This window comes from Brevibacterium sp. Lmc1 (assembly GCF_057654315.1).
On record NZ_JBYFKL010000002.1, the window covers coordinates 1 to 57,082 of the forward strand.

Consider the following 57,082-nt stretch of genomic DNA (forward strand, 5'->3'; position numbering starts at 1 on the left):
CGTGCCTATTGGCTCCCTCGCTGCGCTCGCTCTCCTGATCAGCCAGGCAAGCCTGGCTGGACACGAAATCGCCGCTGCGCGGCTCAAAGGCGAGGAAGTGGGCGTTACTTCTTCGTGATCTTTTGACCATCGGAACAGGGCGGGCAAACAGAATCTATGTAAGCCCTTCTCTAGGTGCTACATCGAACTGGCGATCAACCCCAGGTATGAAGCCGCGTGTTCCCACGTGGAGAAATCCCGCTGCCGGCCTCCGGCCGCGGCCGGCTCATGCGCGGTATAGACGACTGCTCTAGGGGAGCCTGCAGCGCTCAGGGAGATCTCTATCGCTCCTAGATACTCCCCGGTGGCAGAACGTAGGGGTCGGAGGCTAACGGGGAGCCGGGTCTCGCCCGAAGAGCTATGCATGAGCGCTCCGCACCATAGCCGGCTTATTGTCGGCGATCAGTCTCGTCAGGTTGAGCCAGATCGGCCGAACGTTGTGCTCGCCCTTCTCTGCCGTCATGCCTGCCACCTTAGCGTCTGTTTCGGTGTTTACATAGACTAGTATATGTGCCAGTATATTTTTGTAAAGCCCGTCAGATCTTCCAGTTCACGGCGCTTATATCAGCAAGAACAGAGGAGACAACGATGACCATCGCCCCGCTTCCACCCACACGGACCCTCGACATCTCTTTCCACACAGGACGGACCCTCTACGGCCCCGCGCCGGCGATCGCCACGGTCTGGAACGGAGGTGTCGACGTGCCAACGGAGTACCGAGCCGAACTGCTCACAGCACAGATCGTTGCTGCCACATGCCTCGGTCTGAAAGCTGAGGTGGCATTCCTCAATGCGCACTCCACGCACCTGACCATCACCCACGCGCCGCTAAGCGTGGCCGACCTCTCTCAAAAGCTTCTCCTGACCGAGTACGCCGGATTGTTCTACATTCACCCATCACAAGCGGCCATGATCACCACACATGATCTGCCGATCGAGGACAGCAGCACACAGCTACAAAGCGAAGCCCGCCGGCTCCTCGTCTTCAACCTGGATCGGAACCCCGTAGCCATCGACGAGGCAGTCAAGATCCTGACGGACCAAACCGAGCTCACTTCGCCACAGCTCAAGCACATCCAGCGGACTGTCTCGGTCCAGGCCGGAGGCAGCTGGTGAACACATCGAGACTCAGTACTCCAGGCCCCGCCATGATCAGCGCTCTGATCCTCTCGTGGATAGGAATCTGTGGCCCCCTCGCGGATCCCCTCATCCAGACGCCTCCAAGCCCGGCGGTGTCAATGCACCAGCAAGATGCAACAACGCATGAGCAGTCTTAGCAAGAGATCATAATGCATTACAAGATACGCGCAATTTCCGCACTCCTGATCACGACCTTCGTGGCCATCCCCCTGGCAAGCCCTGCCACCGCGGCCGGGTCCCTGACCGACCTCACCGGCGCAGAGTCTCCCGCGGCCATTGGACAAGTTGATCGCGAGGCGGTCCGAACGATCATTGAAGACCTCCGCTCGTCCCCCAGACGCTCGAATGGCGCCTACGATCGATCAGCCCAGTATGGAAGTTGGTCATCGAACATCGGCTCTGCCGACACAGGGTTCTGCGGATCGACTCGCGAGGACATCCGCAACCGAGATCTCGACGAGGTCCAGTACAAGGCAAACGACCGTTGCGCCGTCGACTCCGGAGTTCTCGAACATGATCCCTATACCGGCCGCAGCATCGAGTTCTCTCGCCAGCAGAGCCCTGCCCTCGAGGTCGAGCACATCGTTCCGGCCGAGTATCACTACGACATGATCGGCTACCAACAGACCCAGAAGGAGCGCGAAGCCTTCTACAACGACCCTGACAACCTCATCTTGGCCGACGCCCCATCCAACAGCTCCAAAGGCAGCTCTGGACCTTCAGAATGGCTGGTCCCCGACAATCCCAGCTACGTCTGCACCTACATCTCTCGCTTTAGCTACATCGCTGACAAGTACGATATGCCCGTCGACCCCGCTGATCAGCGAACAATGCTTCAGAAGATCGACACATGCGACAACAACGCTGAACCCACTTCAGCACCTTCGGAACACAACTCCTCCCCCACAGGCAACCCCTGGCCCTACCCGCTGGCCCTTGCTGGACTATTCGCCGTAGTAATATTCACGTATTTCTGCCTTAAAGAGTGGGCAAAGCGGTAGCCGCATCAGAACAGGAGAAAGGTCATTACTTCATCTGAAGAGGATCACAAGCCTCAGCACTGCCTATTGTGTAATTAGGACGCAGCGAAGGCTGCCTGGAGCTCTTCGAGGTCTTCCAGCTGAACACTATGGGATCCTTTATCCAGACGACATCAAAACGGCACTCCCCCTCACTCACGCACTCAGCTTCGAAAGGATAGCCCATTGGAGCATCCCCGATCCGAACCAATTCATACACGCTTTCGCCGCGATTCGGCGACCGAGCAACGCAGCCAAGACCTTCTTGGAGAAGTAGCGGAGGTGTCACGGCTGAGAGGAAATAGACAACGAATCGGCAGTCTGCTTCGCGGTGCCGTTCATCAGTTCGGACATCAGCGCGTGCGCTATTTTCCTCAAGTTCAGCATGCCGATTGCGGCGCTGCCTGTCTGGCGTCTGTGCTGGACTACTTCGGCCTCGACTTTGATATTGACAAGGTGCGGCTCGAATTGGGAGTCGGTCGCGACGGGGTCTCCGCTCGGAAGATCGTCGAAGTAGCGAATCGTTTCGACCTCGCCGCTCGCGGCGTGCGAACAAGTTTAGAAGGCCTCCGCCAGCTCCCAACTGGCACGATTCTGTTCTGGGACTACCGCCATTTCGTCGTGCTGGAGTCATTCGAAGGAGCGACGCTCGTAGTCGTTGACCCCGCCCACGGTCGACGGCGACTCACCTATCGTGACGCGGACCATGCATTCACAGGGGTGGCGATCGAGTTCTTCCCACAAGCTGGGGCTGACCGAGGTAAGCGTAATACCGGCTCACATGGAAGCCACTTTTGGGCCAGACTGCGGTACTTTCTTCCGCGAGCTCGCCGCTCTTGGTTGGTCGCCGGCCTCACATCGTTGGCCCTGGTCGCTTTCAACCTCGCGCTACCATTCCTGACCGGCAGTGTTGTGCAGCTAGCATCCGACCAAGGCAACATATCGGCTCCACTAGCGATGCTGGTGGGTGGCCTAGTAGCAGTATCTGTTGCATTCTTCGCGTTGCAAACAGCTCGAGGTCTGGCTATTACACGCCTCCAGAGCGTCATGGATAAGGAATCCACTATTGGCTTAGTGGGATCGCTGATGCGTCTACCGTATGCGTTCTTTGAACGCAGACACGCGGGGGACCTCATGCAGCGCGCCAGGACCAGCCTTCGGATTCGGAACATCGTTAGCTCGATCACTCTCTCCGCCGCCTTCGACGCTATAATCGTCCTTCTCTACATGGCTCTTCTCTTCTCCCAGCATTGGCTCGTCGCCACAGTCGCCGTGGGCCTGGCTACACTACTTATCGGGACAATTGCACTTTCTTGGCGGCACTTATGGGACCTTGCAGCTACGAGCCTTGACGCGCAGGTTGACTCCAACAACAAGCTGATCGAGTCGCTCGATGGGATGTTGACGGTGAAGGCGTTGGGAGCAGAACCAGAAATTACGCGGCGTTGGTTAAACGCGTTTGCTCGCGACGTCACAGCGGGGACCGCATATAGACGGGGCATTGCTTGGGTCTCGGCAGCGATCCTAACGGTACAGTTCATAGCGCCGATTGCAATGCTCGTCGTGAGCTATTTGCTTCTCCAAAGCGGCTCCCTGGAAATTGGCCAACTTGTCGCCCTAAGCACGATCATGATCGGCTTTTTTGCGCCTCTGGGATCGTTCTGCCTCGCTTTTATTCAAATGGCGAGCCTGGGACCAGAGCTCGCACGTGTCGCTGACGTCGTCGATGCCGAACCGGAAAGAAGTGGTTCCCTGCGAGTTGCGACTCAACGCCCGCAACCCATCCTGCTCACGGACGTGGAGTTTACCTACGAAGGCGCCACTCGGTCGTCGGTCGCAGAAATCAATTTAGCCGTTCCTGCCCGAAGTTACATGGGTCTCATCGGCCCTTCCGGATCAGGGAAGTCAACAATCGCTGCCCTAATCGCTGGAATTTACACGCCAACCGAGGGTTCGATCACGGTTGGCGATGTCGACCTACGGGATGCAAACCGAAGCGCGTACCGGGAAGGGATCGGATACGTCGACCAGAACTCACGATTGTTTGCAGGCTCCATTCTCGAAAACCTTACTCTCTCACAAAATGGCGCTAGCCGGGAAAACGTCCAGCGCGCCTCCAGCATCGCGGAACTCGACCACGTCGTCGAGGAACTTCCGATGGGGTACGAGACTATGCTGGGATCCGGAGGCGTAGGACTTTCTGGAGGTCAGCGGCAACGTATCGCTTTGGCGAGAGCTCTTTTGTCAGAACCGAAGATCCTAATCCTTGACGAGGCAACCAGTGCCGTGGATCCGGAGACTGAGGCTCGCATCTTCGCAAATCTGCGGAAATTGGACTGCACCCTTATTGTCGCTGCACACCGTCTCGGACTAGTGACCGCTGCAGATCAAATCGCAGTAGTACGGGCAGGGCGCGTTGTCGAGGTCGGGACCCCGGATGAAATCGACTCGGCGGGCAGCGGCCTACTACAAGACCGAGGGACCGGATAAGTCAGGAAGCTGCAGATGCACAGCATTCCACAGCGAGCCTGCGGTGGAGAACGTATCCATGGTAAGCGTTTCGTCGTCAAACATGATCCCATACTGGTTTTCAAGCTCCACGAGAAGTTCGACTGTCTCGAGCGAGTCCAGGCCTTCCTCTCGTAAACTCGTCTCTGGCGTGATGGGGTCTTCGGGCGAAAGATCGAAGAGGTGAGAACGCAGAATTTGCTCATAAGCTTCGTCCCATTCGGGCATCATTACTACTCCTCTCGCTCCGTGCTGGACGCCATGGTTCCGGCACGAGGTTTCGCCGTTTGGCGACCTAATGTGATCCTTGAAGCCGAGACTATTGTCCCCCCGTCATGAAGTATTTCCACCGGAGCCGGGTGCCCAAGGAAACCGATAAGACTGGCGGTCAAGCCATAGGCACCGACGCTAGGAATAGCAAGCACATCTCCCCGATAAAGCTTAGGTCCCTGGAAGTCGGGCACAAGGATATCCGCCGGAGTACAAAGTGGGCCCACAACTGTCGTCCTTTGAGCAGATTGATCAGAACGGGCTGGACCGACTTCAACGAGTCGCGGGACCAGAGGACTCCGAATCATACGTCCCAAGGCACCAAAACCACCTAGATGATTGACACCACTATCGGTCACAGCATATTGACGTCCGTAGGAAGATTTCACATCCGTAACGGAACACAACAGTACGCCCATCGCTGCGACGAGTGCACGGCCCGACTCCACCGCGACTGCGGGGGCACCAGTGCGCCACCCCGGAAAGCCCTCATCGAGCAGATCCCCCATTGCTTGCTTGAGCTCGATATAACGCGGTAGCTCACCAACCGAACCAAACCACGCACCGAACCCTCCGCCCAAATGAAGTTCCGTGATGTCGAGTCCAAAACGGTCACACACGGCACTTGCTGTCGAAATGGACGCTGCGAACGAGCGGATGAGGTTAGCCTCGTCGGATACATTCGACGCCGGAAAGAAGTGCAGGCCAAGGAAGCGGAGAGCCGATGTCGTTCGAAAAAGTTCTTCGCTCATTTCATCCTCAGGGACGCCAAATTGCGAGGGTTTTCCGGTCATACGCAAGCCGACCGAGCCACGTTGCGCGGAATTGACGCGAACGAGGTAGCCTGCTCGAGCATCTACTTGTTCCGCCAATAAACGAAGTCTTGTGAGCTCGTTCTGCGACTCGACTGAGAATCGCTCGACACCCCGAGAGAGTGCATAAATGATCTCGGCATCAGTCTTTCCTGGCCCCGTATAAAGGATGTCTGATGCAGCGCATGAATCAAGAGCCGCGTTTAATTCGCCACTCGAACTGACATCTGCGCGACACCCTTCACTAACAAGAGCACCGACGATGTCTGGATGCGGATTCGCCTTAAGGGAGTAGTGAACCCTGATGCCCTCCGGCAACCCGTCGATCAACCTGCGTCGCGATCGCCGAAGCTCATCGAGCGAATACACGAACGTCGGGGTCCCGTATGCCTCGATCATTCTAAGGTAAAAAGTGTCCATCGAACTCTAATCTACCAACTACACGGACTCTGACATTCTGTTTAGCTTGCCGCCAAGTCGTAGCAGCAACATGACGATTGCCATCGAGTGGCCGCTGATAGGACTCGATCAGGATGACTCAATCATTCTACTTCGGACGCGGTTGAGTGGAGGCGGACGGGCGGGCTGAACCTCGCTGAAACTATGTAGAGTGTGAGGATGGATATCGACGATCTGTCGGCGACAAACGAGACCTCGATAATCGGAATGCTGCGAGGCTCGCAGTCCGTTGAGGCGCCGATCATCCGCACAGAAGACGTATTCGACGCAAGTGACCCCGCACTCACGCTGATGGGCGGAGGAGTACCCTTTTCTCCACGTCGGCTCATATTCGTAGACGGGTTCGTCTGGCAGACATTCGGCGACAGAATCCAGGAATATTTTTCAGCGAGAGGACTCGAAGCCACTTTCCAACCCATAGACCTCGCGGAACACGACAAGAACATCACGCAACTGATTCAGGTGTTGACGCTAATTGACGAGTTTGAGCCGTTACGCAGGAGCGAGCCCATATTAGTCATTGGCGGCGGCGTACTCCTCGATGTCGTGGGTCTAGCGTGTGCAGTATTCCGTCGGGGGTCTCCTTACATTCGCGTTCCTACGACGCTCTTGGGCCAGGTCGACGCCGGAATCGGGCTCAAGACGGGAGTAAATTTCGGACGAGGCAAGAATCGTCTAGGTGCATATCACCCTCCGCTTGCAACGATTCTGGATAGCCAGTTCCTCTCCACCTTGCCCGCTCGCCAACTCGCCAACGGTCTAGCTGAGATGATCAAGGTCGCTATCGCCTGTGATGCTGCTCTCTTTGCTTCCCTCGAAGCGTACTTAAATACCGGAAGCAGAGATCTTTCCCGGGGCGCGGCACTCGAACACCTCGTGGATCGCGCTGCCGCATCGATGGTTGCTGAATTGAGCGCGAATCCGTTCGAAGCCGAGCTTGCACGCACAGTTGACTTCGGACATTCTTTCGGCCCCGCTATAGAACTCGAAGAGTCCTTGGGGCTGTTGCACGGCGAGAGTGTCGCGATTGACGCTTCTCTATCGTCCGCGATCGCACTTGAGCGAGGAATCCTCTCTACCTCCGACTTCAAACGAATACGTGATCTCATCCTCGGTGCGGGACTGCCACTGGATCACGTAGGCATAACCGCGGAGCAACTATTCCAGGGGTTACTGCAAGCGACCCGTCACCGGAATGGTAAGCAGAACTTACCTGTTCCACACTCGTGCGGTGGTGTGACCTTCGTACAAGACTGCACGGTTGATGAGGTCGCACGTGCCCTCGAATTGATACGTCGAGGTCACGCATGACCTCAGAAAACGGTAGCTCCATCCTAGCCTTTGATGTAGGGGGCACGAATACGAGAATGGCTGTGTTCTCTTCCCACCTGAGCATCGTTGAGGCAGACAGCGTCGCGACGAGGGATTTGGACATAAATGGCACCCCGCAGACTTCTATCGTTGCCCACCTCGCTAGGTGGGCAAGCGAGAGGCCGGATTTGCATATTTCTGGCGTGTCCATCGGTGCTGCATACAACGCACGACAGAACGTTGTGATCGCTTCTGCGCCCTTGTTGGGAGCAACGGCACCCGACCGCTGGGATATGGAAGGGGCGCTGACCTCGCGCTGGCCGCAGAGTGCTTGGTCAGTGTTGAATGATCTCACCGCCGCCGGCCTAGGAGTGCTACATCGCACCTCCGAACGCACGCACGACGTGCTAGTGATCACTTTATCCTCGGGTGTTGCTGCACGTTTGATCCGGCGTAATGGCCCGGTCGTGGCCGTTGACGACCGTTGGGGTATCGCTGGGGATGTGGGGCATTTGCCGGCTCGGTTCAGCTTGAATGGGAGTTCATTCGCTCTGCCCTGCGATTGCGGAGGCGTCGGACACTTGGCGTCGTACATTTCCGGGCGAGGTTTCGAACGGGTCCTAGCGCAATTCGACAGTGGTACGACATCTTTGGAATCGTTCGTTGGACGACTGAACCTGGGTGATGTAATAGCCGAACGTCTCCTACGGGCATCAATTGCGCCACTCTTTGAATTCCTCGAAATCGCGGTGACACTCTTGCCTGATGTTGACATTGCCCTCATCGGCGGATTTCACGCAGCGCTGTCAGATCACATCATCCGTATCCTGCAAGAGCTGTCGGAGAAATCTGGACCCTATCTCCTCGCCAACGACGACGACTGGCTTACGCGACGTCTAATCCCGGTCGAACCGACCGGGAACGAACTGCTCGGGGCGGCACTATACGCCTCACGATCCGAACTCCGAGAGGAGCTACACAGATGGTGAATGATGTCCTTGACGGCTCTTGGGGATTTTGGCTTGATGACGGATCGGTTCGTAGCGGGAAACTCACCTTCCCAGAACCAAACGCCTCGGCAACGGTGGTCGTCAAGACCCTGGCAGCTGGGATCTGCCGATCCGATATAAAAGAACTAGCCGGCCGCCGTCACGGAATGCGCACTTTCGGTCACGAATTTGTCGGTGAGGTCGTCGAGACAGTTGGCGCTGGACTCCATCTGCACGAAGGTGAGCGTGTGGTTCTTGACCCACACGTGGATGTCTCGAGAACCTCAGCGTTTGGCACTCATATCATCGTGCAAGGAAAGCCCGATATCGTAAATGCCGCTCTGATACCGTGCGGCTCCGTGGAATCAGTGGAGCGGTACGTGCTCACCGAGCCGCTGGCTTGTGCGGTGCACTCTATCTGTTCACTGGGGCAAACTGATGGGCGATCTATCGCGATTGTTGGTGGAGGGTTCTACGGAGTTCTGTTAGGGCTGTTGCTGAAGCGGAATGGTGCCAACGTTCGTATCCTGAATCGTCGACACGACCGAATCGACTGGCTCACCCGCACCTTCCCGAATAAGTTCGAAGTCGGGGAACTCGACGCCACGAACTTCAACGGGGTGGAGATTGTGATTGATGCGACCGCAGAAATCTCAACCGATCTCACTCGGTCAATCGCGAGGTGGCTCCCGCAGGACGGACGGATCCACCTGTTTGGTGGCACAACACCGCGGCCTCGCGACGAGCTGTCGCAGCTCTTAGATCGTGTCCGCCGGCAGGAGATGAAAGTTTACGCCAAACTTTGCGATCGGCGTCTGCAGCTATCTGGATCACATGGCGCAACTCACCAGGATTTCATCGAAGCTCTTCGGATTCTTGCTGACGATCGTGATCAATCGTTCTCGAACTTGCTGACCCGCCGACAGTGGCTCGCCAACCTACCGGCCGCATTACGTACTGTCGATGCCCATCGGCAGTTTGGGAAGACCATTGTGCTCCCAGAGCGACCCACGGGTCTATCAGAGGCGATCATCAGGACGCCCACAACAGTCCGGGTTGAGTCTCAACCCCTGCCGATGAGTGCCGAGGTTGTCATCCGCACTGCATGGGTGGGCCTCTGCGGCACAGATCGTCAGATCCTTGACGGACGTCGGCCCGATCGTGCCAGGGTGCTGGGACATGAAGCTGTCGGAACTATATCGAGCAGCTCAATCTCGAAGTTACCTGTAGGGTCTGTAGTAATCTGCAATCCGGTGAGCGAGACGAACCCGGCCTCTGTGATCGGCCACTCGGCCGAAGGCTTCCTTCAGAGCCATGTCGCTCTGCGAAGTGCTGAGATCGCCGATGGTGCTATCGTCCGTATCGACGCTGTGCCGTCACCCGCGCTAGCACTTGCAGAACCTCTTGCTGCTGTGCGGCGCACTGTCGATATGATCTCGAAGTTAGACGCATTGTCCGGTCAACCGATCGGAATCTTAGGAAGCGGAGTTATCGCCGTTCTTCTTGCGCTAGAGTTGCAGCAGCACTCGACAGCGACTTATCTCATCACTGAGAACACCCATCGAAGAGAGTATTTACGCAATCGTTTTCCTTCATTGCAATCGATGATCTGCGATTCGGCCGCCGTGGCGAGCCTCAATGGCGAGTTCGGTACGGTTGTGCATTGTGCAAGCCGACGCCGAAGACCATTGACTTTGTCCGGGCTAATGCTACGGCCGGGTGGGCTCCTCCACTTGGTGGCCGATGCGCCCCCCGGACGGGAATTCGAGACACTATCCTCGGTTAGGCGAGCGAATGCCTCATATGATCCACTAACTGTCGCGGAAATCCAACTCGACGGCAAGACGATCCGTTGTTGCGGCCAACGTGGCACGACCAGTGAACAGATACAAGACTCCGCGGTTCATTTATCTTCTGTAGGAGATGAGTGGGGCATTATTACTCACACATTGTCACCCCAAAACGCTGTTAAACTCCTCCGCAATTGGCAGTCGAATTCACCTGATCCTGAACGTAACACCCGGCTCAAGACCCTCGTCGACTTCACTTCTATCGAAGGTTCACTCTCAGCCCTTTCGGGCCTTGCCAAGTCTTAACATAAATATTTCACCTGATATGCCGAGGAGCTGACCAATGACCGATCTGAAGAAACACATCTTCTCCTCGCGCGAGCTAAGGCTCGGCGAGGAGCATCTACTCGAAAACGGGTATGTCATTGTCGACTGCCGTGAAATGCCCGAGGCCGATGTCGACACACTACTGACGGCAATCTGTCCCGGCCAGCCAGATGCCGAGCAAGAGGATAGAACAATGCTCGCGGGCGGACCTGGAGAAGTGGTACCAGCCACGACACGGAGAATTCGATTCCACACTGACGGAGCTCGATCGACAAATCCTCCGTTATACCTCGGCCTACTCTGCGAGCAACCGGATCAACGCGGCTTTGGCGTGAGTGAGCTCGTATCTATCGATTCCATTGCAGCGATTGCGGCTCGGGACAATGGCTGGAGTCGACGTTGGGCCGCGTTATGCGAGCCTGTGCCGTTTGCACTGCAAGGCCATAGCTACGGCACCGCCCCGGTATTTTCACAACACGAAGGGCAGTGGCTCGGCCGCTTTAACGTCCGTCACGTGAGCGAGGGAGTTTCCCGCGCCAATTCGTCCGACGAGATTCGAATCGCGATCGACGAAATGCATTCGATCGCGTACGGCTCACCACATCCGGAGACCCTCCGAGGATGGTTGGATAGGGGTGAACTCCTGCTTTTCGACAACGCGCGATTCATCCATTCTCGTACCGACCTAAGCGGCGAGGTCGCTCGCAGAGTCAAGCGTTTTAAGCTCGGGATCGATCACCGAATCCCGGCCCTTACCGCCAGAAGCGATTTGTCGTCTTGCGGGGCCCCGACGAACAACCTTGGATCCTCGTGCGCTTGAGACGGCTCGGGGCAAGAGCCGTCTCAGCGGTCGGCGTCGGCGGGATGTCGATGTCGACCGAAGGTCGCCCGAACTGTGCTCAATCGGTCGCGACCCTATACGCAGCTCTAGAAGCGGGCGCTACACTCATCGATACAGCGGACTCTTATCACATTGGAGCAGATGAAGTCGGGCACAACGAACTTCTAATCCAGCGTGCACTCGCTCAGTCGTCCTTCGCGCGATCCGAGCTCGTTATTGCCACCAAGGGAGGTCATATCAGGCCAGGTGACGGCACCTGGCGAATTGACGGGAGCCCTGATTATATTGCGGCGGCAGCGCGTGCGTCCTTGTCACGACTCAAGGTGGACGCAATCGACCTCTACTACCTGCACCGCCCAGATCCCAAGGTACCTTTGGCAGAATCAGTCGGTGCGCTCGTCACGCTTCATGACGAAGGGCTAATTAAGGCCGCTGGTGTGTCAAATGTAAATGACGAGGAAATTCGCCTGGCACACAGCATCCTGGGAGATCGACTTATTGCTGTCCAAAACAAGCTGTCGCTCGTACACCAAGGAACAACTTCTGGAGTAGCGCTGTGTAACTCACTCGGCTTGTCCTTCGTGGCCCGCAGCCCGCTCGGGAGCAAGTCTGGCGTTTTGTCACTTGATCGGATTCCTGGGGTGCGCGAAATTGCACGGTCGCATTGTGTCTCTTCACAGCGTGTCGCACTCGCGTGGGCTCTTGCAGCTGGTTCCAATGTCATTCCAGTATTCGGGACGACGCAGCCTTCGACGGTCTTCGATTCCATGGCTGCGACCGATCTTATATTGGACGCCGACGAAATCGAGCTGCTAACGGCACAGAAGTGAAATTCCTCCCGCCGTACGTCATCTTCGATCTAAATCTGGCAGAAAGTTTCTGAACTTGCCTCCCACTTCCAACGGGCCGATCTCCACCAACACATCCTGCCCGGGAAACCGATCCGCCATCAGAGCCCGTAGACGTGTCTGGCTCGACGAGCTCCATCCTTCTCCAACTTCGAGCCTGAATATGAATGAATGACCTCGTTGCTCGACCTGATAGCGCAATACCGATTTGCGCTGTTCGAAGTTGAGCTGGTGAATGACAAATTGAAAGTAGTGTGCGAGGACAGGCTCACCGTCGATAGTGTGGGCGAAGTCGGCCTGGCGACCCATGACAGAGGATAGAATGGTCCCTCCCCGCCCGCACGCGCAATATCCAGAAGAAAGCTGGACGCGATCCGACATGCGGTAACGGATGAGCGGCATCGAAACGAAGATGTGACTCGTCAAGATTACGGTAGCGAACGGTTTCTCAGGGAAGACCTCATCCTTTTCGAGCTCGAAATGAACGCTCTCGGGTGCCGAATGCATGGATCCTTCCGGGCACTCGTATGCAATCAGCCACATTTCACGTGACCCGTAGTAGCTTGCGACTCCGGCTTGAGGAAATGCTGCCTCGATCACGGTACGATCGGCTCCGCTTATCGCCTCACCTGTCAGCTCCACTAAGCGAACAGATTTCGGCATTGGGAGGCCTGTGTCGAGCAAAAATGTGGCGAACCGGCCAAGGGCACTTGGTGGGCCCTGTATCCAGACCGGTTCGTGCTCAACGATCGCCTTGTAGTGGACACCAAGGGTCGCGGGACTGAGATCAAACCAGTTGAGGTGTATTACGTTTCCCTCGCGGTAAACTGGCTCCATCGTGTAGTCGTTGCCTTGGCGTCGACGGTAACCGTAATAACGGCACGACCGCTGAGCAGGGGAGGAAACACCGAACCAGCGGCGCCGACGCCAGAGGGCCAGCGCGGCGGCGCTTCGCTCTTTCTCACTGTGCCAGATGGTCATTGGCGTACCCGTAGTGCCACTAGTCCGGGACACAAGGAGCCGGCTTCTGTCAACGTCTGTAGCGAGGAAGCTCGCCTCATTACCGACAACTGCGGATCGATCCAGGACCTCGAATCTCTCGATCGAATCGGCAGCGGTGATGTTGTATGCACGGGAGTAAAAAGGCACCTTCTCGACAGCGTGCCTCAAGACTGCACTCAGTTCCATCTGGTTAGTACCTCATCCCTAACTGTGCCCCTACAGGCCCGACGTTGCGCCGCTGCAAGGTCTCCGTTCGTATTCACGTTAACACCGAAGGAAAATTGATAGAATGCGACCGAGTCTCCGATAGAAACCAAGAAGTCCCCGAATCCCGCCTTACCCGAGGCCGCATACATTTTGAGTTTCTGAAGACCGACGGAACTGAATCCATACACGCTCGCCGTATGCGCGCTTCCCGAAGACGCTTGTCCACGCCAAATACGCGAAGCTTTCCGAGCGGGCTCCACCCAGATAGTGCGATCCGAAATCGTGTCCGGCGCTCGTGTGATGCCGATGAATGAAGATGCGGCACCGCTGGCCTTGAACTCTTGCGCAGCTGTGATGAGCTCCGCTTGCGGTAGGACGATGTCACAGTCGATCGCTAACACCCCCTCCTCGCCGAGAGCAGCCCTCGAGAGCGACATTGCATAGGGCTCAAGAGGGATGTTCGCAATCTGAATTCGGGCGTCACCGCGGCGGCGGTCTTTGTACCAATCAGCAATATGCCCGTTTCCCGGTCTTGGGATGATAGTGATGGTGAGTCCCGCTTCTAAAAGCGCATCTACCTGCCAGTCGAGAATGGTGCTTGTGCCTGTCAATGGTCGAAGACACTTAGGTGGGCTCTGGCCGGTTCCTCCGAGTCGGCTCCCAAGCCCGGAAGCCATGATGATCGCTTTCAACGCCAAACCTGAGACGCATATTGCGCTACGGCGGAATTGAGCAACGAAATTCCCTGTAGCAGTTGGGCTGCGCCTACCCATCCGAGATACGTCATTGTGGGAGCAAGTGCTAATAGATGCAAGGCCTCGATCATCTCAGCCCTAGGAAAGAGATTCTCGTCAGCCTCTACAAATTCGACGAGGGGCGGCAACACTGCCTCCTTAAGGATTCGACGGCGGTATTCAGCGCGCAAGGTCGCCCGTGGGCCCTGCTGTGACCACTCGATATCGGCAACTTCCACTAACCCATCGCGCCGCCGAAACTGGAACGGCTTGAGAGCTTTGTGCATCAACGGATCACAACCGTCGAGCGACAGCAACACTTTTGCGATGTCATAAGCGATATCACCGCCCTCCAAGAATCCCCCGTTGTCGAGCAACCAAACGCCGTCCGAAAACATGATGTTGCCAAAATGTGGGTCGCCGTGAATGATACCGAGGCTAGAAATCGGTGGAATAAGAAAGGGATCATCGAGCACCTGCAGGAGCTCGTCAACTCCTCGATTTTCTACCCCAGCGATCTGGACTGTCGGCAAATACCGAAACATTGACAACAATTCCTCGGGATCAAGCTGGTCAGCCGACGTCCAGCCTAGGTCAGGCAGGGTCTCGGAGCCTCCGTACTTGGGCAGCGAGAGCCGCGCTTCGAGGCGCTTATGCTGGGCCTTTACGACGTGAGCCTCAGGCTCGATATCCACTGGCCATGCGCTCCAAAGTTCCCGAAGTGCCAACATAAGCCGTTGAACGGGGACGATGCTAATGTCACCATTCTCCTCATCGGCCAATCGGAGCTCTCGGAGCGACTCGCCGTCCAGGTAAGGAAGGTCGTAATATGGCGTGCCGTCTGCGGTGGATCCGTGTTCCAAGACGGAACAGATCGACGCAACTTTGGAGTTCGCCTTGAGAGCGAACTCAATCTCATTCCCGAAACCCTCGATAGAGCTGAGACCATACTTGCGCACGAATCTACCGGCTTTTAGGTCTATTCGCCGCTCAACTAAGGAATGATTAGTACGTCTGATCTCTGAACCGAAGCGCCATTCCCAAGCGATGGAACGCAGCGGTTCCTCGTACTTCTGGGATAGCCGTTGCAGAGCCGCCCTCGACTCAGAACTTGCCCCGATACGTCCCCAGAAAGCGGTCTGCGCAAGCGCTGGGTCTATATGCGGAGCCAGCAGTTCATATGCCGGTGCAAGCTCGTCCATGAGTTCCGGTCCGGCATCCTCGCATAGGAAGAGCATCACCTCGAGGGGCGTGTTGCCTCCTCCAGCGCCCACGCCGCCAAGCGACACATCTACTAGATCAACCCCACTCTCGACGGCAGCTAGGGAATTCCCGACGGCCAGACCGAGATTATTATGTCCGTGAAAGCCAAGAAGTACTGAAGGAACAGCATCACGAATCGTTGAGATTGCTACGCTGACAGCATCCGGCGTCATCGTGCCACTCGTATCGACTATATATATGCATTCGGCTCCGACATCCTCAGCTAGCTTTGCAGCTCTCAACAGGTCTTCGACCCTATACAGACCCGAATGCTTAAGGTTCACGGAAAATCGAGTTCCCGAGTCTCGGAGCCCATCGAATATCCAAGTGTGATCCTCAAAGTCAGGGCTAGCAACTGTAACTCGTATCATCGCAGGGCTTGCAACGAACAAGGAAGTACCCGGCTGCCGGAGCCTGCCATTGTTCCCGTCCGCCATAACGCATAAATCTACGTCAGGGATGCGAGCATTGATATTCTCGATCACAGACCTATCGGCATGAAAGTTAGGGTTGTCGATTATGTCAGCGTCTAACGCCCCTGGTCCGTGAACAAAACCCACTTCCGCGTTCCGGACGCCAAGGTTGCGTAGGATCTCAACATAGCCGATCGTCTGCTTCATTGAATACGGAAAGTGCAGACCGAGAGCCCCATCCCGTAGCGTCACATCGAGAAGTCCGGCGATTTTCATAATGCGGGCGGTCCTACGGGGAGAGGGGACTTCGTGCTGCCCCTCGTCGTCAGTGTTCGATCCGGCGGGACTTCAATGTGGATAATAGATGCCCTGTCATCGACCAATTTGGACAGGTGGATCGATCCAGCGGCTGCCGTATTGTGGTAATGGAATCCGAACGCACCGGCCAGTTCACGCAACGGAAGCGCCCCAGACGACGTCGCCGACGGTCGCAAACCCTTGGCAGATTGCGATTGACGCACCATTCCGAGTCCAAGGTTATCAACGACCATGATTTTGACCGGGAGATTGAGATCTTTGATCGTGGCGAGATCACCCATTCCCATACGCAGTGCTCCATCGCCCAAAACAGCAGCCACCGGGCGACCGATCGCGAGTGCAGCACCGATAGCGGCTGGCAGGCCGAATCCCATCGTGCCTTGCAGATCGCTGAAGATAACGCGTCGTTGCGAGGTGAGGATCAGCGCGTCGGCAGCCCAGAAGAAATTCTGGCCAGAATCGAGTGTCACCGGTGTTGCCGAAGGAAGTTCCGCAAACATAGAAGCAAGCATCGGTAAAGCAGGAATCCTAGTAGAAACGCCGGGGCCAGCCGGGCCGTCGAGTTTGGTGCTCGAGAGAACATCAATAAGTTGCGACCTGTTGATGTCCCGTTGCTCGGCTGGCACGAAACTTTGAGTCTGCTGCGACGGAGAAAACGAGTAGACTTTGCGACCAGCGACGAAGGTCTCCAATTGTCCGACGCCCTCCGCTCGCAGATCTTCGTCGATCACGATGATTGCGTCGCTGGCCATCGCGAGAGCATTAACATCAGGGTGGCCCTGCGTCCCGATGAGCCCTCGTACGCCAGCTGGTATGCCCGAAAGCCCCCGCAACGTTACTGCGCTGTTGATGTGGGGGTTAGCCACCAGGAAGTTTTCAGCCGCGGCCCGGAGCTTTGGATCTAGTCCAACACCACGACCCCAGATAAGAAACGGTAGGCGTTGCCGACGAAGTATCCTCGTTAGATCGTCTGTCCTCGACTCGGAAGCTTTGGGGAACTTGAACGGCCGACCTTCGGACAGGCGACCGCCCACAGCGCCGGCGTCCATTCCCTGCACATCATTCGGAACAACGATGGCACACGATTCGCGACGATCGAGCAGGTGCTCGAACAACAGCGGCAGGCACTCTTCAAGTCGATCTGGAGAGTCTATATCGAAGGTCGGGAATGCTGCGGAGAGTATTCTCTCCAGGGGCAGGTCCTGGTTGACCACCCTGCGGTTACGTTGAGCGAGGTCGTTGTCGCCCGCGATAAGCAGGACAGGAGTGCCGTCGCCGGCCGTCACCATACCGCACATGGCGTTGACGGCCCCTGGGCCGCGCGCGACGATCGCACACCCAAACGCCCGATCCGCTCTATCGGCAGATGCGAACCCGTGGGCAGCGTGTACGGCGCTAGTTTCGTCCGCGGTTGTTACGATGTGCAAACCCGCGGCGCCGAAAGCGTCAACTATGGATAGGCATGATGATCCCGGCATAGTGAAGGCCGTATGGACCTTGTTCATTGCCGCAAGATGCGCGATCACCTCAGCGACAGTCACCAAAGCTTCCTTTCCATCCGATAAGCTCTTTAATGAGTGAATACCTGATAGCAAGAGCTTTTGCCGATTGTCCCACACCATCCGACTCGAATGGAGCAAGTGTGTTGTCGAGATTGCAGCCTTGGATAACCGAGAGTTCCACTTATCCGCTTTCTGACCGCTGGATAAGGGTTCGCGCTGATCACTGTCACCGATCCAACGGCGCTACAGTTTCACCCTACTACGTTCTTGAGAACTCCGACTGGGTGGCCGTATTCGCTGTCACTCAGCAACTTGACGTCATCCTCGTCACCGAATACCACCACGGCGCAGGAGTTATTGGCCTCGGTCTTCCAGGAGGAGGAACGTCAAGCACCAGTGAGTCACCGCTCGCGGCGGCTCACCGTGAACTTCTGGAAGAGACGGGGTACGAACCGGGCACTTTAGAATCGGTTGGTTCAGGTTTCGCCAATTGGGCGAACCAAACCAACCGAGTCCACTACGTTCTCGCCCTCGACTGCGTACTGGTTGCTCCTCAAGACCTGGACGAAAATGAAGAGATCGAGGTCTCGCTAATGCCGCTTGCAGATTTCGACCCGAAGAAGCTCCAGCAGTCGTATCATTTGGCGGCGGCGCTGCTCTCCACACAACGGCTTGCTACGCTCAACGGTACGTGAGACCACCATTGCCCCGTTACGGTCATTGTCAAACAGCAGCCGAGGTCTACCGCCCCAGGGCAAAAGCTACTGCGATGGCGATGCCGGATTGGTGACTTAGAGAGAGCGACCATTGGTCGATCCCGCGAGACTTTGCCAACTCGGCCGCGGCACCACTCAGCGCCAAGGCGGGCGGTCTTCCCGGCGAGGCTTGAACTTCAATTTGAATCGGCCGAACTGTGCCGATACCAACACCAAGGGCCTTCGCCACTGCCTCCTTAGCTGCCCACCTCGTCGCGAGGCGCTCGAATCGGCCATTGGCGTACTGAATTTCGTCTTGTGTCCAGTTGCCTCGCAAAAATCTCGTTCCAGACCCTTCGACGAGGGTAGCGAGATCATCGATGTCGACTAGGTCGACACCAACGTAGGTTCGTGCGAATGACATGTCAGCAGGAACCATCTGCATTCTGCTCTCCAACTTTCAGTGCAGCAGAATCCTCAACAGGCATCCTCTGCAGCTTTCCGTTCGCCGTCAGAGGCAGAGCTTTTCTGACCTCTATTCTCGCGGGCCACTTCGCTCGATCCAACCGTATGCTAAGGCCCTCGTGAATCACGGATTCAGGTAATTCCGACTGGATCCAAAGGACCGGCTGATTAGCGGACGACTTTTGCAGAATTGCGGCTGTAACTTCCGGTATGTCGAGGACAGCCTCTTCGATCTCTGAACCATAGACTCGGACGCCTCGAATCTTCAGTTGATTATCGATGCGACCCAAGACACGTACGGTGCCGTCGTCAGCAACAAGACCCCGGTCTCCAGTCAGCAACATCATCTGCCCATCTTGACCGGTGGCTGTCGGCAGGGGTATACCACCCCAGTAGCCTGACACAACGTTCGGGCCGACCACCGCAAGCTCACCTACGGCACCAGGAGGTAGCTGCATACCAGTACCCTCGACAGCGCCAACCCATGTCCCATCGAGCGGAGAGCCCACAGAAGCAGTCGGCAAGTCACTCGCTTTAAAGAGACCTATCGACGCTCGTTTGCACTCGGTCAACCCGTACATTAACGCGAAAGTAGCCTCGGGAAACAGCTGTGCCAAGTGTCGCTGCAACTGCGGAGACAGAGCTTCTCCCGTGTTCGTGATCAGACGTAAGCTTGGTTGCTCGAAACCCCTCCGACTCGCCTCGACCAGTACACGAAGCATTGATGGAACAGCAGGGAGAATCGTGGCAGCGACTTTGCCAAGCTTGCGTACTGATAGAGGCTTAGTCCGAATCTCATCGAGAATCAGGTGCGCACCCGCGGCTACACAGAGGAAAACCTGATACAAACCGTAATCAAACGAGAGAGGAAGAACGCAGTAGACAATGTCAGTTGGTAGGTACCAAAGGCGCTTGCTGATCGCATCGAGGCTGAAAACAACCTGAGCAGGATCGCAAACAACCCCCTTAGGTAAGCCCGTTGACCCTGAAGTATAGATCAGAAAGGCAGGGGGATCGTCGTCATCTTCCAACACCTCTGAGTCTCTCGTTTTTCGATTCCCGATGGACTTCTTTTTCGCATCTTCCCAACTGATTACAACTCCGTGCCGGGCCGTGACAGCGGGGGTAATGGCGTCGTGCAGGATAATCAGGGTAGGGGCACAATCATCGGCAAATTGTACGAGTTCGCGAGGAGATGCCGAGGTCGACACGGGCACAACAACAACGCCCGCGTGGATCGCACCAAATAGCAGAGCCACAAAGGAACGACACGGAACGGCGCTGACGAGCAGCCGATCCCCGCGTTCTAACCCCGATTCCTCGAACCACCCCGACCACTGTCGAGCTTCCCGGAGCAGGTCGCTGTACGTGGATTGGCCAGTATCGTCGCTCACCGCAATTTTCAGTGGCTCACTACGACCACGGTGCTCGAGTATCGCCCACAACTGTGCCCGCGCCGTTTGGATCATCAGCTGCCGAGTAGCGACTGCACTGCCCGCCGCAACGAGCCGACGGAGTCGAACGTGTCCGCAGTAACAAGTTCGTCGGGGAATTCAATCGAGAGCTCGTCCTCAAGGTCGAACATCAGGCGGACAAGCATAATTGAATCCAGACCCGCATTTGCAAGCGGTGTCTCGTCGTTCAAATCATCGGCTTTGGTTCCGGCTACGTATCGGAGGATTATCTGATCGGCCTCGTGACTGAGGGAGGGATTTGTCATCGGTCCGTTTCCTTTCCGGCGACGCAGTCGCCCACTCTATCGTGCCAGCACCGATGAACCGTTCTCGATGAGAGTTGTATGCCTGCGAGTCCGCCACGAAGGTAATTTCCCAGCGAACCTGTCAGATGAATCGATGCAGCTTCAACGGCTTCCTGGTGAGCTACCGCCATGGACACGCCGGCGCCGGTCATCGATAGGAGACAGACATCATTAACGCCGTCTCCAAATGAAACGACCCGTCGCAGGTTCACATTCCCGTCACGTTGGTGTAAGTATCGCGTGAGCCCCGTTGATTTACACGCCCTGCTCGGTAGCACAATATAATGGTCGGATTCGACCGCCGGATGCACCACAATCTCCTTCTCAGCTCGGAGCATATCAGTAACGCTATTGGGGGCTTCATATACGAACAAGCGCGATGCAGCCTGTGAGGACTTTATCCCAATTCGAATACTCGAACGTGGGTATCCATGCGCGAGTGCATAGCGCGCCGCCACGATGCGATCACTTGCTTGGAACTCATTACCTACGTCGGCGACGAAAGAGACCGACCGGTCACGGTGTAAAGCGGCCATCACGGTAGACGGAACGGGAAACTGAACCCGTACCTCCCCTTCTAAACGATGCCAGAGAACATTGCCGTTCTGCAGCAAAATAACCGGCCCAAAGAGGTCGAGCACCGCGTTGTCAACCCCGAGCGCGAGGAACGAGTGTAGGGATCGCCCTGTGATGAGCACCGGTTCTACCCCAGCCTCAATCATAGATTTCAACGAGTCCACTACATCCTGCTCGATCGCTTGCGAACCTTCGAGCAGGGTTCCATCCAAGTCGAATGCGGCAAAAGCGATGTCCATCAGTATTCTCCAGCGAGCGCTGTAGGGATCTCCACCCCTGTCGTCATACGGCTAGTTCGAAATGTCGTGTGCCTGACCGTATCTGCAGGACAAGCGAACGGTACGGGGGTCGCAGACCATCGAGAGTACAGCGAGCCGAGCAAGGTCGCTAGCTCTAATAACGGGAGGTCTGAGAGACCCCACTCTCGGAGGGCACGCGCCATGAAGACATCGATAGCCACCCAAGTGCCATCAATAAGAAACTCGACCCAGGCATGCGGCGTTGAGTAGGGGTAAGAGACGATGAGCCCCCAAGACTCGCGGCAGGGGATACCCTCACGTCGAGCGGCAGAGCTGAGGAAGTAGGCAAACGACCTGCAGTCAGCAATCCTATGTTTGAGGTAAATCGTGGCGTCATTCGACAGAGCACGCGGAAGAAAATAGTGGTCTATGTCCGAGTACTCTTCAAGTAGGGCCGCGATCATTGGCGTAACAGCTTTCGTGCAAAGCTCAAGACTCACCCAGGATTGGCGGGAGACCCGCCCAGATTGTGTAAGTACCGTCGTGTATCGTCCATCTGACCCGAGCACCTGCAACGGCGTGAGGTCTGGGTCTTCGACAACAGCTTCGACCTCGATGCGGTATTTCATTCGACTTTTTGATAGACCCTCAAGTGTCCGTAGCCAATACCGCATTGCAGCTCGGTGCCCGGAACGCATACGCAAATGCGATGCAAGCGTCACGAGCTCACCCCAGTCATATGTCCGCACGGGATGGTCACCGGAACTTCGAAGGCCGAATGCACGTAAAGTTTCCAGATCCGCGAACGAAAATCCGAACCATCGCTCCGCATCTTTGGTCGTCACTGAGAAATCCCGATACTTCGGGTCGATCAGTGCAAGACGCTCGATGACTACTCTGGCCTTGTCTAACTGGGCGGAGATGAGAGACGTCCCGCCTTCTGGAGTTGTTGGCCGGATCGACACTTACTGGACCACGCTTTCGAGAATTCTCAATGCGGAAGCCTCCTCGTCGAGCATCGGATTAAATCGCAAAGCGATGGAGAGGCCACCTATCGTTTCGTTGAGGGTGATCCTGAATCGATGGGGGTCTCTGTAGTTCAGATGAACGGGGAAACGGTTCACCTTCGGTTCCGACGCCCAGGCAGCGAGATTTGGATCCGTCGCTCCGTGTCGCACAAAGTTGAAGTTGATGGGTTGCGTTGAGGTGTGCCGGATGGCTTCAATCGGGAGACTCATCGTCGTAGTTTTGCCCGCGGCACGTGGCCTATTCGCAAGCGCGCTCAAGAGTGCAGCCGTTGCCGCCTCCGCCGAGCCGACGTCAGCATGCCTCAACACCACTGGTACATTATGTGCAAAGTTCCCAACCAGCTGATTCTCTGGAGCTGAACGCTCATCAATGACGAAATCGATCACCACCGAAGTCTGCTCCGTTTCGCGCAACACCTGTGAACCGAAACGATGGAACAAAAGCTGAGGAACGCTCACCCCGCTGGCACGGGCAATCCGTCCAAGAGAATCAAGAGAGTCACCTGTGACATTCGCACGCAAGATCTTCAGGATAGCCGGTTTTGGAACCGGGCTATTGCTTGCGAGAAGACGTTCTTGGCTTTCCCAATAGCGCATAGCCGAAACGCGATCTTTCCTCACCGAGCGACGAGACACCGCGTCCTTGTAGGAAGGTCGGTCCACGCCGTCTTTGTTAGTCCCGAAGAGCTGCGACTCGAGGATGGCAATTGAGCGAGCATCGACGGCAATGTGCTGATACCCGAGAAGGATAATATGCCGGTCCGGCGCCAACCTTAGAAGTCGCGCACGGTATACGCCGTCAGACCATAGATCCCAATCAATGGCATCACGGTAGACACGCCACCTCAAGTAGTCGTGCACGACGGACTCATCAGTTGTATCGCTCACGTCCAACATCTCGACGTTGGCTTGTGTCGCCGACACACGCTGACGAATCGGCTCATGATTGGAGAAAGAGCACCTCAAAGCCTCGTTTTCAGCATGCAGTCCACGAAGCGAAACCACCACTGCTTCCACATCGATTTCGCCCGACAGCTCATAAGCACGTGCTATGAAGCCGCTGGCGTGATCGCCCTGGAGGTGCCTTTGGAATGGTTCCACTTGGCTGGGCAACATCGGCAACCACTCGCTCATATAATTACCTTCAGGTTTGTGCCGAGGTGCTCGGACCCATGCTGGACGTTCACTCGGGAGGGCAGGCTGAATTCGGGAAGGTTTGCCGCCAAATGCGACTGGACCGCCAAAGAATCGATCCAGGAACTATCAGTGACAACTCGGAGGTGAACTCGATCGCCCGCTGCCCCGGATCGGACGACTGCTTCGCAGTCAATGACACCAGCCAGCTGTCGGCAAAGAGCTTCGATCTCGTCCAAGGAAACCCTGAACCCATTAACCGATTTCAGACGGCCCAGGCGACCGGTCACCCTGATAAGGCCCTCGCAGTCTCGTCGGCCTAGGTCTCCGGTGGCGATTACGAAACCTGCGTTCTCGATTGGTGGGTTCTGCTCCCATTTGGGGCTGTGTGTAAGTACGCTCGAATTGCGAGCGAGAAGCACGATCTCGTCTGGATGCTCCCCGCTGTCGTACCCGAACTCGTGCCGGAGGCCTACTCTCACACCTGCGGCACCATCTCCGATAGGGACCGAAGTAAACTCGTCTGTGCCCGGCTTGGAGTTGGTCCGCTCTGAATCGAATTCGTGAAGACACGCGATCTGCGAGACTTCGGTAAGTCCGTACGCGTTGAACACCCTGCTGGAACGCTCCTTCAACCGCTGAGCCAAGCGCACATCAAGCATGCCCCCGCCGACGATAACGCGTAGAAGCGCTAAGTCGTTGGACGAAGCTGAATCAACCCTTCCAAACTTGGCAAGCGCCGGCGTCGTGTGCCAAGTTGTTATCCGATTGCGGATGAGAAATGTCGCCAAATGACCTGGTACTTTATGAACTTCCCGATCTGGCACTACAAGGGTGCCGCCAGTGATGATTGGGGCAAGCAAGTCACGCAACACCGGATCATGACCCAGGCCCGATAACAGCCCATACCGATCTTCGACACCGACCCCGAACTCATGGACGTACCATTCCATCTTAGATTTCAAGTCGCTAATGGTGGACGCGACCCCGACGGGGGTGCCCGTGGTGCCAGTAGTGAATAGGATGTGACTATATGCAGGGCTCGCAGTTCTACGCACGGGCCCTAAAGGAAGGAGGCTTGGGGCTGTTGACCCAACCTCTAGACGCCACGAGGCTCCCGTCGCGCGCTCCGCAATCGAACGCCTCGCTTCAGGTAAGCGCGGATCGAGGAGGACTGGAATTGCGCCCATACTCCACGCTCCGAGCAAACCGATAACCCAGCCCGGGGTCCTGCTGCCGGGGACCGCGACACGGTCCCCGGCCTGCAGGCCGCAACGGAGCAACCAATCATGACTCCCACACACATCTTCAAACAACTGCGAGTAGGTAAGAGCCGAACCAGCATGCTCCAATGCAATCGCATTTGGATTCGCTGTCGCAACGGTCCGGAGATGTGATATTGCGAAATGCTCCAAATCGTATCCAAACGTTGAAGAGGCCGAGAGCGAAGACCGCCACCAGCCGCACTGATCAGATACACATGGGTCCGCCCACGATGTCGTCCAATTCATTCAGATCGAGCTCGCGGATGTCGATTTTTTCGAAGCTGGTCATGCTACACCTCCTCCCGATAGATCACTCATCTGACTTGTAAGGTCGAGAACAGTGCCCGAAATACCGAAGCTTAGTTCCGGCATTCGGACGCATTCTCTAGGTCGATAATGCCACGAAGGGACGTTGGTGGGAAGGACGCGAGGCAGTTAGTCCTTCTTCGACGATCAAACAACAACTTGAACCCTCGCTCCTAGAAGGCCCTCTCTGCAGCAATGGCAGAGGGCCCTAAGCCCGGGACATATCGCTATCGAATCTGTGGTACGTCCCCAATTCTTGCTTGCCAGGGAATATAATTAGCTATATATTTGTCTATGTTAGACGTTTTTGGGGAGCTAATATGAATCACACCGCACTTCGCATCGACGCCGACGGAACCCACCGACTGGTGACCATTGGCAGCGACGACTGCATCCCTCGTGAGCTCGGCTGCAACTGCGTCGACTACGTGGTCTTCACTCTCACGGCCGCCGCCGAATCCATCGATGTGTGGGTCGACGACGAGGGCGCTTTCAACCAGGAAGCCAACGTGCTCGGCACCATCGCCCTCAAGGAGGTCTGTGGAACCAGCGCCACCGAGTACTTCGCCTACCAGCACGTGCTGTACGGTCCGCTCCTGATCACCGGCAGCGGGGAAGAGCTCTCATCCATCTCCGAGGCAGCTGCGCGCGCCATCGCCAGCAAGCTCGAAACTTACCTCAACGCCAACCTTTGACCGGGAAGGAGGAGCAATGTGCAGCACTCACAGCATCGTTGCCCTTCCCCTCCACTGCCATGACTCCATCAAAGAATCTCTCCAACCATGTCAGACCCCGGCGCTCTCCTCCGCTTACATGCGTAGGAGAGGAGAACATATGTGCGACACCAATCGCCGCTGCCCGGGGTGCAACAGCCCCTCTGCCCTAAACCGACACAACTGGCGTCGACGCCAGAACCGCGGGATACAGAAGGCACTGCGGAACTGGGCCAACGATGAAGAGAACGTCAAGGATCCCGCGGTCCGCGATTTCGTTCAGAAGCTTCCCCCAGGCAGAGCTAAACAATGGGCCCAGGACGCCGGCGCTCCCACCTGGATCGCCCAACCAGCACACACCAACCCTCAGAAACCCGATACCCCACCTCAGGGTCCTCGCTGGACGCCGTACAGCCACAACTACCCTCAGACACGAGCGGCGATCGCTACGGCGCTGTCGATACAGGGCAAGTCAGGGAAAGGACCTGAGGAGCGGCGACTGCTGACAGCGAAAATCGTCGATTCCACAGACCACAGCCAAGGAGTCAACGAAACCATCCGGGTCGAATTCGCAGACGGAGGCGAAGGATTCTTCAAACCTCTCGCCGGACAGGAAATCGACAACGAGATTTCACTCGGCCACGAGTACTCCATGCAGGCACAACACGAAGTCGCCACGTGGAAAGTGGCACAGCAACTGGGGACCAGGTACACCGACATGGTTCCGCCCACGGTGCTCAGGGAAGTCAACGGCGAATTGGGGACTCTGTCGAAAAAGTACCCTGGGGAAGACTTCAGCCCATTCACCGATCGCAACCAACTTGACCCTCATCAGGTTCACGACGCAGCTGTATTCGACGCAATCACCGGCCAGCGGGACAGGCACCCCGGTAACACACTCGTCTACCGGCGAACCCCCGAGCACCTCGGAATCACGCTCATCGATCACGGCTACGGCTTCACCAGGATCGGCGAATATGCCCACAACTTTTCAGTCTGGAGGATCTACCAGCAAAGCGAGAAGTTCACCAACGACAGCTCGCTCACTGAAGCTCACATCGAGGACCTCAAACGCCTCCGAGCCACCAACCTCGACTTCCTCCGCGGAATCGTCCACCCAGACCGAATACTCGACCGGCTCACACACATCGACTGCATGATCGAGCTGAAGAAGCTTCCCCCCATTCCCACCAACGGTAGATTCTGAACAGAACAGGAGAACCAGCCATGAACAAGATCGTCACCATCGAACGCAAGCTGCAGTCCACCGGAGAGTGGGAAACCATGGGCGCCTTCTCCTTCGCCGAGGACGGAACCATCGGCGAAATCCAAGGAGATCCCGAGTGGCTCATGGATCTCAAATTCGTTGACCGGGAGGCCGGCGGGCCCGTCACCCATGACTCTCACCCCGAGGCCTGGCTCCGTCAGCTGTCTCGTGAATACAACGGCCCGACACGGCGCCTCACGGTCGAGCCGAACCCTGAGGAAGTGTGATGGACACCGAACATGTCACTGAGCACCCTCTCACCTCTGCCAAACGAGTAGTCGACTTTGCTCAGCACGTGAAGCAACGCTTGGCAGCTCGATACGTTCAAGAGCGTGCGGCCGAGAGAGGGACCCAGAGACAACTCGCGGCAGAGCTCGGCACCAGCAAGTCGACGATCAATAGACTCGTCCACTCCGAGATCACCTATCGGCCTCAGAGCCAGGCCGAAGCAGGTGTCTGCGACGCAATCGAAGCTGCGGTCTGGGGAACTCCTCAGGCGATGAGAGAGAACTACATCGCGATTAGCGGCTCGATCATGTCCTGTCCCCGCTGTGGAGACCATAGTGAGGCCACCGGTCGGTTCTGCTCACAGTGCAGGTTTCCTTTCGACAGCACCTATCGCCCGCCTGCGGTAGCAACTCAGAAATGACATGATGGCTGCACCAAGGAGCCTCATGAACCGGTAGGGACCGCACCATGTCTGTCGAGATTCTCCAACCACACATCCTCTTTGACGGTGTCACCGGCATCGCCCACTACGAGACGATGCGATCGACACGTGTGGGATCTTTCGAAGACCGTGCCGAGGAGATCATTCGCGAGCTCCTCGATGCCAACTACTCAGCGTGGTGCGATGCAACTGGAACAATGGGAGGACTCCCCGATCTCTGGATCTGGGAGTCCGACCCATTTCTTCGCCAGACACCCATCCACTCTGAGGCCGCACTGCGCATGCACACAGCGTTGCAGATGACCATCGCCAACTGCTCGCCGGCGTACGACTGGAAGACACGGCCGGTGCACGAACCTGCCGAAGCAGCTCTCCCCTGGCTCGCCGGCCTCATCGACAACTAATCTATGTTTCACCGGCTCATGACACACTAGTCTGAACCGGCCGAGTTCACGTCCGGTATGCAGAATCTCTGCCGACCACGCGACATGGAGTTGCCGAATTGACCCACCGGATCCTCAGCACGCTCGAGGCCTGTGATCTCCTGCGGATCTCTCGATCGACTTTTCTCCGGCTCCAAGCAGTGTGGACTCGCCACTCCCCTGTCCCCTTCCCCGATCCCATGCGCGTCACCTCCCACCAGTTCTACTGGGACGAGGACGACCTCGTGAAGTGGAGGAGGGCCCACCGCAAGTGGCGCTATGCCGGGATCTTCTCCGGAGCAGGCTCCGACCTGATGACCGGCGGGCAAATCACCGAAGCTCTCAGCATCCCCACGGAGCGCCTGCGCACACACCGGCAACGAGACCAGTTCCCAGACCCTGTTGACCAGGTCGGGCGCAGCCCTTTGTGGACTCGCCAGAGCATCAGAGAGTGGATCCTCAATGCTGAGGTCGTTTCCCGGACGGATCTGCTGCCGAAGAGAACTGACTGGCAATGAACCAGTGCAGGCCCCCGTCGAACTGACCGTCGATGATCTCGGCGATCTCTGACGACGTGGACGGAATCTCAATGCCTTGATCCGTCAACCACTGCGCAGCTCGCTCAAGACTCATCCCCTCGAGGTAGCGATCGTAGCGCTCACACGCCATCACGGGTCCGGTTCCGGATGTACATGAGAATCTTGTCGAGCCGGTGCCCAGACCATCGGTCATCGTCTGTGACGACAACCGGCAATTCTCCAAACCCCATCGCTTTCAACGCTGGCACGGCACCTGGTGTCTCCTTGACATTGATCTCGGTGATGGCCACTCCGCGCCGCTCGAACTCGCCTTTAGTTCGAGTGCACTTGTTGCATTCATCGCTGGTGTACACGGTCGGATGACTTGTCATGGTATGTCCCCCTTGTTTGATTGCTGATTCAGATCTGGTGGGCGGCCCGCTCACAAGGCATCGGTGATACGCATCAGCCGGCGGCGGCGGCGCAGCCTCACCACCGCATTGAGAATGAACAACCCGACGACGAGGAGAACTACTGCCCCTCCGATGATGATTCGTGCCCAGTCAAGGCCGATGTCATCTCCGAACAAGGGCACAACGACGCCCTCTGCCGCGAGAATGTGGAAGTCGACGAGTGCCTGACGAAACGCCGGCACGGCGACGCCAAGCACGATGGACCCGATGCCACCGCAGGCGAGCAACAGAATGGTGATGATCTGCTCTTCTTCTTTGCTCCAGTTCATGATTGGTCCTTTCCTGTGTTGACAGAGACTTCGATCCCGACCTCCGGCCCAAACCGCGGGAGGGATTGCAGGTAGTACGCCAATGGGTGTTGGGCTATCTCGGCAGCGCAAGCCTCGGAGATCTCAATCGATATCGTGTCGTCGACGTCGACCTGGCCTTCGTGCCTGAGCTCCATGAGCAGCCAGGCATCGATGACCCGCTCCAACTCAGCGCTGATGGTATGTCCCCCTGTGTTCATCAGACGGTCCTCACTGTTCGTCCAGGAGGCCAGTAGCCTCAGTTTCGGAGTTGTCTGGTTTCCTCACAGGCAGCACTTCGCTCGCGTCGATTGCGAGCATCTCTGATTCGTCATCGTCGGTGCGGTAGTCAATACACCACAGATCCTCTTCTCCTGGATCTTCGATCGAGCCCTCGACAGCGACCCACTGTCCGTCCACCCTGACGAGATCTCCAGCTTCAACTTCACAAGCCTGGAGGTCCTCTGTTGGCATATAACCGTCCTCGGACTCCGCGGCTCGCTTGTCCTCGATCACAGCGTTGACGACCGTCTTGGTCGACACCGCGCGAGGCTTCATCGCTTCTTCCACGGAGATCTCGACGAGCTCTGCAGCCAGAACCTCCCGCCATTCGCTGTAGTCATCTCCATCGAATGGCTCTTCGACGATGTCGATCCTCAATGGCGGGTGCACAGCCTCCGCCGGTCGCAGACTCTCCAGGATTGCCATGTCGGCATCGTTTCCCGATTTCTTAGCTCTCCGAGGGTCCGGGGTCCAATACACTTGGACCTCCCCCGGTGCACCGTCGACGGTCACCGCGGTGGCTCGACCCTTGACTCCCTTCGGCAGCGCGATCCCAGTCGATGGAGAGTTCCACATCATCTGCGCACCCTGTGGCGAGAGGCTGCCCAATGCCGCTCTGGCCGGGAAATTGTCACGCATCTCCCCGCCCAAAAAATCCGCGTCGGGACGCTGGGTGCCCATAAGCAGATGAATGCGCGCGGTACGTCCCTTACGGGCAAGGCTGCCGATCCACTCAAACACGGGGCATTTGGTCGGCATCCCCTTTTCCTTGACTGACTGGTACCAGCCGGTCACCATGGCGACGAAGTCACGGTACTCGTCGAGGCACACGATGAGAGGTTCGAAGTCGTCCTCGTCTGCTTCGCCGGCTTCGATGAGGGAGTAGCGATACTCCATCAGTTCCCACGCCTTATAGATCATCGCGACCTGCTCCGAAACTTGCGTGGCCACGATCTGAATATTGGGCCAGCCGCGCAGACCCAGGAACTCGACTCTCTTGGGGTCGGAGACCCAGATCTTCCAACCGCGCGCTGCCGCTTCGATGAGGATCCCGATGATGAGCACGGTCTTGCCTGTGCCCGTTCGGCCGACCACGATCATGTGCGGTCCGGCTGCTTTGAGATCCCACGCCACGATGCGGCCGTCTTCGTCTTCGGCGTAGGGCAGGATCGTATCTTCAACCTGGCCAAATGTGTCTGGGCGAGGGTGCGGGATCGACAGCGGCATTGTCGGGCGGAGTTCGAACTGGACGGTGTCATCGGTGAGGTTCCAATCCGGGCGCCACCGTCCCGGCAGGAGAGCGTTCACTGTCATTTCGATATCACGACGGACTGAAGCCTTTGCCCACTTTCGATCGGTGTCATATTCGACAGAGAGCTGTGTCGGTAACGGCTCGTCATCCTCGTTGAGGGCCACCGATACTGCTGCCGAATCTCCGAAGACCTGTTTGGCCAATGCGGTGGTTTTGGTTTTGAAGACCGGATCCGGTTCGGGTTCCTCGACCGGGGCCGCGAAGCCGAGAGCGAGCACGCATGCTCGAGAGTCATACCGGGTGATGTCGTAGTCCATTCCGGAACGTTGAGACACCTTGTCTGCCACCGCCATACGCCAGTCGATGCTCTCTTCATCCATGCGAGCTTCGAACCGAATCCGAATGTCGGCGGGCGCCCCGATGAATCGATCGAGCGGTCGTTTGAAGTCTCCGGGCACCCAAGAGCGGAATTGGTAGTCCCGTCGTGATGGCCTCTTGGTGTCGGAGATCAGCACGGCCAGTGATTCGATGATGCGATCTGCGAGCTCGTCTCTGCGTTGCTTGCGCCACCCGAAGATCGACACGAGTCCGGCAGCCACAAACCCCAGAATCAGGATGGCTACCAAACTCCAGAGCGGCCATCCTCGGATCATGGCGGCGATCGCGCAAGCGACTGCCGCTCCCCCGGCGAGGACCATGCCCCATGGCCACATCACCGTTCGCGGCGTCAGACCGACCGAAGATCCTTCGCTGAATCCGAGGTCCTCCAATCCGCTTCTCTTCCACGGCTCGAATGGGTTCTGTTTCATGCCATCTCCTCGAGTTGCTCTTTACCGATATAGGCCACTTCGAGGAACCGGATCTGACATCTCCCAACAACAATTCTTGGTATGTCCCGCCGTGCGTGGTGACGTCTGGTGAACTCTTGCGATGTCAGCAGAAACTACATTTGCAGTTTCTCTGTCTTGACACATCTGCTAGACTCGCTTGTGACTCGGTCAGACGGAGCTTGCTCCGGAGGGCAAGAGGCCACAAGCGGCCCACCAGATATGTAAGAATTCCCCGCCCTTCATCCCCAGATATAACCGGACTCCACCCTGTCGAAGCATGACGATTTGAAGCACTTTCGCACGAGTCCACAGAGAGGGCCGGCACCCCCGATGACTGGGTGCCGGCCCTCTCTGTGCGTCTGCCAGATGGACTGCTACACGGGTTCGATCTCCTCGGCCAACCACCGCTCATTGTGGTGCCGCAATCGCACCTTCATCGTGAAGGTGTCATAGGTGATGGTCACCCACACGGCGTCTGCAGTGGAGGCCTGTTCGTCGAGCTCCACGCTCTGGTATGTCCCCTGTGGAACGTTGCGGATGTCGACCGACTCATACGATTCAGCAAGACGATCGGTCATCATCTCGCTCATCGTGTCTGTCCACTCTTCTTGTCCCCCGCTCGTGTCGACGAACGCGATCGCTAGCTGTTCGGCTGCCGGCTTCCAGGTCTTGAACCATGGCTCGTCGACGGGAAGGGCGCCCGGGCCCGATTCCGGTTCTCCGCTCTCACCTTGCTCCTCTGTCAGTCGGTCAATCTCATCCGGATCCGGTTCGGACTCCTCGGATGGAGTCGCTGTCGCAGAAGGGGTCTCTTCTGCCTCCTGAGCGGCTCGAGTCTCGTCGCGATTGCGGATTCCGTTGAAGATGAGTACCCCGACGAGCACGACGAAGACTCCCAATGCTGTCCACTGTTTCCAGGACCATGGTTTCACTGTCATCACTTCCTATCGCGGGCCATGAGTGTTTGGTTGCTCATTTCGGGTAGCCCCAGTACTCCCAGTGCCAGGGCTCAGGCAGTGACCCGCCGGGCTCTGCCCAGTCCGGATGCTTCCACCCAAATTTCATCGCATTGTCCTTCATCCACTCATGTTCCTTGGTCCCGAAATTGTTGATGCCAGTCCCGAGGTCAAGAGCCATTGCCCAGCCGTGATTTGACGTTCCTGGCGTGGCGGCCAGATTGCCCTTGTTCTTCTTCGTTTCGACCTGCTCGGCATAGGTTCTGTAGGAGTCGGTGACGCCGATGTTGTATCCGAACTTCGCTTTGAACTTCGCGTTGAGTTTGTTGAAGTCAGCGGCCGCATCGGGTCGCAGGTATTCGCCTTTCGCCCATGGGATCTCATCGAGCTCTTCAAGCGGGATTGTGCCGTTGTCGTAGCCTCCCCATTTGCCGGGTTTGGTCTTCCCGTCTCGGTCGTCCCAGTCGCCGGAACCGCCGCCTCCGCCGCCTCCGCCGTCGTCGCATTCCACCGTGGTGCCTCCGACCAAGGCGCGGGCTACGCTTTCGTGTTTGTCATAGGCGTCGGGGAACGCAGATCGCTGCACTTTCTGGCCAGCGGTGCCTGGCTTCATCTCTTCCCAGCCATCGATGTCGGTCAGGCCTGGGATGTGATAGCCCTCGGGGCCGGCGGCTGCGGACTTCTCGGCCTCGCTCAACCCCTCCAGAGTAATGTCGACGCCTTTGAAGAAGATCTTCGCCGCGTAGTCGACGTCGGTGACCTGTTCGAGTGTGCCGTACCAGCCTGGCTTCTGCCGCTGTTGAAAGACCCCCGCGTCGCCATCTCCGTTGGGCTGGTCGATACCCGGGGCAGAGCCCAGCTGAGATTCCTGCATCGCAACCATGATTGCCACGACCGCGGCCTCCTCAGGCATCTTCTCCTCCTCGGCGACCACGATGATAGCCTCGGCGTTTTTGCGCATCGGCGCAGTGACGTCTTTGACCACGTCATCGCCCTCGACCACCGCGGAGCAATCGCCACCGCCCGCATCTTCGCCGGAACCAGCCATCAGCGGCACAAACATGATCAAACCGCCAGTGCCGACGATGACGACGAGGGCGAAGAATATCCCCGCGATGGTCCATAGCAGCTTGCCCATCGTCTACACCGAAGCCATAGACTTGCCCTTGCTCGCGCTCGGGCTCACGGGAGGCGCCGACTTCTTCGCGTTCGCTGCATCTGAAATCATCTTCTGCAGCTCCTTGTCCATCGCATCCATCTGCTGCGGCTTGTTGCCGGGCAGATTGTGGTTGCGAGGGTTGACGACTGAGGGCCCGGCCTTCCGGCTTGAGGATCCGTGCGGCCAGGAGTCTCCCTTGGACTGCTTCAGACGCTGGTTGACGCGATCTGCGGCACCAATCGTCGTGGTGCCGATAGTGACGGCTTTGCCCACTGCTGCAGTCGGTGGGATGAAGGTCATGACCTGGCCGGCAACCTCCGTACCCTTGAGGACACCGCGAGCGACCTTCGCTCCTGTCTTGGTTTTCGGCTTTTCCTCAGCTTTAGCCTGGGCGCTGGGCTGAGGTGTCGATGTAAGCTCGGTCGGCTGCGGAGACGGAATCAGCTGCTTTTCCGCAGCTCCCGCTGTTGGAGTCACAGGGGAGTTGGACGGACTACTGGGCGCAGAAGGAGTCGGTGCGGGAGGAGCGCTGGGCCCTGACGGTCCTCCACTGGGAGCGACCGGAGTTTTGCCGGCAGGTGCCGAGACCGGACGGGGCGCCGTGTTTGGTGCAGACGATCCCGAACCGGATCCCTTGAACTTGGCCATCAGGCTTGCTGCACCTTTGACCGCTTCGACCGCGGCCATGGCCTTGAACGGGCTGGCCTGGACCGGTGTCGGCATCGCCCCTCCACCTGTCATCTGGTTGAGCGCATCGCCGAGGCGATTTCCTTGCTTCTTCAACTTCCTGCGCATCACGAACGCGATGATCAAACCGAAGATGAGCAAGACGTTCACCATGATCTGCCTGATCACGTAGACCTGGGTGGGTATCGTTTCGAGGAAGTCTCTGGTCAGATTGATGTAGACGGCGATGAAGACGAGGAAGAGCACAACGTAGAGGCACTCGAGGCCCGCGTGTGAGATGTTGCGCCATGCGAGGCCGCGGATCCCGCCTGAGATCACGCCGCCGGGAGCTGTGAACATGAATTTGATGGCTTCCCACATCGCCATGATCGCTGACCAGACGAGCAGTGCCAGAAGTCCCCCAAGGAACAGGTTGAGCACACTGTTGCTCAACAGCACTATCACAGCGAGGCCTGCAGAGAGCATCGACGTGTTGTCGGCCCATTCCTTCAGCGGCTTGTGGCAGTCGCCCATCGCTCCACGAGGATCAGCACCGTCCTTGATGCCCATCTTCTCTTTGTCCCCCTGAACTGCTTCGGTGTAGGTCTCCTCGCAGTCGGTCCCGTCGACGATCTGACCGAATGAGAGCACCTGGTGTGGTTGGCGAACGAAGATGTCGATCAGTGGGGCGATGATGGCGTTGTCGACGTTGAGGTCACTGTCTCCGGTGGCTGCTTCCGGGTCGACCAGGACCACGGCTGCCTCAGACCCGTACTTCTGGGCATTCATCAGAGCTCCGTCATCGCCTGTCAGCAACGAGACCGGATTGGAGAGGACTCCAGTGGCCAGACCGGCGACGATCATCGCGATGAAGATCTGGCCCAAGGCTCGGATGGAAGCACCTTTCAACGCCATGACGCCGGCGATCAGTCCGGCGATCACACCGAACAGACCGACCCATCCGATCGAGCCGATGAACTTCTCCAGAGCGTCAGCCACGTCTTGAATTGGTGGTGTGATCCAGTCCAGCCACTCCATGTTGAAGATCGTCTTGGCGAAGTAGAGCAGCAGGCTGATGATGTAGCAGTAGCAGACCCAGAGCAGGTTGGTGATGGTGAAGGCCAGGAACCCTGTCCAGTTCGTCATTCCTCCCTCGTCGATGTCGAGGTCGAGGAACCAGCCCATCTTCACCCCGTGGGAGTCTTCCATGTTGAAGCCGGGGAGGAACGCTGCGGGAGATCGGGAATCGACGAGGCCATCGGCCACGGCTGGGCCGGCCGTCCAGAGGAGTATCTGAAGCAGACCGATGCCGAGGAGGATTCTGCCTTTCCGCGTGGTCCGCAGCCACCTGCTGAATCGTGAGAGCGTGCTGCGGACTTTTCGGAGCTGGCGCAGCTTGTAAGTGATTGCGTTCATGGTCACACCTCCGCGAGCATCTCTTGCTGCTCCCGCAGCGCGGCTTCGCCAGGGGAGGCTTTTGCCGCGATGTGCCGGATTTTTCGGGCTGGTGGGAGCACTTGGATTCGGCCGGGACGGCCTCGGGAATCGCGCATGAATCCTTCACCGCGGCGGTTTTCATCGACTCCGTCTTCACCGTTTTCCAGCACGGTGACTGGCGAGGTGTCCTCTGTCAGCTCTTTGACGAAGTCTTCGAAGGTGTCGTCCGTTTCGTTGAAGCCCAACCACTTGAGGGATTTCCTCGCCAGATTGTCGTCGCGGTGGCGCATCACGATCCGGGTGGGAATCAGCCCACGCAGGGTGTCGGATCCAAAGTCGGCCTCGGGATCATGCGAACCGAGAAGAACGCTCGCGAGGGCCTTGCGTCCCTCACGGATGAACGTCATAATCTCGGCCTCGCCCTCAGGCGACCCTGTCACGTGATGTGTTTCGTCGACTCCAAAGATGGCCAGCTTGCTGCGATCGGCGAAGCAGTACCGTCGCCCCAGCGCAGCCAACAGGGCGTAGACCGCACGGCCGAAGATCTTGTCCAACCGCATCTGAGTGAACAAGTGCTCGCTCTGCAGCTCGTCCTTTGTCGGTAAGTTCACGCCGCGGGTGGCCGCGACGACGGCACGCGCTCTGATGTCCAATGGCGGGAGCGAGTCATCAAACATCGCCCGGGCGAACTTCTTCTGAGCGAAGTTGCGCAGTTTCTTGCCGATGGCCTTCGCGTTCTCGACTTCGCACGCATCGCTGAGCATGTGCTCAAGAAGCGTCGTCGTCGAGTCGATCCCGAACTCGGTGAGGTATTCCGGGTCGAGGAGTTCGGACAGGGCCGTGCCGTCCGTCGATCGCAGGTCCAGGCTTAGCAGGGGCGCGAGGAAGGACTGGAGTGCCTCTCCCCCTTCTTCTTGGCCCAGGATCCGCAGCGGATCGATCGATCGTTCCGGTTCCTTGAAGTCGACGATTTCGGACCCAACTACCGATTTGAGATAGATCGCCCATTCCGCCGAGTCTGAGTGGTCGATCATGAAGGCCGAGCCACCGCGGTCGACGACGCCTCCCACGATCTTCTTCATGCAGAATGATTTGCCGGCGCCGAGCTCGCCGGCGATACCGATCGAGGCTGACACTTCGAGAGTGGTCGAGGCACCCTCCAGGTCGAGGATGACGATGTTGTTGCGCCCGCCGCTGCGGTTGAGAGCGAAGCACATCCCGATATCGTCTCCGAGTGCGTTCATGGCCATCGGGACGCTGCTGGCGGCGTTTCGAGAGGTCGTCAGCTGTGCGTAGTCACGGACGAGCCGGGATCTAACGGAGCCTGGCTGCATCGCGTCCCACAGCTCTTCTTGGCCGCCGATGGGCATATGCAGCTTGTACTCGAAGACGTTCTTGAACCATTGTGACAATGCCTTGGCGTTGGCCTTACTGCTGGCGACATCGGCGCCAGATACAGCGAAGATTGAGGTCACCTCGACCTCGACTTCGTTTTCAGTCGAGTCGAGCTCAGCCACATATGCTCGTTGCTCGGCCATCGAGCGATCGAGGTCGGTCCGGCCGAGGGCTGCCTGGTCGCCTTCCCGCTGGTCGACCTGCTCGTAGACCTTCTTCGATGCCGAACGATTCTTCCGTGCTGCGTTCTCCTTGCTTGAAATCTTCCACCGGTCGACGAAATCGACCTCTAGGCCTGTTTCATCCAGCCTGTTCAGATACTCAGAACCAGGAAATTCGACGCCTCCAGCGGGAACCCCTGACAGGGCCAGCAACGTCTGATAGGAAGACTCGTCTGAGCCGGGCTGGGTTACTTTAAGTACAGGCCGGGTTTTCGCGATGTGCACCGTCCGAGCGGTCTCGTCTGACTGAGCTCCTTCATCGATTACAGGAGTCGGAATCACCGATCCCTGTTGCGCGTGGAGGATGGTCTCCTCGTCCGTTCTCTCGTTGATCCCCATCCGCGATCCGGGTACCGCGAAGTCGATCGACAGACCCCGGGACTGAGAGTGGTGGGCGATCCAGACGTAGTCCGAGACCGTGGCACGGCGGGGATGGAATGCCTTCGGGAGGAAGTCCTCGATTTCCCGCATCTGTCCCATACGGAATGCGATGTCCTCCTGCGGCGGCAGGCCAGAACCGAGATCTGCGGCTCGCGTGGCTTGCCTCACTCCCGCCTTGAGCGGTTCGGTGATCATCTTCAACCCGGGGTTGGACAGGGGCACGGCCATCCAGAAGGCTCGTGAGCCCATTGGGACGTCCTCGAGCACATCCCAGGTGGCCTCGACCTCCGCTGCCCATTCCGGAGCTTCGTTCAGATCGATGCCTTCAATCATCCGGCGCACAACCCCCGCGGGCCCTTCTGCTGTAGTCAGTCCGAGGAGCAGAACTTCACCGCGTAGCTGCTGCATCATGACTTTGTGCAGGTCCCTGACGGTCTTTCGGTCGCGTTTGCTCCTCAGGCCGTAGGCAACGCCTCGCATGCGCCACATGGCCCAGACAGAGCCGTTGTGAGTCCAGAGCAGATTGCCTTGGAGATGGGCGTAGGTGTCGTAGAGGGTTGAGGTGCCGGTAAACATGTCAGCTCACTTTCTGTGATTGGGCGATTAGCCTCTCGAGACCCGTCCGTGGGAGCTCTGTCACGGACTGCGGTTCAGGTGATACAGGCTCGTCCTGTGTTGTGGGTTCCGGGTCTGGTTCGACTGCTGCGTCTACCTCCGCATGTGCTTCGGTGACGGAATCCTCATCTGCCAGTGCTTCGGCCTCGAGGAAGAGAGGCTGTACGGAGATGGCAACGTTCGCTCGGTGAGGTCGACGTAGTCGAGGCGCTTTCCCGTGGTATGTCCCTGTCCGTGGTGACTGCAGAGCGTTAACGAAGCTCGACACCAAGGCGGTTGGATTGCGTGCGTCGAGAGGGATATGGCCGGCCAGCAGTGCCGCAGACATCGCTATGACTGCTGCAACCACCAGATCGGCAAGGATCGCTCCTGTCGACCACATACCGTGGAAGAGATACAGCCCGGCGCCGGTGACGAGTAGCGCGATGAGCTGGTAGACGGTATAGGGGCCGCCCCAGATCTTCGACCCGTCGGGCATTTTTCCGATGAGCATCGGAATTCGACGAGCTTGGCTGAAGAACTTCGCAACCTCGGGTGTCTGCTGGCGGTCTGTAGTGCTCATCCCACATCAACCACCGTTGGCAGATCCCCAGCAGCATCGATCGTCAGCACCGCTTCCGAAGGGGTGCCCATGACCTGTTCCTCGACCTTGTCCTTGCCGAAGTCGATGTTGGTGCCGCCCCAGTAGATCAGCACGCCCACGATGAACCCTGTCAGGGCGCTGAGCACGGTTCGGCCTCCGAACGCGATGATCACTGCAACGATCGAAGCAATGAGCAGCAGGACCCCGTCGAAGGCTTCTGTGAACTGTGACGTTTGATCATTGATCCAGCCAGTGACTCCACCTTCTGCCACAACGGTTGGTGCCGTGTATGCCAGGTTCGCGATATCGGTGTACATGGTGGTTCATCCCTTTCAATTGGTGGGGGTGGGTTCCGGCGACCCTGTTTGGGTCGACGGGGGTTCTGAGGGTGAGGCGTCAGCCTCATCGGGTGATTCCGTAGCGGGAGGCTGCGTCAGGGCTTTGACTTCCCAGCGGCCGTCTCGGCTGAGGATGCTCATCGAGTACTGCAGCGGGATGCTTTCCCCTGCCGCGGTCTTGCCAACGGCGGTGACCAGGATGTCGTTGGCATCCCCTGCGGTCGGTTCATCGATCTCAACATCAGTGGCTTGCACCTTGGAGACGGTCACCGAGGTGAACGCGGCTGGGTCGACCGGAGCGATGTCACTGCCTGGGGTTGTCAGTCGGGACACGTCTCCGTTGCCGGCCAAGAGTGCGTTGAGGAATTCGCCGCTCATCACTGCGATGGCGCCAGTGGCGTTGAGGTCCTCACCGTAGGCAAGTGCTGTGCCGGGTGCTGGGGATGGGAGGGACACCATCGAAGGTGCCCGTTGCGCAATCGCTTCACCACTGGATTCGACGCGGACGGGAATTTCGAAGTGGCGTGTGGTCCATGTGACTTTGTCGTCTTGGCCCTTGGCCTTCTCGGTGGACTTTGTGTCAACGGCGACGACGACCGACCACAAACCGGAGTCGCTTTTCGTGGCGCTGACGACAGAAGGATGAGCAATCTCCATCGCTTTGGTCTCAAAGCCTCGAGTCGAGGCATCCGCGAAGTACTGCCCTAGTGAGTCGGAGTCTGCGCGGGTGGCGGTCAGCCACTTGGAGACCACCATGACACCGAAGGCACCGGCTCGGTCGTGCTCAGTCAGTGCAGCCGCATCGGTTCCCGCTTCTACCGCCGGAGGAGGCGGGGCTGGCTCGACTTGAAGAACCTGAACGAGGGCGACTGGCCCGCAAGCGATGGCTGCAATGACTGTGTACCCAACTGCTTTGCGGATCCACGCGTTGTGTTGGGTGGAGACCATCACCCGGCCAGCAGGTGATTCCTCTTCATCGCTCTCAGCGGCCTTCTTTGCGAAGAACCGCGGGAACTGGAACGGCTGCTTTCGGGAGCGCCGCGGTCGACGCTGTTCCTCCCCGGCCTCGACACCATCAGCATCATCGACCGTGTCCCCGGTCGTTTTCGTCTTAGTCAGCAGTCCGAGCATGATGTTCCCTCCTCGTTGTGCAGCACAGTGGAGGCGGGCCTGGAAGGAGCCACATCACCTTGAGTCCCGCCTCCACTGGCTGGTCTTGTGCAGGAGACCTCGTCGATCCTGCTGGTCTTGGTCACTGCTGAGACCCCTTCCGCGGCCAGAATGCGATGAGCCGCTTCTCGAGCGCACGGGAGATCCTCTTGCAGAAAGTTCGACAGAGCGTCCTGACACGCGAAGGACCAGGGGCGCTCCACAACCGCCTGAGCGAGTTCCTTGAGCCTCTGCTCTGCGGTCACAGTGAGCGCCATATCCGGGATATTCGCGGATGTCATCAGTCCTCCTCTGGCGGGCCTTTACCGATATAAGCCCTCAGAATTGGCCAGATCTGACACCAGTGGCAGAACTTTCTCCAGAATTTTTTCCTCAGATTTCATCCCCTCTGACCAGGAACGATGCCGTTAATCGAGAGCGGACCGCGTGGTATGTCCCTTGAACACTTCGCGACAATCGAGAATCCAGGCGAGAGCGGCTGAGGAGCGTGGGTGGCACCACATCACGAACAAGGAGCCACCCATGTCACGCACGATCTCCACCACCCCGCACTCTCTGCGCCAACTCACTGAAGAGTGGAATGAACGGCGCTACTCCGACGCAGCTCGACACCGTTTCGACGAATGGACCGCCCAGTACCCGGCACTGCGAGGCTTCGAACTCGCAGAGATCCCCTTCCGGATCTCCACACTCCCCCGCAACGAAGCCGACGCCATCCTCCACAGCCTCATCTCACTCGCCCAGGCGGGGCATTCCCTTGCCGGCCGTTGCATCCTGACCGCCTTCGCTCCGCGCATCATCCGCCTGGTCGACCACCCCTCGGTGAAGGCCCAGTACACCGATCGCAACGACATGTACGCACATGTCATCGCAGCCACTTGGGAGACCATCGGCACTTACAACCTCGCCCTCTCCACCAAGGTCGTCGCGAACTTCGCAATGGGCATGCTCAAGCACGCGGTCCCCTACACCGTCAGCAAGGTCGCCAAACACGAAACCTGCTGCCTCTCCCCCGACGAAATCCACACCTACAGAGCCTTTGAGGACTCCCCGCACACCGATTCGCGCTCCGCTGCCGCACAGGTCGACGTCATCCTCACCTGGGCTGAGGAGAAGGACGTCCTCACCCCAGCGAACATTGAGCTTGTCCGGGCCTACTACCTCACCCACACCGGCCATGAAGCTCGCATCGAACTCGCAGCTCGCCTCGGAATCAGTCGTGATGCCCTGTACCAGCGGGTTCACCGGCTGCTCTCCCGCCTCCAGTCCGCCCTCGCCAACCACATCAAGCAGGGCAACATCTCCTGACACCTGCCTGCATGTGGCCGCCCCCTGCGTACTCTGGCGGTCACTGGCTATGCACCCTGACATCTTGCTTACACTGGCACCCTCCGGCCGCGCCAGGCTATATCTTGTTATATCTTGTTGACTCTGGTGATATAGCCATATATCTGGCTATTCATGGTGGCGTCTGTCGGATTCTGGTTATCCTGCCAGACTTCTGGTATGTCCCCCAGTTTTCTGGCACGGTCTTCATACGTCTGCATGAATAGCCCTTGCTTCGGCTTACACACCATGTTTCTGGTGATGCTTTCAATCGTCGCCAACATGTATTAATATATGTGGTGATATACACCCACATCACCGCATACAGCCTTAGATCCTGGGAGGACACCAATGCTCACCGCGGCACAGACCAACGCACTCAGGCGCGTCGTCACGATCATGAATCAGAAGGGGGGAGTGGGTAAGACCTCCACATCGACGAATACCGCCGGCGCTCTTGCCTCGAACGGATTCAAGGTCTGCCTCATCGATCTCGACTCCCAGTGCAGCACCGGAGCTGACCTCGGCTTCAAATCAGCCGGCCTCAGCGATAACGGCGCAGCACTCTATAAGGCTGTTTCGTTCGGTGAAGAACTTCAGCCACTGAAAAACGTTCGCCCGAACTTGGATGTCATTCCTGCCGGAGCCCACACCGCGGATCTTGCGGATTACTTCCAGTCTCGGAATCGTAACTCGGTAGGCACCCAGCTCGCTGAGACTCTCGCCCCTCTGGCGCCTCGGTACGATGTGGTCCTCATCGACACGCCGCCGAACTCACCGGTCCTCATGGACCAGGCTCTCCTCGCCGCCCGCTGGCTCGTCATCCCAACCCGCACAGATTCCGAGTCCATTGACGGTCTCACGCGACTCGCTGAGCGAATCGGTCGGATCGCTGAGCACAATCCCAACCTCACTGTGCTTGGAGCACTCATCTTCGGCACTTCAGGACGATCGACAGCATCCGGCATTGTCGGCAGCGCGAGGAAGGACCTCGAAGGAGTCCTCGGCGACGTCGCCCCGGTCTTCGACACCTTCATTCGATACGCAGAGTCGCCAGCCCGAGCCAGCCGTGAACGCGGACAGCTCGTTGCCGAACTCGCACAAGCTCTGATCGAAAAGCATGACGCCTCTGACCTCACCAAGAGCGTCATCGGGCTCGCAGACGACTACAAGCGGCTCGCCGAGGAGATCGTGCGGGCCCTGGCCAACGCAGAAGAAGAAGCTGCTCGAGCTGAAGGAGTCCAGGCATGAGCACCGAGGGACTCGGCCGAGATCGGTCACCAGCTACACACCAGACCAACGCCTTCGCCATGCTGAAGAAGACGGCACAAGACGAACAGCCCGCCCCGGCAGCCGCTCCTGCGCCGAAACCCGAATCTGCAGGTGAGGAAACCACACGCGAGAACAAACCGAAGACACCGACGAAGGAGAAAACGAAGAGAGCAACAGAAAGCCGACCTCGCAAGGCCGAAAACACCGGGGGAGTGGAACCGCCCGAGCCCACGCCCACTCATGACGAGACCGAGGTGCCGCAGTCGGATAGCAAAGAGCGCGTCACCGAGCTGGTGACTCTCTACATGCCGCTCGATCTGCGTGCCGAGTTCAAACGCCGCGCCAAGGCCGAAGGTGCCACCCACCCGGGTCTGGCCTTCACCGCGGTCGAAGTCGCCTACCCCGTCCTCGACGAAATCCTGGGGCAGATCGTCTCCCGCCCCGTGGAAACCCCCACGGTTTCACTGTTCCAACGCGCAGGGACGCAGGCTCGCGCCCGCACCACCCACAAGAAGGACTACGGCGACCTCCAGTTCCGGATCACCAAGACGAACGCAGCCATCCTCGACGGTCTGGTCGAAGAGTTCAACGCACCATCACGCAACGTGCTCATCACCACCGCAATACGCCACTACCTCAACTACCCAATCACCGATGAAGAGTAAGGACCCTGCATGACCACCGAAGCGCCTCCCCGTCCTACCGAGGCACCCAACCCCAGCCCCGAGGTCCCAGCTCGGAAGGCGAAGAAGAGAGTGAATCTCACCTACGTCGCCGGCGCCGTGGTGCTCATCATCCTCGGTGCTCTCGGCGTGTACTTCGTGACCAATCAATTCACGAACGCCACGCAGGTCGTCGCAGTCACCGACACCCTCAAGCGTGGAGACACTATCGAAGGCGGAGACGTCACAGCATTCGACATCCCCGAAGACCAAGCAGGAGGATTCGTCTCCGCTGAGTCCATCCAGGACCTCGTCGGCCAGAAGGCTCTCGTCGACATACCCAAGGGCTCACTGATCACCCCAGAGTCAATCGGTGCGAACGTCACGCCTCCCAAGGGATATACCGTCGTCGGTTTGTCCTTGGCACCTGGCCAGCTCCCCAGCACTGATCTCACAGCCGGTGACGCTGTTCGCATCGTCGATACCCCGGGCGCCCAAGGAGATCTGCCAGAAGGAAAGCCCCTGGCCACGACAGCGCAGGTGCTCTCCACCGGCACCATCGACCAGTCCGGCAAGGTGCTTGTCGACGTGCTCGTCTCCACAGATGACGCACCCCAACTGGCGGCCCGAGCGTCAACCGAAACGATTGCGCTGATCCTCGATGCGCCCGGTGAAGAGAGCGGAGGCTCTGACGATGCCTAGTATCGGACTCAGCAGCATCGCAGGCGCCCCCGGTGTCACCACACTCGCACTCGCGATGTCATACACCGCAACGACCAGCACTCTGATCGTCGAAGCAGACACGTCGCGGTCCTCAGCGATCCTCTCGGGCTACTTCCAAGGCACAGTCGCCCCCGACCGCGGGATCCTCGAGCTCGCAATGAAATCAAGCACTCATCGCCTCGAACCCAACGACCTGTGGGAAGAGGTCCTGCAGATCGATTCCGATGGTCGCCAGTACCTGATGCCAGGCCTCTACGACCCCACCGCGGCGAAAGGAATCGACCACACCGTGTGGTCCACTCTCGGCGATTGGACACGGTCCATGTCTGGGGGAGTCACTCCGATCATTGACTTCGGTCGACTCTCCCCTCAGGACCGCAGGCAGGGGCTCCTGACCTCTGTCTCTCATCTCGCGATCGTCTGCCAGGCGACCTTACCCAACGTTCTCGCGCTCCAAGGAGCCCTCGCCTTCCTAGACGAACTCCTTCCCCCCGACATGATCGACAGCCGGCTGGGGTTGATCCTCGTAGAGCAACCGGGGATCGTGAACTACTCCGACCGGGAGATTGCTCACCGCATCGGAGTGCCCGTGTGGGGGAGGGTCAAGCACGATCTGAAGACAGCGATGGCGTTCTCCCATCACACCCGTGACCTCGCCGAGAGCCGAGCAGACCGGCGCAAGGCCATCCGCAAATCACCGCTCCTGCGGTCGGCTCAGTCCCTGCACGCATCGATCAAAGCCCGCGACGAACGCGATGCCCAGATCGTCACACCGGAAGGAGCCGATGCCCTGTGACTCCCCGCAACGAAGATCCCGCTGCACCGACTCTCGACAGCATCCCCGATTTCACCACCCGCCGGGCGCCGGCGTCGGCGACTGTACCGAACCCTCACTTTGCTGCAGCCGCACGCCCGCCCGCAGCACCGCCTCGTGCAGTCCCGGTCGTCGCTACTCGCGAATCGGAATCGGCTTACACCGACTCCACACCCATCGACTGGAAACTCGTCACCGAGCTGCGCATCAGCGCTTCTGAAACCCTCGCCGCCCGCTTCGGACATACCAATGCCAGCCTCGGGGAAGTCTTCGCAGAGACCAACCGGGCCGAGCTCGAGCACGCGGCCAAGGACATCATCAAGGACGCCGTCCAAAGCCGTCGCCGAGACACCATCAGCCGAGGGGAGAACTGGTCAGACGGCTTCACCTTCAGATTGCACCAGGCCGTGTTCGATGCGATCTTCGGCCTCGCCCAATTCCAGAGGTTCGTCGATGACGAGACGATCACCGATGTCCATATCGACGGCATCGACAACGTGTGGATCATCCGCGGGGACGGCACTCCCGAACGGTGGCTCGAGCCCCTGGCCGAATCCGACACCGATCTCATCGCCCTCGTCCAATACTTCGCCACGAAAGAGGGCCGAGCTTTTGACCGCGCCAACCCCCGCCTCCGCCTGGCCTTGGGTACCCATGTTCGTCTCACCGCCGAACACCCACCCATCGCCCGCAGAGTCAGCGTCAAACTAAGAATGCACCGCACGGTCGGTGCCACCCTCGAGTCTCTCGCCAGCACGGGGATGCTCACCCACAGCGCCACGGACTTCCTCCGTGCAGCCATTCGAGCTCACAAGAACATCGTTGTCGCCGGCGACCGAGGCGTCGGCAAAACCACGCTCCTGCGCGCGCTGGCCAACGCCCTCGACCCCGCCGAACCTCTCGTCACCATCGAGGGGGAGAGAGAGTTGCACCTCGACCTCACCGGACACCACCAGATCGCCACGAGCCTCGAAGCCCAACCTGGAGCGGGCCTGGTCGACGTCACAGGCCGACGTACCGGTGAGATCGTTGCCGACGATCTCGTCGAAGACTCCATGCGCCTTGGTGCACAGCGCGTCATCGTCGGTGAAGTCCTGGGAAGCGAAATCAACGCCATGTTCCAGGTTATGCAGGCCGGCGCCGGCTCCCTGTCCACCATCCACTCTCGCAGCGCCGGGGATGCCATCTCTCGTATGGCAGGGCTGGCCCTCAAATCCGGCAACGTCAACCCTGAATGGGTGCACTCCGAGATCGCGGCGCACATCGACTTCATTGTCTACGTCCGCAAAGTCATCGACGACAAGAACGTCCTCCACCGATGGCTGTCCGACATCGTCGAAGTCGTACCGACCTCCGCGGATCCGGTCCGTGCCACGATCAATCCGATCTTCGAAACCATCGGCCGCACCTACACGGCAGAGCTCACACACCCACCCTCAGACTCCGTCAAGCAGGAACTGGGCTGGGCTGGGCTACCCGAGAACTTCTTCACCAGGAGCGCATGATGACAGCCCTCATCGCCTCCCTGTCGACTGCGGCAATTCTCACGGGAATCTTGCTGGCAGTCCTCTCGACCCGAGTCTCACCACTCCGGAAGAAGACAGCCCGATCCACGCTTCCGGGTGCGCGCAAGAAGACGCTGGTCCTGATCGGGGCTGGGCTCATCATCGGAATCATCATCGCCATGATCACCGGCCTCGTCCTCGCTGTAATCATCACTCCACTGGCCTTTGTGGGCGTGCCCTATCTCCTCGGTGGGGGAAACGGAAGGTACCGGATCCAGCGCTTGGAAGCCCTCGAAGCCTGGACCCGCACCCTCACCGGTCTGACCATCACTGGTGCGACCATCGAACAAGCACTGTCCGCCAGCTATTCCACCGCGCCGAATGAGATCAAGAGCGAGCTGCAACACCTCATTCAACGAATGGATGCGGGATGGTCGACTCCACAGGCACTTACCGCCTTCGCGGAAGAGCTCGACGACCCCACCGCCGACTTCATCGTGGCTGTGCTGACCATGTCGACGACGATGCGCGGCCCCGGCCTGGCAGACGCTCTTGAGGACCTTGCCAGCATTGTCGCGCAAGAGGCGCAGGCACGCCGCACGATCGAAGCCGACAGGGCCAAACCACGGTCCACGGCTCGCTGGGTCACCATCATCGTTGCTACCGGACTCGCCGGCTTCACTCTCACCGGATACCTCGCCCCCTACGCCGAAACAGCCTCCGGACAGGCCATCCTCGCTGTCCTCATCGGCTGCTTCATCCTCCTGCTTCTCTGGATGAAGAACATCGCCAAGGACAAGCCGGCCCCCAGAATTTTGGAAGGACCAGCATCATGAGCACACCACTCATTCTCGCCTCAGGCGCCTGCATTGCTCTGGGGGTCGTAGTCCTCCTCTGGCGGCTGCTGCCGTCGACTCCCGATCTCGGCGCAGCGATGAAGAACTTCAGCGGCACCGACCGCCGCCACTCCGATACGAAGGCCACCGGCCAGCAGGCCCAGATCGAGTCGTGGCTCTACACTCACGTTCCATCGTTTCTGCTGGCCCACATGCCCACCCGCAATCTCGACATCGTCGGCACCAGCTACGCTGCTCACCTGACCAAGAAGGTCACCGTTGCCGGGGCCCTTCTGATCGCCCCAGTCTTCGTCAGTGCCGCGCTCTGGGTCATCGGGGTACCCATTCCTCAGATCACCTTGCTGTCCCTGCCACTGGCACTCCTCGGATGGTTTCTCCCCGACTTCGACCTCAGCAAGCAAGCGGCCAATGCTCGAGAAGAGTTCCACCTCACCGTCGCGACCTACATCGAGCTCACCGGGATGGCCGCCAAGGCAGGGCTCAGTCCCTCACAAGCCCTTGAAGTTGCAGCCGAAAGCGGAAACTCCTGGGTCTTCGAGCGTCTGCAGAACGCGAACTTCCGCTCACGCTTCGCCTCGGAACAGCCGTGGGTGGGGCTCACCCGCCTCGCCAAGGACTCTGACGTTCCCGAGCTGACCGAGCTCGCCGACATCATGCGAGTCGGCGCCGAGCAGGGGTCAGTCGTCTACGAGTCACTTCGAGCCAAGGGACGAACACAGCGCCTCGGGATCCTCAACCGCGAATCAGTCACCGCGAACGAAGCCACCGAGCGAATGACGATCCCCATGACACTCCTCGGAATCGTCTTCGTGCTCATCCTCGTTGGACCATCGCTCATGAACCTCCTGACCGCCTGAGCAGAAAGAATCTGGATGACGATGTCAGATCCCCCGCTCTCCCTTCGCTTATATACATAGACAGCTCTGTAGACCCACTAGATGAGACACTAAGACCGCCGTGATTGTCACCACACACAAGGAGAATCCCGTGAAGAAGCACACCAGGAGCCCATTCGGCACCTTCCTCCTGGCCCTCATCGCCGACCCCACCGGTGTCGTTCAAAACGCACTCGCTCGAGTGTTCAAGCGAGCAGCTCTCGCTCATCAGCGGATGAAGGCTGCTCCACAGGGAGGCTTCACCACCCTCGAAGCCATCATCTGGATCGGTGGTATCGCCGTTATCGCGATCGCCATCATCGCTCTGCTCCAGCCCATCATCGAAGGATGGATCAACAAGATCCCGAAGTGATGCAGACAGTGACGAGCAGACAGAACAGCGACAAGGGGTCGATCACCATGGAGATGGCGATCATTGCACCTCTGATCATGCTGTGCCTGCTCGTCATCTTCCACATCGCCGTGTGGAGTCAGGCATCATCCATCGCCCACGCAGCATCATCGGCCGCGCTCACCGATGCCCGCAGACTTGAAGGGTCCGAAGCTTCAGGCACCGCGGCAGCTCAGAAGATCCTGCAGGACAACTCCACGATGCTCAAAGACTCAAACGTCTCCGTCAACGTCACCGGTGAAACTGTGACAGTGCGCATCACCGGCCGCTCGATGTCGTTCGTCCCAGGGAAGATCTCGACGGTGACCAGCGAAGTCCGCGGCCCGAAGGAGAGGACCACGGCACCGTGAGACAACAGCCAACTGACCGTGGTTCGGTATCCCTCGAGCTCGTCATTCTCGCACCGGTGATCATCGCGGTGATCGGGATCCTGTTCTTCGCGGCACGAAACGCTCAAGCCGGGAATTCGGTCACGGACATTGCCGATGCCGCCGCACGTACCGCCTCCCTCGAGCGGACCCCACAACAAGCGAAGATCGCCGCTGAGAATGAAGCCCGTATCGCCCTGGGCAACACCTCCTTGGTGTGCGAGTCCATGTCAGTATCCGTCGACGTCGAAGGGTTCACCACCACCCTGGGCGCCACGGGCTCCGTCGAAGCCACAGTCTCGTGCAGTGTGAAGCTCGCCGATCTCACAGGCATCCCTGCGCTGCCCGGATCGCACACCCTCACCCGCACAGGGCTGAGCCCGATTGATCCGTGGAGGCAACGACGATGAGCGGAGCACATCGATTTCGGAAGCAGGAGCAGGACCGGGGGAGTGCAACACCCTGGTTCCTCATGATCGTCATGGCGGCGTTCCTCTTCGTCGGCGTCAGCGTCGACACGGGAGGGAAACTCCAAGCCGCCAACCGTGCCGAGGCCGTCGCCGGTGAAGCCGCCCGGGCAGGAGCGAATGCGCTCGACTACTCTCCATCCAAAATCGGAGACATCCATCTCGGCTTCGCCCGCGCCCAGAACGCCGCCGAGAAATACATCTCGGTGGCCGGCTATCAAGGCGAAGTCACCGTCACCGGCCGTGAGGTCACCGTCACCACCACCGGCACCTACAAACCCGTATTCCTCACTGCCATCGGCATCAAATCACTACCCGTCGATGGTCACGCCACTGCCCGCCTCGTCGCACCAGGAGAAGACTGATGAAACGCCTCGGACTCATCGCCCGCGGCCTTGCCGCGCTGATCACCACGCTCCTCATCCTCATCGGAGCGCCGATCCTCCTGGCCTTCTTCTCCTCGAACATCGTTCCGGCCGGGGGTCTTGTTTCCGCGATCATCCATCCTGACTACACCGGCGGGCTGCTCATCCATACGATTCTGCCCGCCATCGGGTGGATCGCCTGGGCAACCTTCGCCCTGGCCATCCTCATCGAGATCCCCTCAGCATTCACCAAGATCAAGATCCCCACCATCCCGGGGCTGCAGGTGCAGCGAAAAGCTGCTGCGTCTCTTCTCAGCGCCATCACCATCGGCATCACTGCGCTCTTCGGTGGGGGAGCAGCCATGGCTGCCGAGCCAGCACCCGTCAACGTCGCACCGGTTTCAGTGACCGCAGCCGCTCATACCGACTCCGACACCGGATCTCAGGCAAAGAAGGTCACGGAGGACCAGAAGTACACGATCGAGCACGGTGATTCCTTGTGGAAGATCGCCGACAGCAAATATGGAGATCCTGACCGGTACCCCGAGATTGCGGAGGCGAACGATCTCGCCGACCCGGACATCATCCACACCGGGGAGATCCTCACTGTGCCCGACGTCGAAGTCGAAGCACCTGTCACCAAGGAACCGGAGCCGGCACCGGACACTGCCCCAGATGCGCACCCAGGAGCAGATGCCATCCCGCATCCGTCATCGGCCTCCTCGGCCGCGGAGGAAGCCCCCGCGGCCGAGGAGGCCGCCGAGGCCGATGATGCCCCGCTGTCACCGTCGCTTGTCACCACCGCCGGTGTGGGGACTCTCCTCGCCGCGGGCCTCATCGGCGTACTCGCCGCCAAGCGCCGCAGACAACGGGCGAAGAGAACCCCCGGCACGCGCGTCGCACAACCAGCGCGGGAAGCATCAAGCGTGGAACGTGAACTGCGGGAAGTCGAAGACCCCGCCACCATCGCCCACATCGACACCACCCTGCGCTGGCTGGCCGACTACTGCCGGTCGGCAGGGAAGACAATGCCGGCGCCCTTCGCCGGCCGTCTGTCCACCGATGGCGTTGAGCTCTACCTCACCGACCCAGCCGACTTCCCCGCCCCGATGCGCAAGACCGCCGAGGACGGCACGGCGTGGGTAGTAGCCACCGACGACACCCCGACCCTCGCCGAGGACGCCGAGATCCCTGCTCCCTGGCCAACCATGTCCACCATCGGCATCGACGAAGCAGGCGGCCAGGTCCTCGTCGACCTCGAATCCACCGGAGCTCTCAACATCGTCGGCCCGGACGCTGCCAACGTGCTCCTGGCACTGTGCCTCGAGCTCGGGGTTAGCCCCTGGGCTGATGACCTCCAGATCACCCTCGTCGGCATGGACACCGACCTACCCCAGATCATCGGACCCGACAAGTGCCGGACCCTCTCCGACGTCGACCAGCTCATCAAGATCCTCACCAACCGTAAAGCCGATGCCGAAGCTGCACTGGCCGAGGACGAAGCCACCGACATTGCCGATGCCCGTACTCGCGGAGTGGCCCCCGACACCTGGTCTCCAGAGATTGTCTTCATCGCCACCGAGCTGTCGTCAGCTCAGACCGAGCAGCTTGCCGGCCTCGTCGGCCAGCTGCCACGGACGGGCCTCGCGATCGCGTCGACAACGCCTCTCGGCGTGGGATGGACACTGACTGTCACAGAAGAGACCGCCAGCCTCGACCCCGCCGGGATCAGCGTCAATCCGCAGAGGATCAGCCCCGACCAGTACGACGCTCTCCGGGACCTCTACATCACCGCCGACGATTTCACCGAAGAACCTGGACCGACTTGGACCACAACGATGTCCGTTACCCCGGATATCTTCGCTCCCATCGCCTTTCCCGAAGCTCCTACTCAAGTCGCTCCAGCGGACTCCACTGCACAGCCCTTATCAGCTACCGGTGACACGGGAGAGAGCAGGGACATCACCGTCGTGGAGATGCCGACCCCGCCGGAGGAAATCACCGAGGAGGTTCCCGAAGACTCCCTCGCGGCCGATATCATCCGGGTCCATCCCAAAATGCCTGTCGTCAGGATTCTCGGCCAAGTCCGCATCATCGGCGCCAAGGGCCCGGAACCGGTCTCCGCAGGCAACTCGAGCATCGGAATCTGCACCGCGATGGCCGCTTACCTCGCCACCCACCCAGGAGCGTCGCGGGAGAACATCCACACCGCACTGTGGCCGAAAGCCGACCCTCAAGACGGCAAATACGGCCGCTTCAACGACCCCTCCTCAAAACTGCGCAAGTGGCTCGCCGAGGCCGACGACGCAACCCCAAACTTTCCCCGCTACAACCCCACCGATATGTACCGGCTCCACCCAGATGTGCAGACCGACTGGCAAGTCGTCCAAGGCCTCATCGGAGAATCGATCGCAGACACGCCGACAGCACGCCTGGCACAGGCCATGCGCCTCGTCGAAGGACCACCCATCAGTGGACTGCCGCCCGCACGGAAGTTCGGCTCATCATGGGCCTGGGCAGAACCTCTACGCGAGGAGATCATCCAGACCCTCACCGATGTTGCTCATGAAATCGCTGCCAGGTGCCTGCGGACCAAGGACTATGCCACCGCACGTGTTGCCCTCGCGACCGCACGCATGGTCGGACCTGAACACGAGTTCTTGTGGCGAGACACCTTGCTGATTGAGCACGCAGCGGGCAACCGTGAAAAGGTGGCTGAGATCATCAAGTCATTGACCAACGAAGACTCCGACGTCGACATCGACCTCACCGACGAGACCGAGGAACTCATCGACCAGATCCGGAAAGCCGGCTGAAGGAGAGAAATATGCGCACCCCTACACGAATTTTCGCAGGTATCACCGTTGCGGCCGCCCTCGTCCTCTCCGGCTGCAACGGCGGAGACAGCACCGAGAAGCCGACAGAAGCCTCTACACCTACTCCGACAGCAGATCCAGCCCAGGAAGCCCAGGACGAGGCGTTTGAAGCCATCAAGGGCATGCACAAGTCTTTCGATGAAGTCGCGAAGGACGGCTGGAAGGATCTAAGCCCACTCGATGACTACGCCAAGGGCGATGTCGCTGACGCTGAGAAGGAGTTCGGCGCTCAGTACAAGGAGAAGGGCCAATTTGGGACGGGGGAGACGGTTCTCAACGACTACAAAGCCACGGATGTCGACGTGAAGGAGAAGACCGTCGACGCCAAGGTCTGTGTCGACACCACCCAGGTGAAACTGCACAATTCTGACGGCTCCGATGTCAAGGTGAAAGCCCAGATTCCACTGAAGGCGATCAAGACTTACACCGTCGAATTCGACCAGGTCAAGGACAAGTGGATGGTCGTCAAATACGACAGCGCAGGGGATAAGCCATGCTGACACGCAAATTCACGGCTCTCCTTGCTCTCGCCGTCCTGCTCCTCGCGTTGGGAGTGGCCTACGGCCCGACTCCCGCCTCAGCCGAGCCCGGCCAATGCGACCGTTTCGGGAACTGCTCAGTTGGCGACGGTGACGGTGGAGGCGGTGGTGGCGGTGGTGGCGGTGACGACGACGGCAACGCCGGCGGATCCAGCTCGTCGACCTGCGTCTACAACGGCAAAGACATTCCCTGCGCAACCGGCGACGGCCGATGGTCGCACAAACGCCAGTGCTACGTGAAGGAAACCGGGGACATTGCCAAACCCGATAACTGGGACGACATGACCCCCGAAGAAAAGGCCAAGTGGCAGGCGAAGAACAACGGATTGAAAGAGTACACCTGCACTAAGCCCGGCGGCGGATCCTCGACCTTCAACGAAGACCCCGACGAGGTCATCGATTCATCCTTCCCACCAGTCAACCCAGAAGACCTCGCACGGGAAGCTCTCGCGAAGCTCAAGCTCTCCCCGATCGACGTCGGCATTGCCCCCAAGACCAGCGATGTGCCTAAGGACCAGGGAATCGTTGGAATGCCGATCTGGCTCTGGGCCTCCAACCCCGCCGACAACACCACAGGCCCCGCCGAAGCCAGCGCGAGCGACCAAGGCATCACCGTGAACCTGAAGGCCAAGGTCGGGTCCTACAAGTGGTCCATGGGCGATGGGAAAGCCGTGCGCTGTAACGGCAAGGGAACCCCCTGGAAGAAGGGCATGACCGGTGACTCACCGTCCGATTGCGGATACAACTACATGAAGTCGGGCAAGTACGAGGTCACCGCAACAACGACTTGGAAGGTCGAATGGGAAGGCGGGGGAATGCGAGGCACGATCACGCTGCCTCTGACCTCGGATCGGGAGACGATGCACGTAACCGAGGCGCAGACCGTCGTCGTCAATTGATGGTATGTCCCCTCCTCGAGTGCAGCGACTACAGCGACTCTCGAGCCCGGGACCTACCACGCACAGGCGGCCAGGGAACCCTGGCCGCCTGTGCCATTCATGGCAGGAAAATGGTATGTCCCTGAATCGTGTGCGTCGTGGTGCAGCAAGGGCTACGATGAGATATATATGCAGATATACTTGCTCGTCAGGAAGGAGGACGCATGACCGCACTCGACGCCGAAGACTGGGTGGAAGACCTGAAGTCTTCGAAGGCACGCATTGAGGAGCTCGACGCCCAGATCAAGGAGGCCAAGTGGCAACACGATCTGAAGATCCTCAAGTACGAGAAGGAGCATCTGCAGACGGAGATCGCTGACGTTCTTGACACCAAGCAGGGCGTGATCTCTGTGAAGATCAAGCGCACCCGCGAGGCTCTGGCCAAGGGCGAGAACGCTTCCTGACCAGAGAGCAGCCAACTACCCCAGGAAACGCTCCAGCCAGAAGCGAATGCGGTCGGTCATTTCGTCCTCGAGTTCGGGCGCAGCCCATGACTCAGTGACGGGCCCGGCCACAGCTGAGGGATCCCGTAGCAATTCGATGAGGTAGTCGCGGCCGAGGCCCACCGCCGTTCCGATGCGCTCGTCAGCCGCCCCCTGTTCGAACACTCTCGCTGCTTCCTCGCCGGATATGGCATGTAACAGCCGGTAGACATCCGCGAAGTCCTTGGGGCGCAGTCGCTCACGGTTCCGGCGCAACTCGCTGGGCTCCATTCGGTCGTGGAGCTTGTACGCCTTCGCGCACAGCAGTGCCGTGGGCCCTGCTACATAGGCCTCCACGCTCGGACCCGTATCGAAGGAACGCAGCACCCTCGAACTGCGATCGAGGAGACTGAGCTCGGTCCCCTCAGTGGCCGACACCGAATGCTTACCGTGGGCACCAACCCTGGCCGCTCGAATCGGCCGCCGAATGTTCTCTGCCGCCACCGACCGCGGGGCGATGAGATCCACGCTCGCCCGCTCGTGCGGTGGTAGGTCCCTCTGCTCGATCGGAGACCAGATACCCGGACGATCGGGTCGGGCAGCTTCGAAACCGAGCTCAGTCATCTTCTCGAACAGCAGGGGACTGTCAGCGAGGAGCTGCGGGGCCACACCGAGGTCCCCGTCCTGAGTCGTGTCCGGCACCGGCAGAGCATCAAGATGCCAGGTCATCTCGATCACTGCGTGGCCACCCAATACCGTGAGGGCCTCCAGGTGCTCGGACAAGCCGACAATGACATCGATGAGCGCTCGTCGGGAGAGCACTGTGCCCGGATCGATCAGGTCGAAATCGCCGCTCATGATGCGTCCTGCCAGATCGCTCGGAGCAAATCCTCCGCCTTGTCCGGATCCCGACCGGGGCCAGAGAAGGCATCAAGCAGAGCCCTCGACCGCGGGACGAACCGGATGCCGCCTTCGTTCTCGACATCGTCGAGTTCACCGCTCATGGCCTCCAGGAGCAGGACTCCCCGCCCCGGCCGAGCCCGTTCCAACCCGAGCTGCTCAGCCACGCCGCGGGGATCGCTCACATAGATCAACGGAGCACCTGCCTGCGCATCAGATCGGTCCTCCCAAGTGGCAACGATCCCGGACACGGCATAGTCCACGCCTGTTTCCTCCAGCCGGTCGACGAGGTCACGCCATCCTTTCGGGATCTCGACCGGGACCCGGGCACCGCGACGCCTGGCAACCTTCCCAGCATTGCCGGCAGTCACAGCGATCGCCACCAGATCATCGACTCCAGCCGAGTCTTTCAGCCACCCGGTCCTCTTCCACCGATCAGCCCACTCACCGGTAGGGATCTTCACATTCGACAGGAGCTCCCGGACCGCCGGGGACGCCGCTGCCCTCATGGGTTCCCTCACGGCCTCCGCAATCGCTGCCGCCGCAGCAGAGCTTGCTTTCCCCGCGGCGGATCCTATTGCCGTGCGAGCCGCCTCAGTCAGCACGTTCCCCGAGGACGCTGCCGTTGCCCGGACGGTGCCAGCCATCGGCGCGAGAGCCTGCCTGAGGAGCGGTTCGAGGTAGACGTTCGCGGCCTGGATCGCCGAGGTGTCCCCGCTAGAGACCACGGAGGTCCCGTTAAGCTGGTATCCCGTGGCGGAGAAGATCTTCTGCATCGTGCCCCAGGTGGGATCCATCTCGCCGCGTTCGATGCGGCTGATCGTCGATGGCGACACATCGGCAAGCTGCGCCAGCTCTTTCCTGGTG

Annotated in this window: 56 protein-coding genes (1 of these 56 cut by a window edge); 30 read left to right on the forward strand and 26 right to left on the reverse strand. The window is 58.9% G+C overall.

The genetic code is table 11. The features are described 5' to 3' along the window. Window positions 1-627 precede the first annotated feature (627 nt). The 3 genes from AC239G_RS18800 (at window position 628) to AC239G_RS18810 (ending at window position 4,688) form a co-directional block, all read left to right on the forward strand. Window positions 628-1,155: a hypothetical protein gene (locus AC239G_RS18800; protein WP_137211081.1), complete on the forward strand. Its 528-nt coding sequence runs from the start codon at window positions 628-630 to the stop codon at window positions 1,153-1,155. Window positions 1,156-1,328: 173 nt separating this feature from the next. After that, window positions 1,329-2,180, forward strand: coding sequence for an HNH endonuclease family protein (locus AC239G_RS18805; RefSeq protein ID WP_487490155.1), 852 nt, complete (start codon window positions 1,329-1,331; stop codon window positions 2,178-2,180). A gap of 204 nt (window positions 2,181-2,384) precedes the next feature. Continuing rightward, window positions 2,385-4,688, forward strand: coding sequence for a peptidase domain-containing ABC transporter (locus AC239G_RS18810; protein WP_137211079.1), 2,304 nt, complete (start codon window positions 2,385-2,387; stop codon window positions 4,686-4,688). On the opposite strand, the gene AC239G_RS18815 is transcribed toward AC239G_RS18810, so the two are convergent. Both AC239G_RS18815 and AC239G_RS18820 read right to left on the reverse strand, forming a co-directional pair. Further along, window positions 4,665-4,937, reverse strand: coding sequence for an acyl carrier protein (locus AC239G_RS18815; protein WP_487490156.1), 273 nt, complete (start codon window positions 4,935-4,937; stop codon window positions 4,665-4,667). The genes AC239G_RS18810 and AC239G_RS18815 overlap by 24 nt on opposite strands. A 2-nt stretch (window positions 4,938-4,939) precedes the next feature. After that, entirely contained in the window at window positions 4,940-6,208 is a 1,269-nt protein-coding gene (locus AC239G_RS18820) for a type III PLP-dependent enzyme domain-containing protein (protein ID WP_137211077.1), read from the reverse strand. A gap of 198 nt (window positions 6,209-6,406) precedes the next feature. Between AC239G_RS18820 and AC239G_RS18825 the strand changes: the two genes are divergently transcribed. From AC239G_RS18825 to AC239G_RS18845, 5 genes are read left to right on the forward strand one after another with little or no spacing between them, the layout of a single operon-like run. Next, on the forward strand, window positions 6,407-7,558 hold the full coding sequence (locus tag AC239G_RS18825; protein ID WP_487490157.1) for a sedoheptulose 7-phosphate cyclase: 1,152 nt from the start codon (window positions 6,407-6,409) through the stop codon (window positions 7,556-7,558). After that, complete coding sequence (locus AC239G_RS18830; RefSeq protein WP_487490158.1) at window positions 7,555-8,547, forward strand: ROK family protein; 993 nt, start codon at window positions 7,555-7,557, stop codon at window positions 8,545-8,547. Before AC239G_RS18825 ends, AC239G_RS18830 begins: the two co-directional genes overlap by 4 nt. Next, window positions 8,541-10,643 (forward strand): alcohol dehydrogenase catalytic domain-containing protein, encoded by a 2,103-nt coding sequence (locus tag AC239G_RS18835; protein ID WP_487490159.1) that lies wholly within the window; start codon window positions 8,541-8,543, stop codon window positions 10,641-10,643. The genes AC239G_RS18830 and AC239G_RS18835 overlap by 7 nt, the downstream gene beginning before the upstream one ends. Window positions 10,644-10,680: 37 nt before the next feature. Then, entirely contained in the window at window positions 10,681-11,484 is an 804-nt protein-coding gene (locus AC239G_RS18840) for a TauD/TfdA family dioxygenase (protein ID WP_137211073.1), read from the forward strand. After that, on the forward strand, window positions 11,475-12,335 hold the full coding sequence (locus AC239G_RS18845) for an aldo/keto reductase (protein ID WP_137211072.1): 861 nt from the start codon (window positions 11,475-11,477) through the stop codon (window positions 12,333-12,335). Before AC239G_RS18840 ends, AC239G_RS18845 begins: the two co-directional genes overlap by 10 nt. An 18-nt stretch (window positions 12,336-12,353) precedes the next feature. Here the strand turns inward: AC239G_RS18845 and AC239G_RS18850 are convergent, their stop codons facing one another. The 4 genes from AC239G_RS18850 to AC239G_RS18865 all read right to left on the reverse strand — a co-directional run bounded on the left by AC239G_RS18850 (window position 12,354) and on the right by AC239G_RS18865 (window position 17,831). Then, a complete protein-coding gene (locus AC239G_RS18850) occupies window positions 12,354-13,334 on the reverse strand; it encodes a hypothetical protein (protein ID WP_487490160.1) in 981 nt (326 codons plus the stop codon). A gap of 197 nt (window positions 13,335-13,531) precedes the next feature. Further along, window positions 13,532-14,335, reverse strand: a complete 804-nt coding sequence (locus AC239G_RS18855; RefSeq protein WP_487490161.1) for an NTP transferase domain-containing protein — start codon at window positions 14,333-14,335, stop codon at window positions 13,532-13,534. Continuing rightward, window positions 14,251-16,248, reverse strand: coding sequence for a phosphotransferase (locus AC239G_RS18860; protein WP_137211069.1), 1,998 nt, complete (start codon window positions 16,246-16,248; stop codon window positions 14,251-14,253). Before AC239G_RS18860 ends, AC239G_RS18855 begins: the two co-directional genes overlap by 85 nt. Continuing rightward, entirely contained in the window at window positions 16,245-17,831 is a 1,587-nt protein-coding gene (locus AC239G_RS18865) for a thiamine pyrophosphate-dependent enzyme (protein WP_487490162.1), read from the reverse strand. Before AC239G_RS18865 ends, AC239G_RS18860 begins: the two co-directional genes overlap by 4 nt. A gap of 32 nt (window positions 17,832-17,863) precedes the next feature. Here AC239G_RS18865 and AC239G_RS18870 point away from each other — a divergent pair, with 32 nt between their 5' ends. Further along, window positions 17,864-18,487 carry an NUDIX hydrolase gene (locus AC239G_RS18870; protein WP_137211067.1) on the forward strand — a complete coding sequence of 208 codons (624 nt, stop codon included), beginning with the start codon at window positions 17,864-17,866 and terminating at the stop codon, window positions 18,485-18,487. Between the two features lie 46 nt (window positions 18,488-18,533). Here AC239G_RS18870 and AC239G_RS18875 read toward each other — a convergent pair whose 3' ends face one another. The 7 genes from AC239G_RS18875 to AC239G_RS18905 all read right to left on the reverse strand — a co-directional run bounded on the left by AC239G_RS18875 (window position 18,534) and on the right by AC239G_RS18905 (window position 25,199). Further along, the gene (locus AC239G_RS18875; protein ID WP_137211066.1) at window positions 18,534-18,932 is read right to left on the reverse strand and encodes a holo-ACP synthase; all 399 of its coding nucleotides are present in this window, start codon (window positions 18,930-18,932) and stop codon (window positions 18,534-18,536) included. Further along, complete coding sequence (locus AC239G_RS18880) at window positions 18,913-20,421, reverse strand: class I adenylate-forming enzyme family protein (protein WP_137211065.1); 1,509 nt, start codon at window positions 20,419-20,421, stop codon at window positions 18,913-18,915. The genes AC239G_RS18875 and AC239G_RS18880 overlap by 20 nt, the downstream gene beginning before the upstream one ends. Continuing rightward, on the reverse strand, window positions 20,421-20,672 hold the full coding sequence (locus AC239G_RS18885; protein ID WP_137211064.1) for a phosphopantetheine-binding protein: 252 nt from the start codon (window positions 20,670-20,672) through the stop codon (window positions 20,421-20,423). The genes AC239G_RS18880 and AC239G_RS18885 overlap by 1 nt, the downstream gene beginning before the upstream one ends. Beyond that, window positions 20,669-21,526 carry an HAD hydrolase family protein gene (locus AC239G_RS18890; RefSeq protein ID WP_487490163.1) on the reverse strand — a complete coding sequence of 286 codons (858 nt, stop codon included), beginning with the start codon at window positions 21,524-21,526 and terminating at the stop codon, window positions 20,669-20,671. The genes AC239G_RS18885 and AC239G_RS18890 overlap by 4 nt, the downstream gene beginning before the upstream one ends. Next, window positions 21,526-22,155 (reverse strand): transglutaminase-like domain-containing protein, encoded by a 630-nt coding sequence (locus tag AC239G_RS18895; protein ID WP_487490164.1) that lies wholly within the window; start codon window positions 22,153-22,155, stop codon window positions 21,526-21,528. Before AC239G_RS18895 ends, AC239G_RS18890 begins: the two co-directional genes overlap by 1 nt. Before the next feature lie 336 nt (window positions 22,156-22,491). After that, window positions 22,492-23,688: a condensation domain-containing protein gene (locus tag AC239G_RS18900; RefSeq protein WP_487490165.1), complete on the reverse strand. Its 1,197-nt coding sequence runs from the start codon at window positions 23,686-23,688 to the stop codon at window positions 22,492-22,494. Beyond that, window positions 23,685-25,199, reverse strand: a complete 1,515-nt coding sequence (locus tag AC239G_RS18905; RefSeq protein WP_137211060.1) for an AMP-binding protein — start codon at window positions 25,197-25,199, stop codon at window positions 23,685-23,687. Before AC239G_RS18905 ends, AC239G_RS18900 begins: the two co-directional genes overlap by 4 nt. Window positions 25,200-25,579: 380 nt before the next feature. Here AC239G_RS18905 and AC239G_RS18910 point away from each other — a divergent pair, with 380 nt between their 5' ends. The 5 genes from AC239G_RS18910 to AC239G_RS18930 all read left to right on the forward strand — a co-directional run bounded on the left by AC239G_RS18910 (window position 25,580) and on the right by AC239G_RS18930 (window position 28,849). After that, window positions 25,580-25,954 (forward strand): hypothetical protein, encoded by a 375-nt coding sequence (locus AC239G_RS18910; RefSeq protein ID WP_137211059.1) that lies wholly within the window; start codon window positions 25,580-25,582, stop codon window positions 25,952-25,954. A gap of 139 nt (window positions 25,955-26,093) precedes the next feature. Then, a complete protein-coding gene (locus AC239G_RS18915; protein ID WP_137211058.1) occupies window positions 26,094-27,179 on the forward strand; it encodes a hypothetical protein in 1,086 nt (361 codons plus the stop codon). A gap of 20 nt (window positions 27,180-27,199) precedes the next feature. Next, on the forward strand, window positions 27,200-27,466 hold the full coding sequence (locus tag AC239G_RS18920) for a hypothetical protein (RefSeq protein WP_137211057.1): 267 nt from the start codon (window positions 27,200-27,202) through the stop codon (window positions 27,464-27,466). 469 nt (window positions 27,467-27,935) lie between these two features. Next, entirely contained in the window at window positions 27,936-28,313 is a 378-nt protein-coding gene (locus tag AC239G_RS18925) for a hypothetical protein (protein WP_137211056.1), read from the forward strand. 218 nt (window positions 28,314-28,531) lie between these two features. Then, window positions 28,532-28,849 carry a hypothetical protein gene (locus AC239G_RS18930; RefSeq protein ID WP_137211055.1) on the forward strand — a complete coding sequence of 106 codons (318 nt, stop codon included), beginning with the start codon at window positions 28,532-28,534 and terminating at the stop codon, window positions 28,847-28,849. Window positions 28,850-28,989: 140 nt separating this feature from the next. Here AC239G_RS18930 and AC239G_RS18935 read toward each other — a convergent pair whose 3' ends face one another. The 11 genes from AC239G_RS18935 to AC239G_RS18985 all read right to left on the reverse strand — a co-directional run bounded on the left by AC239G_RS18935 (window position 28,990) and on the right by AC239G_RS18985 (window position 40,855). Then, window positions 28,990-29,241, reverse strand: coding sequence for a glutaredoxin domain-containing protein (locus AC239G_RS18935; protein WP_137211054.1), 252 nt, complete (start codon window positions 29,239-29,241; stop codon window positions 28,990-28,992). Window positions 29,242-29,291: 50 nt separating this feature from the next. Then, window positions 29,292-29,591 carry a hypothetical protein gene (locus tag AC239G_RS18940; RefSeq protein WP_487490166.1) on the reverse strand — a complete coding sequence of 100 codons (300 nt, stop codon included), beginning with the start codon at window positions 29,589-29,591 and terminating at the stop codon, window positions 29,292-29,294. Further along, window positions 29,588-29,830 (reverse strand): hypothetical protein, encoded by a 243-nt coding sequence (locus AC239G_RS18945; RefSeq protein ID WP_487490167.1) that lies wholly within the window; start codon window positions 29,828-29,830, stop codon window positions 29,588-29,590. Before AC239G_RS18945 ends, AC239G_RS18940 begins: the two co-directional genes overlap by 4 nt. Window positions 29,831-29,840: 10 nt before the next feature. Beyond that, window positions 29,841-31,952, reverse strand: coding sequence for an FtsK/SpoIIIE domain-containing protein (locus tag AC239G_RS18950; RefSeq protein ID WP_487490168.1), 2,112 nt, complete (start codon window positions 31,950-31,952; stop codon window positions 29,841-29,843). A 395-nt stretch (window positions 31,953-32,347) separates the two neighbouring features. Further along, window positions 32,348-32,911, reverse strand: a complete 564-nt coding sequence (locus AC239G_RS18955; RefSeq protein WP_487490169.1) for a hypothetical protein — start codon at window positions 32,909-32,911, stop codon at window positions 32,348-32,350. A gap of 34 nt (window positions 32,912-32,945) precedes the next feature. Continuing rightward, the gene (locus AC239G_RS18960) at window positions 32,946-34,067 is read right to left on the reverse strand and encodes a M15 family metallopeptidase (RefSeq protein WP_487490170.1); all 1,122 of its coding nucleotides are present in this window, start codon (window positions 34,065-34,067) and stop codon (window positions 32,946-32,948) included. A 3-nt stretch (window positions 34,068-34,070) separates the two neighbouring features. Continuing rightward, complete coding sequence (locus AC239G_RS18965) at window positions 34,071-36,170, reverse strand: hypothetical protein (protein ID WP_487490171.1); 2,100 nt, start codon at window positions 36,168-36,170, stop codon at window positions 34,071-34,073. Window positions 36,171-36,172: 2 nt separating this feature from the next. Beyond that, a complete protein-coding gene (locus tag AC239G_RS18970; RefSeq protein ID WP_487490172.1) occupies window positions 36,173-38,764 on the reverse strand; it encodes an ATP-binding protein in 2,592 nt (863 codons plus the stop codon). A gap of 1 nt (window position 38,765) precedes the next feature. Beyond that, window positions 38,766-39,365: a hypothetical protein gene (locus AC239G_RS18975; protein ID WP_487490173.1), complete on the reverse strand. Its 600-nt coding sequence runs from the start codon at window positions 39,363-39,365 to the stop codon at window positions 38,766-38,768. Next, complete coding sequence (locus tag AC239G_RS18980) at window positions 39,362-39,703, reverse strand: hypothetical protein (protein ID WP_487490174.1); 342 nt, start codon at window positions 39,701-39,703, stop codon at window positions 39,362-39,364. Before AC239G_RS18980 ends, AC239G_RS18975 begins: the two co-directional genes overlap by 4 nt. 15 nt (window positions 39,704-39,718) lie before the next feature. After that, on the reverse strand, window positions 39,719-40,855 hold the full coding sequence (locus AC239G_RS18985; protein WP_487490175.1) for a conjugal transfer protein: 1,137 nt from the start codon (window positions 40,853-40,855) through the stop codon (window positions 39,719-39,721). Window positions 40,856-41,416: 561 nt separating this feature from the next. Between AC239G_RS18985 and AC239G_RS18990 the strand changes: the two genes are divergently transcribed. The 16 genes from AC239G_RS18990 to AC239G_RS19065 all read left to right on the forward strand — a co-directional run bounded on the left by AC239G_RS18990 (window position 41,417) and on the right by AC239G_RS19065 (window position 55,297). Beyond that, window positions 41,417-42,202, forward strand: a complete 786-nt coding sequence (locus tag AC239G_RS18990; protein WP_487490176.1) for a hypothetical protein — start codon at window positions 41,417-41,419, stop codon at window positions 42,200-42,202. 369 nt (window positions 42,203-42,571) lie between these two features. Continuing rightward, a complete protein-coding gene (locus AC239G_RS18995; protein ID WP_137210794.1) occupies window positions 42,572-43,471 on the forward strand; it encodes a ParA family protein in 900 nt (299 codons plus the stop codon). Next, window positions 43,468-44,157 (forward strand): hypothetical protein, encoded by a 690-nt coding sequence (locus AC239G_RS19000; protein ID WP_487490133.1) that lies wholly within the window; start codon window positions 43,468-43,470, stop codon window positions 44,155-44,157. The genes AC239G_RS18995 and AC239G_RS19000 overlap by 4 nt, the downstream gene beginning before the upstream one ends. A gap of 9 nt (window positions 44,158-44,166) precedes the next feature. Next, window positions 44,167-44,856, forward strand: a complete 690-nt coding sequence (locus tag AC239G_RS19005) for an SAF domain-containing protein (protein ID WP_023164812.1) — start codon at window positions 44,167-44,169, stop codon at window positions 44,854-44,856. Further along, window positions 44,849-45,673 carry a CpaE/TadZ family protein gene (locus AC239G_RS19010; protein WP_487490134.1) on the forward strand — a complete coding sequence of 275 codons (825 nt, stop codon included), beginning with the start codon at window positions 44,849-44,851 and terminating at the stop codon, window positions 45,671-45,673. Before AC239G_RS19005 ends, AC239G_RS19010 begins: the two co-directional genes overlap by 8 nt. Beyond that, window positions 45,670-47,196 (forward strand): TadA family conjugal transfer-associated ATPase, encoded by a 1,527-nt coding sequence (locus AC239G_RS19015; protein WP_209326332.1) that lies wholly within the window; start codon window positions 45,670-45,672, stop codon window positions 47,194-47,196. Before AC239G_RS19010 ends, AC239G_RS19015 begins: the two co-directional genes overlap by 4 nt. Next, entirely contained in the window at window positions 47,193-48,032 is an 840-nt protein-coding gene (locus tag AC239G_RS19020) for a type II secretion system F family protein (RefSeq protein WP_209326333.1), read from the forward strand. Before AC239G_RS19015 ends, AC239G_RS19020 begins: the two co-directional genes overlap by 4 nt. Continuing rightward, window positions 48,029-48,910: a type II secretion system F family protein gene (locus AC239G_RS19025; protein ID WP_137210802.1), complete on the forward strand. Its 882-nt coding sequence runs from the start codon at window positions 48,029-48,031 to the stop codon at window positions 48,908-48,910. Before AC239G_RS19020 ends, AC239G_RS19025 begins: the two co-directional genes overlap by 4 nt. Window positions 48,911-49,040: 130 nt before the next feature. Continuing rightward, a complete protein-coding gene (locus AC239G_RS19030) occupies window positions 49,041-49,301 on the forward strand; it encodes a hypothetical protein (protein ID WP_137210804.1) in 261 nt (86 codons plus the stop codon). Then, window positions 49,277-49,690: a TadE family protein gene (locus AC239G_RS19035; protein ID WP_137210805.1), complete on the forward strand. Its 414-nt coding sequence runs from the start codon at window positions 49,277-49,279 to the stop codon at window positions 49,688-49,690. Before AC239G_RS19030 ends, AC239G_RS19035 begins: the two co-directional genes overlap by 25 nt. Next, the gene (locus AC239G_RS19040) at window positions 49,687-50,118 is read left to right on the forward strand and encodes a TadE/TadG family type IV pilus assembly protein (RefSeq protein WP_137210806.1); all 432 of its coding nucleotides are present in this window, start codon (window positions 49,687-49,689) and stop codon (window positions 50,116-50,118) included. Before AC239G_RS19035 ends, AC239G_RS19040 begins: the two co-directional genes overlap by 4 nt. Beyond that, window positions 50,115-50,540: a TadE/TadG family type IV pilus assembly protein gene (locus AC239G_RS19045; protein ID WP_487490135.1), complete on the forward strand. Its 426-nt coding sequence runs from the start codon at window positions 50,115-50,117 to the stop codon at window positions 50,538-50,540. Before AC239G_RS19040 ends, AC239G_RS19045 begins: the two co-directional genes overlap by 4 nt. Continuing rightward, window positions 50,540-53,356, forward strand: coding sequence for an AfsR/SARP family transcriptional regulator (locus tag AC239G_RS19050; protein WP_487490136.1), 2,817 nt, complete (start codon window positions 50,540-50,542; stop codon window positions 53,354-53,356). The genes AC239G_RS19045 and AC239G_RS19050 overlap by 1 nt, the downstream gene beginning before the upstream one ends. An 11-nt stretch (window positions 53,357-53,367) precedes the next feature. After that, window positions 53,368-53,916 carry a hypothetical protein gene (locus tag AC239G_RS19055; RefSeq protein ID WP_487490137.1) on the forward strand — a complete coding sequence of 183 codons (549 nt, stop codon included), beginning with the start codon at window positions 53,368-53,370 and terminating at the stop codon, window positions 53,914-53,916. Beyond that, window positions 53,910-54,854 (forward strand): hypothetical protein, encoded by a 945-nt coding sequence (locus AC239G_RS19060; protein WP_137210813.1) that lies wholly within the window; start codon window positions 53,910-53,912, stop codon window positions 54,852-54,854. Before AC239G_RS19055 ends, AC239G_RS19060 begins: the two co-directional genes overlap by 7 nt. Window positions 54,855-55,057: 203 nt before the next feature. Continuing rightward, the gene (locus AC239G_RS19065) at window positions 55,058-55,297 is read left to right on the forward strand and encodes a hypothetical protein (protein WP_137210815.1); all 240 of its coding nucleotides are present in this window, start codon (window positions 55,058-55,060) and stop codon (window positions 55,295-55,297) included. A gap of 15 nt (window positions 55,298-55,312) precedes the next feature. Here the strand turns inward: AC239G_RS19065 and AC239G_RS19070 are convergent, their stop codons facing one another. Together AC239G_RS19070 and AC239G_RS19075 are read right to left on the reverse strand one after the other, a co-directional pair. Then, window positions 55,313-56,173, reverse strand: coding sequence for a hypothetical protein (locus AC239G_RS19070; protein ID WP_487490138.1), 861 nt, complete (start codon window positions 56,171-56,173; stop codon window positions 55,313-55,315). After that, a protein-coding gene (locus tag AC239G_RS19075) for a helix-turn-helix transcriptional regulator (RefSeq protein WP_487490139.1) crosses the window boundary here: on the reverse strand, window positions 56,170-57,082 show its 3' portion. It continues 47 nt past the right edge of the window; 913 of the gene's 960 nt are visible here — the last part of the coding sequence; the start codon falls outside the window, past its right edge; its stop codon occupies window positions 56,170-56,172. The genes AC239G_RS19070 and AC239G_RS19075 overlap by 4 nt, the downstream gene beginning before the upstream one ends.

Coding starts and splice junctions, on each gene's coding strand:
- AC239G_RS18800 (WP_137211081.1), top strand. CDS start 628: ATGACCATCGCCCCGCTTCCACCCACACGGACCCTCGACATCTCTTTC.
- AC239G_RS18805 (WP_487490155.1), top strand. CDS start 1,329: ATGCATTACAAGATACGCGCAATTTCCGCACTCCTGATCACGACCTTC.
- AC239G_RS18815 (WP_487490156.1), bottom strand. CDS start 4,937: ATGATGCCCGAATGGGACGAAGCTTATGAGCAAATTCTGCGTTCTCAC.
- AC239G_RS18820 (WP_137211077.1), bottom strand. CDS start 6,208: ATGGACACTTTTTACCTTAGAATGATCGAGGCATACGGGACCCCGACG.
- AC239G_RS18825 (WP_487490157.1), top strand. CDS start 6,407: ATGGATATCGACGATCTGTCGGCGACAAACGAGACCTCGATAATCGGA.
- AC239G_RS18830 (WP_487490158.1), top strand. CDS start 7,555: ATGACCTCAGAAAACGGTAGCTCCATCCTAGCCTTTGATGTAGGGGGC.
- AC239G_RS18835 (WP_487490159.1), top strand. CDS start 8,541: ATGGTGAATGATGTCCTTGACGGCTCTTGGGGATTTTGGCTTGATGAC.
- AC239G_RS18840 (WP_137211073.1), top strand. CDS start 10,681: ATGACCGATCTGAAGAAACACATCTTCTCCTCGCGCGAGCTAAGGCTC.
- AC239G_RS18850 (WP_487490160.1), bottom strand. CDS start 13,334: ATGACCATCTGGCACAGTGAGAAAGAGCGAAGCGCCGCCGCGCTGGCC.
- AC239G_RS18855 (WP_487490161.1), bottom strand. CDS start 14,335: ATGGGTAGGCGCAGCCCAACTGCTACAGGGAATTTCGTTGCTCAATTC.
- AC239G_RS18860 (WP_137211069.1), bottom strand. CDS start 16,248: ATGAAAATCGCCGGACTTCTCGATGTGACGCTACGGGATGGGGCTCTC.
- AC239G_RS18870 (WP_137211067.1), top strand. CDS start 17,864: ATGAGTGAATACCTGATAGCAAGAGCTTTTGCCGATTGTCCCACACCA.
- AC239G_RS18875 (WP_137211066.1), bottom strand. CDS start 18,932: ATGCAGATGGTTCCTGCTGACATGTCATTCGCACGAACCTACGTTGGT.
- AC239G_RS18880 (WP_137211065.1), bottom strand. CDS start 20,421: ATGATCCAAACGGCGCGGGCACAGTTGTGGGCGATACTCGAGCACCGT.
- AC239G_RS18885 (WP_137211064.1), bottom strand. CDS start 20,672: ATGACAAATCCCTCCCTCAGTCACGAGGCCGATCAGATAATCCTCCGA.
- AC239G_RS18890 (WP_487490163.1), bottom strand. CDS start 21,526: ATGGACATCGCTTTTGCCGCATTCGACTTGGATGGAACCCTGCTCGAA.
- AC239G_RS18895 (WP_487490164.1), bottom strand. CDS start 22,155: ATGAAATACCGCATCGAGGTCGAAGCTGTTGTCGAAGACCCAGACCTC.
- AC239G_RS18900 (WP_487490165.1), bottom strand. CDS start 23,688: ATGAGCGAGTGGTTGCCGATGTTGCCCAGCCAAGTGGAACCATTCCAA.
- AC239G_RS18905 (WP_137211060.1), bottom strand. CDS start 25,199: ATGAATTGGACGACATCGTGGGCGGACCCATGTGTATCTGATCAGTGC.
- AC239G_RS18910 (WP_137211059.1), top strand. CDS start 25,580: ATGAATCACACCGCACTTCGCATCGACGCCGACGGAACCCACCGACTG.
- AC239G_RS18915 (WP_137211058.1), top strand. CDS start 26,094: ATGTGCGACACCAATCGCCGCTGCCCGGGGTGCAACAGCCCCTCTGCC.
- AC239G_RS18920 (WP_137211057.1), top strand. CDS start 27,200: ATGAACAAGATCGTCACCATCGAACGCAAGCTGCAGTCCACCGGAGAG.
- AC239G_RS18925 (WP_137211056.1), top strand. CDS start 27,936: ATGTCTGTCGAGATTCTCCAACCACACATCCTCTTTGACGGTGTCACC.
- AC239G_RS18930 (WP_137211055.1), top strand. CDS start 28,532: ATGCGCGTCACCTCCCACCAGTTCTACTGGGACGAGGACGACCTCGTG.
- AC239G_RS18935 (WP_137211054.1), bottom strand. CDS start 29,241: ATGACAAGTCATCCGACCGTGTACACCAGCGATGAATGCAACAAGTGC.
- AC239G_RS18940 (WP_487490166.1), bottom strand. CDS start 29,591: ATGAACTGGAGCAAAGAAGAAGAGCAGATCATCACCATTCTGTTGCTC.
- AC239G_RS18945 (WP_487490167.1), bottom strand. CDS start 29,830: ATGAACACAGGGGGACATACCATCAGCGCTGAGTTGGAGCGGGTCATC.
- AC239G_RS18950 (WP_487490168.1), bottom strand. CDS start 31,952: ATGAAACAGAACCCATTCGAGCCGTGGAAGAGAAGCGGATTGGAGGAC.
- AC239G_RS18955 (WP_487490169.1), bottom strand. CDS start 32,911: ATGACAGTGAAACCATGGTCCTGGAAACAGTGGACAGCATTGGGAGTC.
- AC239G_RS18960 (WP_487490170.1), bottom strand. CDS start 34,067: ATGGGCAAGCTGCTATGGACCATCGCGGGGATATTCTTCGCCCTCGTC.
- AC239G_RS18965 (WP_487490171.1), bottom strand. CDS start 36,170: ATGAACGCAATCACTTACAAGCTGCGCCAGCTCCGAAAAGTCCGCAGC.
- AC239G_RS18970 (WP_487490172.1), bottom strand. CDS start 38,764: ATGTTTACCGGCACCTCAACCCTCTACGACACCTACGCCCATCTCCAA.
- AC239G_RS18975 (WP_487490173.1), bottom strand. CDS start 39,365: ATGAGCACTACAGACCGCCAGCAGACACCCGAGGTTGCGAAGTTCTTC.
- AC239G_RS18980 (WP_487490174.1), bottom strand. CDS start 39,703: ATGTACACCGATATCGCGAACCTGGCATACACGGCACCAACCGTTGTG.
- AC239G_RS18985 (WP_487490175.1), bottom strand. CDS start 40,855: ATGCTCGGACTGCTGACTAAGACGAAAACGACCGGGGACACGGTCGAT.
- AC239G_RS18990 (WP_487490176.1), top strand. CDS start 41,417: ATGTCACGCACGATCTCCACCACCCCGCACTCTCTGCGCCAACTCACT.
- AC239G_RS18995 (WP_137210794.1), top strand. CDS start 42,572: ATGCTCACCGCGGCACAGACCAACGCACTCAGGCGCGTCGTCACGATC.
- AC239G_RS19000 (WP_487490133.1), top strand. CDS start 43,468: ATGAGCACCGAGGGACTCGGCCGAGATCGGTCACCAGCTACACACCAG.
- AC239G_RS19005 (WP_023164812.1), top strand. CDS start 44,167: ATGACCACCGAAGCGCCTCCCCGTCCTACCGAGGCACCCAACCCCAGC.
- AC239G_RS19010 (WP_487490134.1), top strand. CDS start 44,849: ATGCCTAGTATCGGACTCAGCAGCATCGCAGGCGCCCCCGGTGTCACC.
- AC239G_RS19020 (WP_209326333.1), top strand. CDS start 47,193: ATGATGACAGCCCTCATCGCCTCCCTGTCGACTGCGGCAATTCTCACG.
- AC239G_RS19025 (WP_137210802.1), top strand. CDS start 48,029: ATGAGCACACCACTCATTCTCGCCTCAGGCGCCTGCATTGCTCTGGGG.
- AC239G_RS19035 (WP_137210805.1), top strand. CDS start 49,277: ATGGATCAACAAGATCCCGAAGTGATGCAGACAGTGACGAGCAGACAG.
- AC239G_RS19045 (WP_487490135.1), top strand. CDS start 50,115: ATGAGCGGAGCACATCGATTTCGGAAGCAGGAGCAGGACCGGGGGAGT.
- AC239G_RS19050 (WP_487490136.1), top strand. CDS start 50,540: ATGAAACGCCTCGGACTCATCGCCCGCGGCCTTGCCGCGCTGATCACC.
- AC239G_RS19055 (WP_487490137.1), top strand. CDS start 53,368: ATGCGCACCCCTACACGAATTTTCGCAGGTATCACCGTTGCGGCCGCC.
- AC239G_RS19060 (WP_137210813.1), top strand. CDS start 53,910: ATGCTGACACGCAAATTCACGGCTCTCCTTGCTCTCGCCGTCCTGCTC.
- AC239G_RS19065 (WP_137210815.1), top strand. CDS start 55,058: ATGACCGCACTCGACGCCGAAGACTGGGTGGAAGACCTGAAGTCTTCG.
- AC239G_RS19070 (WP_487490138.1), bottom strand. CDS start 56,173: ATGAGCGGCGATTTCGACCTGATCGATCCGGGCACAGTGCTCTCCCGA.